This is a genomic window from Streptomyces arenae, from assembly GCF_022343545.1.
Lineage (GTDB): Bacteria > Actinomycetota > Actinomycetes > Streptomycetales > Streptomycetaceae > Streptomyces > Streptomyces humi.
On record NZ_JAKQYH010000040.1, the window covers coordinates 169934 to 217408 of the forward strand.

The 47475-nt window shown below is 71.6% G+C and carries 40 protein-coding genes and 2 pseudogenes; 14 read left to right on the top strand and 28 right to left on the bottom strand.

The features are described 5' to 3' along the window. Nucleotides 1–357 precede the first annotated feature (357 nt). Nucleotides 358–834 carry a MarR family winged helix-turn-helix transcriptional regulator gene (locus MB828_RS16965; RefSeq protein WP_301648916.1) on the bottom strand — a complete coding sequence of 159 codons (477 nt, stop codon included), beginning with the start codon at nt 832–834 and terminating at the stop codon, nt 358–360. A gap of 73 nt (nt 835–907) precedes the next feature. On the opposite strand from MB828_RS16965, the gene MB828_RS16970 reads away from it, so the two are divergent. Further along, nucleotides 908–1831: an alpha/beta hydrolase gene (locus MB828_RS16970; protein WP_301648917.1), complete on the top strand. Its 924-nt coding sequence runs from the start codon at nt 908–910 to the stop codon at nt 1829–1831. 380 nt (nt 1832–2211) lie between these two features. Here the strand turns inward: MB828_RS16970 and MB828_RS16975 are convergent. The 3 genes and pseudogenes from MB828_RS16975 to MB828_RS16985 all read right to left on the bottom strand — a co-directional run. Continuing rightward, nucleotides 2212–2319, bottom strand: a pseudogene (locus MB828_RS16975) (IS5/IS1182 family transposase); the annotation flags it as partial. A gap of 77 nt (nt 2320–2396) precedes the next feature. Next, nucleotides 2397–3089 (bottom strand): SecDF P1 head subdomain-containing protein, encoded by a 693-nt coding sequence (locus tag MB828_RS16980; protein ID WP_301648918.1) that lies wholly within the window; start codon nt 3087–3089, stop codon nt 2397–2399. Next, on the bottom strand, nt 3086–3634 hold the full coding sequence (locus MB828_RS16985) for a SigE family RNA polymerase sigma factor (RefSeq protein WP_301648919.1): 549 nt from the start codon (nt 3632–3634) through the stop codon (nt 3086–3088). Before MB828_RS16985 ends, MB828_RS16980 begins: the two co-directional genes overlap by 4 nt. Before the next feature lie 595 nt (nt 3635–4229). Between MB828_RS16985 and MB828_RS16990 the strand changes: the two genes are divergently transcribed. The 4 genes from MB828_RS16990 to MB828_RS17005 all read left to right on the top strand — a co-directional run bounded on the left by MB828_RS16990 (nt 4230) and on the right by MB828_RS17005 (nt 10008). Next, nucleotides 4230–5213 carry an ABC transporter permease subunit gene (locus tag MB828_RS16990; RefSeq protein ID WP_133028630.1) on the top strand — a complete coding sequence of 328 codons (984 nt, stop codon included), beginning with the start codon at nt 4230–4232 and terminating at the stop codon, nt 5211–5213. Nucleotide 5214: 1 nt separating this feature from the next. Further along, nucleotides 5215–6147 carry an ABC transporter permease gene (locus MB828_RS16995; RefSeq protein WP_430381394.1) on the top strand — a complete coding sequence of 311 codons (933 nt, stop codon included), beginning with the start codon at nt 5215–5217 and terminating at the stop codon, nt 6145–6147. Then, a complete protein-coding gene (locus tag MB828_RS17000; protein ID WP_301648921.1) occupies nt 6144–8240 on the top strand; it encodes an ABC transporter ATP-binding protein in 2097 nt (698 codons plus the stop codon). Before MB828_RS16995 ends, MB828_RS17000 begins: the two co-directional genes overlap by 4 nt. Nucleotides 8241–8319: 79 nt before the next feature. Next, nucleotides 8320–10008 (top strand): ABC transporter family substrate-binding protein, encoded by a 1689-nt coding sequence (locus tag MB828_RS17005; RefSeq protein WP_301648922.1) that lies wholly within the window; start codon nt 8320–8322, stop codon nt 10006–10008. Nucleotides 10009–10041: 33 nt separating this feature from the next. Here MB828_RS17005 and MB828_RS17010 read toward each other — a convergent pair whose 3' ends face one another. Next, the gene (locus MB828_RS17010; protein ID WP_301648923.1) at nt 10042–10893 is read right to left on the bottom strand and encodes an alpha/beta fold hydrolase; all 852 of its coding nucleotides are present in this window, start codon (nt 10891–10893) and stop codon (nt 10042–10044) included. Nucleotides 10894–10994: 101 nt separating this feature from the next. Here MB828_RS17010 and MB828_RS17015 point away from each other — a divergent pair, with 101 nt between their 5' ends. Then, on the top strand, nt 10995–11408 hold the full coding sequence (locus tag MB828_RS17015) for a winged helix-turn-helix transcriptional regulator (protein ID WP_301648924.1): 414 nt from the start codon (nt 10995–10997) through the stop codon (nt 11406–11408). Nucleotides 11409–11533: 125 nt separating this feature from the next. Here MB828_RS17015 and MB828_RS17020 read toward each other — a convergent pair whose 3' ends face one another. Next, nucleotides 11534–12001 carry a winged helix-turn-helix transcriptional regulator gene (locus MB828_RS17020; RefSeq protein WP_133028625.1) on the bottom strand — a complete coding sequence of 156 codons (468 nt, stop codon included), beginning with the start codon at nt 11999–12001 and terminating at the stop codon, nt 11534–11536. A gap of 89 nt (nt 12002–12090) precedes the next feature. On the opposite strand from MB828_RS17020, the gene MB828_RS17025 reads away from it, so the two are divergent. Next, a complete protein-coding gene (locus MB828_RS17025) occupies nt 12091–12585 on the top strand; it encodes a PaaI family thioesterase (protein WP_301648925.1) in 495 nt (164 codons plus the stop codon). Between the two features lie 12 nt (nt 12586–12597). Here the strand turns inward: MB828_RS17025 and MB828_RS17030 are convergent, their stop codons facing one another. The 14 genes from MB828_RS17030 to MB828_RS17095 form a co-directional block, all read right to left on the bottom strand. After that, nucleotides 12598–12939 carry a hypothetical protein gene (locus tag MB828_RS17030; RefSeq protein WP_301648926.1) on the bottom strand — a complete coding sequence of 114 codons (342 nt, stop codon included), beginning with the start codon at nt 12937–12939 and terminating at the stop codon, nt 12598–12600. A 33-nt stretch (nt 12940–12972) separates the two neighbouring features. Beyond that, nucleotides 12973–14388 (bottom strand): LLM class flavin-dependent oxidoreductase, encoded by a 1416-nt coding sequence (locus MB828_RS17035; protein ID WP_301648927.1) that lies wholly within the window; start codon nt 14386–14388, stop codon nt 12973–12975. After that, entirely contained in the window at nt 14385–15731 is a 1347-nt protein-coding gene (locus tag MB828_RS17040; RefSeq protein WP_301648928.1) for an LLM class flavin-dependent oxidoreductase, read from the bottom strand. The genes MB828_RS17035 and MB828_RS17040 overlap by 4 nt, the downstream gene beginning before the upstream one ends. Nucleotides 15732–15744: 13 nt before the next feature. Further along, nucleotides 15745–16521 carry an ATP-binding cassette domain-containing protein gene (locus MB828_RS17045; RefSeq protein ID WP_301648929.1) on the bottom strand — a complete coding sequence of 259 codons (777 nt, stop codon included), beginning with the start codon at nt 16519–16521 and terminating at the stop codon, nt 15745–15747. After that, nucleotides 16518–17306: an ATP-binding cassette domain-containing protein gene (locus MB828_RS17050; protein ID WP_301648930.1), complete on the bottom strand. Its 789-nt coding sequence runs from the start codon at nt 17304–17306 to the stop codon at nt 16518–16520. Before MB828_RS17050 ends, MB828_RS17045 begins: the two co-directional genes overlap by 4 nt. Further along, nucleotides 17303–18217, bottom strand: a complete 915-nt coding sequence (locus tag MB828_RS17055) for an ABC transporter permease (RefSeq protein WP_301648931.1) — start codon at nt 18215–18217, stop codon at nt 17303–17305. Before MB828_RS17055 ends, MB828_RS17050 begins: the two co-directional genes overlap by 4 nt. Next, a complete protein-coding gene (locus tag MB828_RS17060) occupies nt 18214–19164 on the bottom strand; it encodes an ABC transporter permease (protein WP_301648932.1) in 951 nt (316 codons plus the stop codon). Before MB828_RS17060 ends, MB828_RS17055 begins: the two co-directional genes overlap by 4 nt. Before the next feature lie 7 nt (nt 19165–19171). After that, nucleotides 19172–20722, bottom strand: coding sequence for an ABC transporter substrate-binding protein (locus tag MB828_RS17065; RefSeq protein ID WP_301648933.1), 1551 nt, complete (start codon nt 20720–20722; stop codon nt 19172–19174). 35 nt (nt 20723–20757) lie between these two features. Further along, complete coding sequence (locus tag MB828_RS17070; RefSeq protein WP_301648934.1) at nt 20758–22062, bottom strand: O-acetylhomoserine aminocarboxypropyltransferase/cysteine synthase family protein; 1305 nt, start codon at nt 22060–22062, stop codon at nt 20758–20760. Beyond that, nucleotides 22059–23087 (bottom strand): isopenicillin N synthase family dioxygenase, encoded by a 1029-nt coding sequence (locus MB828_RS17075; RefSeq protein ID WP_301648935.1) that lies wholly within the window; start codon nt 23085–23087, stop codon nt 22059–22061. The genes MB828_RS17070 and MB828_RS17075 overlap by 4 nt, the downstream gene beginning before the upstream one ends. A 354-nt stretch (nt 23088–23441) precedes the next feature. Next, nucleotides 23442–24722 carry an ergothioneine biosynthesis glutamate--cysteine ligase EgtA gene (egtA, locus tag MB828_RS17080; protein ID WP_301648936.1) on the bottom strand — a complete coding sequence of 427 codons (1281 nt, stop codon included), beginning with the start codon at nt 24720–24722 and terminating at the stop codon, nt 23442–23444. Between the two features lie 214 nt (nt 24723–24936). Further along, nucleotides 24937–25788 carry an SCO6745 family protein gene (locus tag MB828_RS17085; protein WP_301648937.1) on the bottom strand — a complete coding sequence of 284 codons (852 nt, stop codon included), beginning with the start codon at nt 25786–25788 and terminating at the stop codon, nt 24937–24939. A 195-nt stretch (nt 25789–25983) separates the two neighbouring features. After that, nucleotides 25984–26484, bottom strand: a complete 501-nt coding sequence (locus MB828_RS17090; RefSeq protein ID WP_343236175.1) for a peptidylprolyl isomerase — start codon at nt 26482–26484, stop codon at nt 25984–25986. Between the two features lie 94 nt (nt 26485–26578). Further along, nucleotides 26579–26947, bottom strand: coding sequence for a MarR family winged helix-turn-helix transcriptional regulator (locus MB828_RS17095; RefSeq protein WP_301648938.1), 369 nt, complete (start codon nt 26945–26947; stop codon nt 26579–26581). Between the two features lie 348 nt (nt 26948–27295). Here MB828_RS17095 and MB828_RS17100 point away from each other — a divergent pair, with 348 nt between their 5' ends. Both MB828_RS17100 and MB828_RS17110 read left to right on the top strand, forming a co-directional pair. Next, on the top strand, nt 27296–30052 hold the full coding sequence (locus MB828_RS17100) for a multifunctional oxoglutarate decarboxylase/oxoglutarate dehydrogenase thiamine pyrophosphate-binding subunit/dihydrolipoyllysine-residue succinyltransferase subunit (RefSeq protein WP_301648939.1): 2757 nt from the start codon (nt 27296–27298) through the stop codon (nt 30050–30052). Nucleotides 30053–30167: 115 nt separating this feature from the next. Next, a complete protein-coding gene (locus MB828_RS17110) occupies nt 30168–31703 on the top strand; it encodes a DUF488 family protein, N3 subclade (RefSeq protein WP_343236176.1) in 1536 nt (511 codons plus the stop codon). Here the strand turns inward: MB828_RS17110 and MB828_RS17115 are convergent. After that, nucleotides 31664–32668 (bottom strand): C4-dicarboxylate ABC transporter, encoded by a 1005-nt coding sequence (locus MB828_RS17115; RefSeq protein WP_430381395.1) that lies wholly within the window; start codon nt 32666–32668, stop codon nt 31664–31666. The genes MB828_RS17110 and MB828_RS17115 overlap by 40 nt on opposite strands. Nucleotides 32669–33054: 386 nt before the next feature. On the opposite strand from MB828_RS17115, the gene MB828_RS17120 reads away from it, so the two are divergent. Further along, nucleotides 33055–34053, top strand: a complete 999-nt coding sequence (locus tag MB828_RS17120) for a GlxA family transcriptional regulator (RefSeq protein ID WP_301648941.1) — start codon at nt 33055–33057, stop codon at nt 34051–34053. Between the two features lie 83 nt (nt 34054–34136). On the opposite strand, the gene MB828_RS17125 is transcribed toward MB828_RS17120, so the two are convergent. After that, the gene (locus tag MB828_RS17125; RefSeq protein WP_301648942.1) at nt 34137–35603 is read right to left on the bottom strand and encodes an extracellular catalytic domain type 1 short-chain-length polyhydroxyalkanoate depolymerase; all 1467 of its coding nucleotides are present in this window, start codon (nt 35601–35603) and stop codon (nt 34137–34139) included. Nucleotides 35604–35936: 333 nt separating this feature from the next. Between MB828_RS17125 and MB828_RS17130 the strand changes: the two genes are divergently transcribed. From MB828_RS17130 to MB828_RS17140, 3 genes are all read left to right on the top strand, one after another. Continuing rightward, entirely contained in the window at nt 35937–36764 is an 828-nt protein-coding gene (locus MB828_RS17130; RefSeq protein WP_301648943.1) for a 3-hydroxybutyrate dehydrogenase, read from the top strand. A 74-nt stretch (nt 36765–36838) separates the two neighbouring features. After that, nucleotides 36839–38236, top strand: a complete 1398-nt coding sequence (locus MB828_RS17135; RefSeq protein ID WP_301648944.1) for an MFS transporter — start codon at nt 36839–36841, stop codon at nt 38234–38236. A gap of 223 nt (nt 38237–38459) precedes the next feature. Further along, complete coding sequence (locus tag MB828_RS17140; protein ID WP_301648945.1) at nt 38460–40415, top strand: helix-turn-helix domain-containing protein; 1956 nt, start codon at nt 38460–38462, stop codon at nt 40413–40415. A gap of 41 nt (nt 40416–40456) precedes the next feature. Here MB828_RS17140 and MB828_RS17145 read toward each other — a convergent pair whose 3' ends face one another. The 6 genes and pseudogenes from MB828_RS17145 to MB828_RS17170 form a co-directional block, all read right to left on the bottom strand. Then, a complete protein-coding gene (locus MB828_RS17145; protein ID WP_301648946.1) occupies nt 40457–41425 on the bottom strand; it encodes an alpha/beta hydrolase in 969 nt (322 codons plus the stop codon). Continuing rightward, nucleotides 41422–42555, bottom strand: a complete 1134-nt coding sequence (locus MB828_RS17150; RefSeq protein WP_301648947.1) for a branched-chain amino acid ABC transporter permease — start codon at nt 42553–42555, stop codon at nt 41422–41424. Before MB828_RS17150 ends, MB828_RS17145 begins: the two co-directional genes overlap by 4 nt. Continuing rightward, complete coding sequence (locus tag MB828_RS17155) at nt 42552–43439, bottom strand: branched-chain amino acid ABC transporter permease (protein ID WP_301648948.1); 888 nt, start codon at nt 43437–43439, stop codon at nt 42552–42554. Before MB828_RS17155 ends, MB828_RS17150 begins: the two co-directional genes overlap by 4 nt. Before the next feature lie 245 nt (nt 43440–43684). Then, a pseudogene (locus MB828_RS17160) lies at nt 43685–44362 on the bottom strand (ABC transporter ATP-binding protein); the annotation flags it as partial. Nucleotides 44363–44388: 26 nt separating this feature from the next. After that, nucleotides 44389–45201 carry an ABC transporter ATP-binding protein gene (locus MB828_RS17165; RefSeq protein ID WP_301648950.1) on the bottom strand — a complete coding sequence of 271 codons (813 nt, stop codon included), beginning with the start codon at nt 45199–45201 and terminating at the stop codon, nt 44389–44391. 4 nt (nt 45202–45205) lie between these two features. Further along, nucleotides 45206–46441: a substrate-binding domain-containing protein gene (locus MB828_RS17170; protein WP_301648951.1), complete on the bottom strand. Its 1236-nt coding sequence runs from the start codon at nt 46439–46441 to the stop codon at nt 45206–45208. 226 nt (nt 46442–46667) lie between these two features. On the opposite strand from MB828_RS17170, the gene MB828_RS17175 reads away from it, so the two are divergent. Then, nucleotides 46668–47475: CoA transferase subunit A (locus tag MB828_RS17175; protein WP_301648952.1), on the top strand; the 808-nt coding region annotated here is incomplete at its 3' end.

Sequence of the window (47475 nt, forward strand, 5' to 3'; positions counted from 1 at the left end):
GTCCTCGTCGCGTTGCCGTGATTCATGCGCATCATCGATCCGTGCGGTGTCCAGCGCGTCGAGGCGGTGGGCCGTGCGGCGGCGAGCCGGTCCCAGCAGCCGCACGTTCAAGTACTCCAGTGGCCGCTGGTGCGGGCGGTACGGCTGCGACCGGGTGAGCGGGGTGAAACGCCAGCCGCGTACCGCGGCCGTCACGGTTCAGGCGAAGCGGTCGCGGCCGCGCTCGCAGGCGCGCCACCGAGAGGCCGTTCATCGCGAGAGGCGCGTCCATGCCGTCCAGGGCGCGTATCGCGTTGTGATCAATCTGCGGGATTTACCTCGTAACGAAGGCTGATCACATGGCTGGCGGGCGAGTGGTCAGCCTGTGGGCAGGCCGATCTGATGGCGTTCGAGCACGGAGCGGAGCTCCGAAAGGACCTGTACGGCGGCCAGTCCTGAGGGGCCACCGAGGGCGCCTGCGGTCAGCTCGGCCAGTGCTTCGGTGAAGGTCGCCTCCGCCGCCTCGACGAGTTGCAGGCCGTCATCGGTCAGGTCCAGCAGTGATGAGCGACGATCCGATGGATTGGTTCGCCGTATGACCCATGTGTGCTTCTCCAGACGGTCGATGCCCTTGCTGGTCGCACCGATCCCGATGGCGAACTCAGCGGCAAGGTCCGCCACCCGGGACCCAGGGTGGTCGCGCAGGAAGCGCAGGAATTCGAACTGCGAGGTGACGATCCCGTGCCGCTCGCGAAGACGGTCGTTCAGCGCGTTGTAGAGGCGCGTCTCGCAGCGAACGAGGTCGGCGAAGAAGCCCGGGAGGTCGAGCCGGCCACCGCTTGACTTAGATGCCATGGCATATATCTTAGCACCCAGACAGATGCCTGGGCATATAGTTCCTTGGCATGCACTAGCGATGGAGGCGGCCATGAGCAGGCAACAGCGCGCGGAACTCGACGCGATGGTCCGGCAGCCCCGGCCTGAGGGCCCTCGGTCGGTGGAGGAGCTCCGCGCGGGGTTCAGGGCGATGATGGCGGAAATGATCGTCCCGGCCGGGATCCGCACCCGGACTGCGACGCTCGGCGACCGGCCCGCGGTGCTCGTCGAGCCGGCCGGCGCTCCGACGGCCGGGACGATCCTCTACTTCCACGGCGGCTCCTACGTGGTCGGTTCACCGGAGACGGCGATGTCGCTGACGGGGAACCTGGTGATCAGAACAGGATTCAGGGCGTTCTCGTTGGATTACCAGCTTGCCCCTGAGCACCCGTTCCCGGCCGCGATCGAGGACGGGCTGAGCGCCTACCGCGCACTTCTCGACAGCGGCGAAGACCCTTCGGCGATCGCGTTCGCCGGGGACTCCGCCGGTGGCGGCCTCACTGTCGCCACCTGCCTCGCCGCTCGCGGTGCGGGCCTGCCCATGCCCGCCGCGATCGTGGCGTTCTCCCCTGGACTCGACATGACCAGGACAGGCGAAAGCATGGACAGCAAGGCGGGCATCGACCCGTTCTTCACGCGTGAGGGCATGGAACACACCGGGGCCATGTATCTCGCGGGACAGGACCCGCACCAGCCCATGCTCAGCCCCGCCGTCCACGCCGACCTGACCGGGTTCCCCCCGATACTTCTGCAGGCGGGCACCAACGAAATGCTCCTGGACGACTCCACACGCATGGCCGCCCGCGCGAGGGAAGCCGGAGTGGACGTCATCCTGGACGTCACCGCTGACGTTCCCCATGTCTTCCAGGCGTACGCCGGCGTCCTGGACGAAGCCGACGAGGCACTGGAGCGCGCCGCTCTCTTTCTCCGTCAGCGCATCCGCACCAAGGGCACGACGCACACGCCGGCAAGCTGAAGGCGGCGTACGCCGTCATAGGGACGACGACCCACACCCCGGGCCCTGGCTCGCCGTTCCCTCCCTGGCAGGCAGGGCCCCGCCCCGCGCCGAGGGCCATTCAAGACCCCGAGGGCCGTCCGCCGTCAGCAGTCTCTCACCCGGGGAAGCCCGACCCTCTTGCGTGACGCGAATACAACTGACGTACGAGAACGGGAGTTAGTCGGACGGTACGTGCCGATCGGCGAGCACGGCCCGTATCCCAAGCAGCTGCGGCAGCAGTTCGGCAGCAGCGGCTGGACCATTTGCGTCAGCTCGCTTCTGCTGTGCTGATCCCATCACGCCCAGGTGTCCCGCCCATCCGCTCCTCGTGTGACGATCTCAGCCATCAGTGAGCCTCTTCAGCATTGCCGCTCCAGTGTGAGGATGGTTTTGGCGATTGACGTCATTCGATTCAGGCTGCATCGGGACCGGCGGAAGATGCGCCGGGACTTCAGGCGGGCGATGCCACTCAAGGCCCTCGCCTGTGGATTTCCCGCAGGCGGGGCCTTTTCGCTGTGCCGACGACGTAGCGGGAGTCGACCACTCACCTGGGATTCAGCCGGTGGGCGAGATCGTGGGCGGTGGCGCTGCTGAGATCCCCGACGTAGGCCCCGACGATTTCGAAACGACCGCCGGTGATCGAGGAGGTCACGTAGGGGTTGCCCCAGAGCTTGCCGTCGATGACGATGGCGAATCCGTTGTGCGGGGCCGGGGCCGCCGCGATGGAGCCGGTAAGGGCGGCGAAACGGGTCCGGTCGGCGGGGCTGAGGGTCACCTCGACCTGCCAGGTGCCGTCGACGGTGCTTTTGCCGGCCTTCGCGGAGGTGACGCGGACGTCGGTCATGCCCTTGGCCCGGTCGGTGTGGACGCACAACGCCGGTCGGGTCGCGGTCGCGTGCACGGTGTAGCCGTCGCTGCCCTGGGCGCAGGCGCGCTCCACGGACGAGGTGACCGGCAGGAGGGAGACCGGGGTCGCCTTCCCGGTGCCGCCCCCTGCGGCGGGCTGGATCACGTGCGCGCGGGGGGTCGCGCCGTCCGCGACGGCCACCCAGGCGGTGGCGACCACGGCGGCTGCGACGACGCCGACGCCGGCGCGGGCCAGCCACTGCCGCCGCCTGGCGACCCGCAACGCGCCGTCGGCCAGGCCGGCCAGCAGGGCACCGGCGGCGTCACTGCCGCTCTCCCGGACATGGGCGTGCAAGGCATCGTGCAGCGGGTGTTCGGTCGAGTCGTTCATGCGATGACGCCCCTTCCGGCGGCGGTGGAGGAGGCGGCCGACGGCCCTGCCTCGGCCAGGGTGGTGCGGAGAGAGGCGAGGGCCTTGTGGGTCTGGCTGCGGACCGTCCCCTGGGCGACGCCCAGAATCGCGGCGATCTCGTTGTCCGGCCGGTCCTCGAAGTAGCGCAGGACGATCACCGCACGCTGGCGTTTGGGCAGCCGCCGCAGCGCGGCCATGATGTCCTGCCGCTGGACCACCGTGTCGGCCCAGTCGGCGACCTGCGCGGACGGCTGGTCCGGCACGGTGTCCGTGACCGTTTCCCGCCCCCAGCTGAGGAGCCGGAAGCGATCCACCTGGGCGTGGTAGAGAGCCCGGCGGACATAGATCTCCGGCTGTTCCCGGTCGCGCAGCTTCGACCAACGCCGCGCGGTGGAGGCAAGCGCGGTCTGGAGCAGGTCCCGGCCCTGCTCCCAGTCCCCGGTCAGCAGGTAGGCCGTGTGCAGCAGCGATCTCGACCGCGCCGCAACGAACTCGCGGAACTGGCGTTCCTCGTCGGCGTTCAATGCGCCCTCCCTCGTTCCCCTGTAAAGACGGGTACGGAAGGGAGTTCGACTGCCCTGCCGGTCAGACTTTCTCGACCGTCACGTCTCCGAGCCCCAGTGCTCCGGCCCCCCTCCGCGCGAGTCGATCCACGGCGACTCCACCACCCCCGCCGGGGTCGATCTCCAGCCCCGCTCTGCGGAGGACCTCCGCGACGTCGGCCACGTTGTGGGCCAGGTCAGTGACCACTCTGAAACAGCTCAGTGTTCAGTTCGATCCCCACGCCCGCAGGCTACTCGACAGCCCCCTGGGGTTGCCCACGTCCGTGCAGAGCACGACCACCAACGCCGGTTTATGTCATGGGCATTGCAATTGCATGGCAGGGCGTCGGGGAGTCTGGTGGGCGTCGGGATCAGCGTCGAACAATCTTCTGGTCGGCCCGGTCGCCCGGTGTGGGGACCGGGGTCGCGGAATCTCAGCGCGCACCGCCTCGACCAGAGTGGTGTGTTCATGTCCGTCAGGAAGCAAAACAGCCATGCCCAGACCCGGCACACCCTGGCCGGCGCCGTGCGCGGTCACCGCCGTCGCCACACGTTCCTCCGGCAGTGAGGCGGGCACGTGATCCGTCATGTGACACGCAAGGCCGCGGGATGGCTGGCCATGATCGTGGTCGCCACCAACGTGACGTACCTGCTGGCCGCGTGGTTCCTCGACCCGAGGTCCAACTACCGCGGTCTGCGGCCCGTCCGCACGGAGGACCAGATCGACCGCGCCCTGGCGCCGTACAACCTGGACCCACGGGTCCCGCTGCCCGAGCGGTGGTGGCGCTGGTTCACCGATGTGGTCCTGCACTTCGACTGGGGGAAGTCCCCGGTCGGGGCGCCGGTCAACGCCGAGATCGGCTTCCGGGTCGTGGTCAGCGGCCAGCTGGTCACCGCGGCCACGCTGCTGTCGGTGGTGGCCGGGGTGGCGCTCAGCGTGTTCACCGCCTCCCGGCAGTACGGCCTGTGGGACCGCGTCAGCCAGCTCGTCTCGGTCTTCCTGTTCAACGTACCGACGGCCGTGGCGGCGCTGGCGGTGGTCCTGGCCGGGATCTGGCTGAACCAGCATCTCGGGTGGCGCTTCCTCTACGTCGCCGGGGAGAAGTCCCCTACCGTCAGCGGTCTGTGGCCGACCGTCGCCGACCGGTTCCAGCACCTCGTCCTGCCGACGCTGAGCCTGACGCTGCTGGGTTACGTCGGCTACCACCTGACCCAGCGTTCGCTGCTGCTGGACAGCATCAACTCGGACTACGTGCGCACCGCCCGCGCCACCGGCCTGACACGCGCCCAGGCGATCCGCCGGCACGCGCTGCGCGCCTCCCTCATCCCGACCGCCACGTCGGTGGCCTTCAGTATCCCGGCGATCTTCACGGGCGCGGTGATCACGGAGACGGTCTTCGGCTGGAACGGAATGGGCCAGTACTTCGTCCAGACCATCGCGAAGAACGACGTGCACGGTGCCGTCGCCGTCGCGGCCTTCGGCGCCGCCATGACGGCCATCGGCGCGGTCCTCGCCGACGTCGCGGTCGTCCTGCTCGACCCCCGGGTGCGGGTGAGCTGACGTGGCGGTCACTGTGGCCCCCCTGCCCGAGCCGTCCGGCCCCCGCCCGGCCGACCGCGCCGCGGCGCCCGTTACGAACGGCGGACGCCTGTACCTGCGGCGGTTCGCCCGCAACCGGCCCGCCCTGCTCGGCGTCGCGCTCTTCGTCCTGCTGGTCCTGTTCAGCGTGTTCGGCGGCCTGTTCACACGCTTCGCCTACACCGACGTGGATTTCACGGCGCTCACCCGACCGCCCGGCGGGGCGCACTACTTCGGCACCAACCAGGGTGGCAACGATGTCTACGCCGAGGCCGTGCACGGCCTCCAGCGCTCCCTGGTGATCGCGGTCAGTGTCTCCGTGCTGACGATCGTGCTCGCCGCGGTGATCGGTGCGGGGGCTGCCTACTTCGGCGGACGCGTCGAGAAGCTGACCCTGATGGTCATCCACTTCCTGCTCGTCGTGCCGTCGTTCCTGATCCTGGCCCTGGTCTCGCATCACCTCGCCGGCGACTGGCGGGTGCTCATCCTGGTCCTCACCGTGTTCGGCTGGATGTCCACGGCACGGGTCGTCTGGTCGGTCTCCACCTCGCTGCGCGAGCGGGACTACGTCCTGGCCGCGGAGTTCATGGGGGTGCGGCCGTGGCGGATCGTCCTGCGGCACATCATCCCCAACCTCGGTTCCCTGCTCGTCGTCAACCTGACCCTGGGAGTGGTCGCCACCGTGCTCAGCGAGACCGCCCTGTCCTTCCTCGGCTTCGGCGTGCAGCCCCCGGACGTGTCGCTGGGCACGATGCTCGCCGACGGCTCCGGCACGATCACCAGCGCCCCGTGGCTGTTCGGCTACCCGGCCGCCCTGGTGGTGCTGCTGACGGTGTCCATGACCCTGATCGGCGACGGGCTGCGGGACGCACTCGACCCGACGTCGGTCACCGGTGCCGCGGGGGGCCGGCGATGACGGTGACGGATCCGGGAACGCATCCGCAGGCGGAACCCGCCACGCAGGACCCGGTGCTGTCCGTGCGGGACCTGAACGTGTCCTTCCCCTCCGAGGCCGGTGCGGTACGAGCCGTACGGGACGTGAGCTTCGACGTCCACCCCGGGCGCACGCTCGGCATCGTCGGCGAGTCGGGGTCGGGCAAGTCCGCGACGGCGATGGGCGTCATGGGACTGCTGCCGGGGTCCGCGAGCGTCTCGGGCCGGGTGCTGCTGGGCGGCCGCGACCTGGTCGGGCTCGACGACCGACGGCTGTCCGCCGTGCGCGGCAACGACATCAGCATGGTCTTCCAGGACCCGCTGTCCGCCCTGACCCCCATCTTCTCCGTCGGCCGGCAGCTGTCCGACGCGCTGCGCGTCCACCAGAGGCTGACGAGGCAGGCCGCGTGGAACCGCGCCGTCGAACTCCTGGACCTGGTCGGCATCCCGGACCCGCGGCGCAACGCGCGGTCGTTCCCGCACGAGTTCTCCGGTGGCATGCGCCAACGCGTGGTCATCGCCCTGGCGATGGCGAACTCGCCGTCGGTCATCGTCGCCGACGAGCCGACCACCGCCCTCGACGTGACGGTGCAGGCACAGATCCTCGGTGTCCTGCGGACGGCCCAGGCCGAGACCGGTGCGGCTCTGGTGCTGATCACCCACGATCTGGGGGTGGTGGCCGGATACGCCGACGACGTCGCCGTGATGTACGCGGGCCGCATCGTGGAACAGGCGTCCGCCCAGGAGCTGTTCGCGCGGCCGTCCATGCCGTACACCATCGGGCTGCTGGGCGCGGTGCCACGGCCCGGGGCGCGGGCGGACCGCCCGCTGGTGCCGATCGCGGGCGAACCACCGTCGCTGGTCGGGCTCCCGGCAGGGTGCTCCTTCGTAAACCGCTGCCCCGCAGCCGTGGGGCCCTGCCACACGCACGAACCGGAGCTGACCGTCGTCCCCGGGCACGGGCAGGTGGCGTGCCTGCGCGCCGACGAGATAGCCGACGGCAGGTTGCCGGCCGGCTCGCTCTTCCCGCCGGCTGCGGAGGCCGACGGGCAGGTCGAGCGTGGCCCGGGCGTCGGTGCCGAGACCGTGCTGCGGGTCGCCGGTCTGACCAAGACGTTTCCGCTCACCAAGGGCGCCCTCCTCAGACGCAGGGTCGGGACGCTGCACGCGGTCAGTGACGTCAGCTTCGAACTGCGGGCAGGCGAGACCCTCGGTCTGGTCGGCGAGTCCGGAAGCGGGAAGACGACCACCCTGCTGGAGATCATGCGGCTCGGGCGCCCCGAGCACGGGCTGATCGACATCGCGGGCACCGACGTCACCGCCGCGGCCTCCGCCGAGCAGCGGCGGAGGCTGCGGCGCGCCGTGCAGATCGTGATGCAGGACCCCATGGGGTCGCTCGATCCGCGCCTGCCCGTCTTCCGGCTCCTCGCCGAACCGCTCCAGGCGGTGGGCGCGGACCGGGCGGCGATCCGGACCCGGGTGGGCGAACTCCTCTCCCTGGTCGGGCTGGACGCCTCGGTGGCGGACCGCTTCCCGGCCGCCCTGTCCGGCGGTCAGCGTCAACGCGTGGGCATCGCACGGGCGTTGGCGACCGAGCCGCGGATCGTGATCCTGGACGAGCCGGTGTCCGCCCTCGACGTGTCCGTCCAGGCCGGCGTCATCAACCTGCTCACCCGGCTGAAGCGCGAACTGGGCCTGGCGTACCTGATCGTGGCGCACGACCTCGCGGTGATGCGCCATGTGTCCGACCGGATCGCGGTCATGTACCTGGGGCACATCGTGGAGACCGGTGCCACCGAGGAGCTCTTCGCCGACGCCCGGCACCCCTACACCCAGGCCCTGTTGTCCGCGATCCCGGTACCCGATCCGCAACTGGAGCGCGCCCGTGAGCACATCGTGCTGGAGGGCGAGCAGCCCAGCGCGTCGCGCCTGCCGCAGGGGTGTGTCTTCGTCGACCGGTGTCCGCTGCACCGGCTGCTCGACGACGGACTGCGGCAGCGGTGCCGTACCGAGCGTCCGACCCTGCACCCCACGGAATCCGGCGCCGGTCACCGCTCCGCCTGTCACGCTAGCTGATCGCCTTCCCGGCCTCTGTTCCGCGGCGCCGCCGTGCCGTGCGGCGTCCCACCCCCACGAAGAAACGGATCCACTCGCCATGCGACCGAGAACCGCCCCGGCCTCCGTACTCACCCTGGCCCTCGCCCTGACGGCCACCGCCTGCAGTTCCTCCGGCGCCGACGCGCCGGACGCCGGAGGGTCGGCCAAGGGCTCGACGCCCGCCGTGGCGTCGGCGAAGGTCGACTACAACCCCCAGCCCTACGACAACGTCAAGGACGGCGGGACCTACACCACGCCCGGGACCTTCGACGACCAGGGCAACCCGTTCAACGCCAATGCCACCCTCACCGCCACCCGGGTGTGGTTCTGGTACAACCCCGACGTCATCACCTACTCCCCCACCGGGGACGTGCAGTACAACCCGGACTACCTCAGTGACGTCAAGGTCAGTGTCACCGGCGGCAACCAGCGAGTCGTCCTCACCCTCAACCCCAAGGCCGCCTACAACGACGGCACGCCGATCGACTGGCGGGCGGTCAAGGCCACCTGGCAGGCCGACAACGGTTCCGACAAGGACTACAACGCGAGCAACACCGAGGGGTACCGGAACATCACCTCGGTCACCCGCGGCGCCGACGACAAGCAGGCCGTCATCGACTTCAAGGGCGTGGACCCCTGGTGGTCCAGCCTGTTCACCACGCTGCTGAACCCCAAGGCCGCGACGGTGGCCAACTTCAACGACGCCTACGTGAAGAAGGCCCACCCCGAATGGGGCGCCGGCCCGTACACCGTCGGCACCTTCGACACCAAGAGCGGCAACCTCACCTTCGTCCGGAACCCGAAGTGGTGGGGGAAGAAGGGCAAGCTCGACAAGCGCATCTACGTCAACCTGGACTCGTCCGCGGCGATCAACGCCTTCAAGAACGGCCAGGTCGACTACGCCTCCACGGGCAGCGCCGAGGGCCTGAAGCAGATCAGCGGCGTCACCGGCACGGAGATCCGCCGCGGCGGCAGCCCGTTCGAGTACTCGCTGTACGTGAACTCGAAGTCCGCCGCCCTCCGTGACGTACGGGTGCGCAAGGCGCTGCTGGAGAGCGTCGACCGGACACAGATCGCCAAAATCCAGTTCCAGGGACTGGACTACTCCGAGCCGCTTCCCGGTTCGGCGCTCCTCTACAGCTTCCAGAAGGGGTACGAGGACAACGTCTCCTCCGTGATCAAGTACGCGCCCGACGACGCCCGGAAGATCCTGGAGTCCGCCGGCTGGAAGGCCGGGGGCGACGGCATCCGCGAGAAGGCCGGCACCAGGCTCACCGTCCGCTACACCCTGCTCGGCGACGACCCGCTGGACAAGGCCACGGCCAACGCGTTCGCCGCGATGCTGAAGCCGGTGGGCATCGGCGTCGACATCAAGAAGGCCGACGAGGCGGACTTCTCCAAGATCCTCAGCGATCGCGACTTCGACCTCTTCCTGTCCGGCAACCGTTCCACGGACCCCTTCGGCGCGCGGTACCTCTACCAGTTCTACGGCACCGACAGCGACTCCAACCTGACCGGTACCGGAACCCCGGAGCTGGACAAGGAGATCCACGCCGTCTCCGAGATATCCGACCCCGCCAAGCAGACCGCCCGCGCCAACGCCGTCGAACGCGAGGAACTGGCGCAGTACGCCTTCCTGCCGCTCTTCAGCGGTCCGTCCGTCTACGGCGTCAGGAAGGGGCTGGCCAACGTCGGCGCCACGATCTTCGGTACGCCTCTGCCGGAGACGGTCGGCTGGCAGAAGTAGCTCACGGGCGCGGCGGGCGTCCCGTGTGTCCGGTCACGCCGCGCTCGTGTCGTGGCCGGCCAGGAAGGGGCGCAGCAAGGCGAGCAGGGCTGCCGGCCGGTGCAGCGGGATGATGTGGCCGCAGTCATCGAGGACGTGTCCGGTGAGGTCGTCGGTGACGGGGCGGAGCTGACGTTCCAGCGCCGGGCCGACGGGGCGGGCGCCCAGCGCCATCGTCGGCACGGTCAGGCGGCCCGTGCCGACCGCCCGCTCGATCTGTGCCGCGCTCTCGGGCAGCGCCCGGTAGTACGAGAACGCGCGGCTCAGTGCCTGCCGGCCGGTGTAGGCACGGACGAAGGCGTCCCGGATGTCGGGGCGTACCCCGTCTCCGAGCGTGCCGGCCCGCAGGAACCAGTCGACGTAGGCCGCTTCGTTCCCCTCCAGCACCGTCTCGGCGAGGCCGGGCGCGGCGGCGTGGAAGCCGAACCACCAGGGCGGCCCGGCGGAGAGGAAGTCCTCGGCGCCGGGCAGCCTCCCCAGCAGGGACTCCATGACGACCAGGCGCCGGACGAGGCCGGGACGGCGCATGGCGAGGAGGAAGGCCGCCGGAGTGCCGGCGTCGACGGCCACCACCGCGGCCGAGGACACCCCAAGCGCGGCGAGGAGCGCCTCGGCGTCCTCGGCCAGGGTGCCCGCGTCGTACCCGGAGGCGGCGGGGTCGCTGGCGCCGAAGCCCCGCAGGTCCGGCGCGATGACGCGGTTCCGTCCGGACAGGCCGGCCATGACGTCGGTCCACACCTGCCAGGTGTGCGGGAAGCCGTGCAGCAGCAGGACGGCCGGGCCGGTTCCGGCGAGGGCGACGTTCAGTACGACGCCGTTGACGGCAACGCGGCGCAGTTCGGGCATGGCGGAACTCCGGAACTCGGTAAGGAAGGTGACAAGGTCACCGTAGGGAACTAGCCTGTTCCGCCCAAGACGGCACTTTCCCTTCAGGTGGTGAGCTCCAGGTGACCACGTCGGGTCCCGACGGACGTGACAGAGGGCCGGGTGAGCGTGGCGACCTGCTGGACCCGCGCTGTCCGACCCGCCGGCTGCTCGACCGCATCGGCACCAAGTGGACGTCGATGACGGTCAAGGTGCTGGCCGAGGAGTTTCCGCACGAGGTCCGCTTCGCTGAGCTGCGGCGCCGTGTCCCGGGCATCTCGCAGAAGATGCTGTCCACCACCCTGCAGAGCCTGGCCCGCGACGGTCTGGTGGCGCGCCGTGTGGAGCCCACCGTGCCCCCGGCCGTGCATTACCGTCTCACCGAGCTGGGCCTGTCCCTCGAAGGACCGCTTTCCGTCCTGCGGCTCTGGGCCGAGACACACATGCCGGAGATCGACCGCAACAACCGGGCCGCGGACCGGACTTCGGCGACCTAGCGCGCGGACGGCACTGGTTTCTTCGGCGTTGTCGGGGGCGATCGCGCCTGCACAGGATGAGGGTGGGCCGCGCCTGCGCAGGATGAGGGTGGGCGGGTCCGGCTTCGTGAGGGGCGCGCGGCTCGTCAGCCGAGCGGCCGCGCCGAGGGGCCGGGGCGGGTTCGGGCCTCCGGAGGAATCAGCGGCCCGTGGCCCTCCTCACAGACGATCACCGCTCGAAGCGGTTCACCGCAGTCCGCATGGTGAACCTCCAGGGGCGGCCCTTCCGGGTCCGCCGTGTACCGGTCACCCCACTGCTTGAGGGCGATCATCGCGGGCCACAGATCCCAGCCCTTGCGCGTGAGCCGGTACTCGTACCTGGTACGGCTCCCCGGCTCGCGGTAGGCGACGGACTCCAGGATCCCGGCCGCCACCAGCTTGCGGAGCCGGTCCGCCAGGACGGCCTCGGACAGCCCGATGTGCCGCCGGAAGTCGTCGAAACGGCGGACGCCGTTCATGGCGTCCCGAAGCAGCAGCAACGACCACTTTTCGCCGACCAGGTCCAGTGTCCGGTGCACCGTGCAGTTGTCCGCGCTCGTCTCCAGCCAGCTCATGCGCCCATCCTAGGCTGACTTCACCATTGACAGCCAGATGTCGGCACGGCTAACTTCGTCAAAAGAAGCCAGCCGGGTCAGGAGCGGGAATGCGCAGGTCACGTACGATCCAATGGGAAGACCCCGCCGTCTCCGCCGAGGCCGTCGGCGAACACAGCGGTCTCCAATTCCTACGCGAGATCCTCGCCGGGCGGCTGCCCGCCGCGCCGATCGCCGCCACCCTCGGCTTCAGCCTGGAGGAGGCCGAGGCCGGCCGGGTGGTCTTCGTACTGGTGCCGGGTGAGGAGCACTACAACCCGATCGGCAGCGTCCACGGCGGTGTGTACGCGACGCTCCTCGACTCCGCGGCCGGCTGCGCGGTGCAGTCCGTGCTGCCGCAGGGGATGGGATACACCTCGATCGACCTGGCCTTGAAGTTCCTGCGCCCCGTCACCGTGGACACCGGCAAGGTCCGTGCCATCGGCACCATCCTCAGCAAGGGCCGCCGCACCGCCCTCGCCCAGGCCGAGCTCCGCGACTCCGAGGACCGGCTGCTGGCCCACGCGACCAGCAGCTGCATGCTCTTCCCCGTCCCGTCACCATAGGAACGGTGTCCGTCAGAAGTCGCCTTGGGGAGGAATGTCCGAGCGCACGAGACGGACTCGCGCGGCCGGTATGCGGCCGGGGTGGTAGAAGAAGCCGTTGCCGTTGTCGAGGAGCGATTCCTCGACGATGCCCTCCACGGACCAGAGATCGACCAGCCCACCGGTGTTGTTGATCTGGAAGAAGAACCTTGCCTCGTCCTCGTCTCGACAGACGAAGACTCCCTCCGCCTCCGGGCGGCGGCTGCCGGCGATTCCCCGTGCGGCGCCCATCCGGGTCCAGTCCAGGCCATGCTGTGCGATCGACTGCCGATTGAGCACGGATGAGACGTGGAAGAGGGTCGATGTGTTCGTCACGCCAGGAGTGTAAGAGGCGTGCGTCCGAGGCCGTCATCGGCTTCGGGGCGGTCGGGGCAGGCCCAGGTGCTCGCGCAGGGTGGTGCCGGTGTAGTGGGTGCGGAAGAGGCCGCGCCTGCGCAGTTCGGGGACGACGAGGTCGGCGAAGTCGTCGAGGGTGCCGGGCAGGTAGGGGAAGACCACGTTGAAGCCGTCGGCCGCGCGGCCGGTGAACCACTCCTCGATGTGGTCGGCGATCTCCTCGGGTGTGCCGGTGAGGGTGCGGTCGTCGTCGGCGACGCGGCGGACGAGGTCGCGGATGGTGAGGTTGTCGCGGCGGGCGTCCTCGTAGATCTGCTGCTGCGCGGTGTGCGACTGGTTGGAGACGGGGAGTTCGGGCAGCGGCCCGTCGAGCGGGTAGCCGCTGAGGTCGAAGCCGCCGAGCCAGTAGGAGAGGTCCGCCAGGGCCACCTGCGGGGGCAGCAGTTCGGTGAGACGGGCCAGCTTGGCCGCGGCCTCGGCGGCCGTGGGGGCCGTGACCACGGACAGCGCCGGGAGGATCTTGAGGTGGTCCGGGTCACGGCCGTGGGCGGCTGCACGCTCCTTGATCTCCGCGTAGAACTCCTGGGCGCGGCCGAGGTCCTTGATGCCGGAGAAGATCACGTCGGCGACCCGGGCGGCCAGGTCCTTGCCCGCCTCGGAGGCGCCCGCCTGGACGATGACGGGGTGGCCCTGCGGGGGCCGGGCGATGTTGAGGGGCCCGGCGACCCTGAGGTGCTTGCCCGCGTGGTTCAGCGCGTGCAGCTTGGCCGGGTCGAAGTAGACGCCCTGGGCCTGGTCGTGACGGAAGGCGTCGTCCTCGAAGGAGTCCCAGAGTCCGGTGACGACGTCGTGGAACTCCTCGGCGCGCTCGTAGCGGGTGGCGTGGTCGAGGTGGGTGTCCAGGCCGAAGTTCTGTGCCTCTCCGTCGTTGAGGGAGGTCACCACGTTCCAGCCGGCCCGGCCGCCGGAGATGTGGTCGAGTGAGGCGAAGGCGCGGGCCACGTGATAGGGCTCGTTGTAGCTGGTCGAGGCGGTGGCGATGAGGCCGATTCGGGAGGTGCCGGCGGCGAGCGCGGCGAGCAGGGTGGTCGGTTCGAAGGAGTCGTTGACGACGCTGACCCGGCTGAGCACGTCCACGCTCGCGAACGGTACGCCGACGAGGTCGGCGAGGAACACCGCGTCGAACGCGGCTCGTTCGGCGGTCCGGGCGAAGGAGAGCACCTCCCGGATGTTCACGCCCGCGTCGGCGGCGGTGTCCGGGTGCCGCCAGGCGGCCAGGTACTCCCCCGGCGGCTTGAGGAATGCGTTGAGGTGCAGCTGATCGCCCCGGCTTCGGCCGGCAGGGCTTCGCTCGGTGCGGCCTTGCTCGATGCGGCTTTCCTCGGTACGGGTTCCGTCGGTACGGCTTCGGTCGGTGCGGCGGCTCATCGTCCGGTCTCCTGGAGGTGGCGTACGCGGGCGGCGGGCCGCGGCAGTCCGAGGTTCTCGCGCAGGGTGGTGCCCTCGTACGCGGTGGGCAGCAGTCCGCGTCGCTGGAGCAGGGGCACCACCTGGTCGACGAAGTCCTCGGCGGGACCGGGCAGATAGGGGAAGGAGATGTTGAACCCGTCGGCGGCGAAGGCGCGGAACCAGGTCTCGATGTGGTCGGCGACCTGCTCGGGCGTGCCGGCCACCGCCGACCCGGCGGCGAACCGGTGCGCGAGCTGACGTATCGTCAGCTTTTCGTCGTGTGCGAGTTTCAGGAGCAGATCGCGGCGGGACTTGCTGCGGTTGGTCTCGGGGATGTCCGGCAGTGGGCCGTCCACCGGGTGGTCGGTCAGGTCGAGGTCGCCGATGTTGTCCTGGACGAGGCGACGGGCGACGTCGTCGTGGATGAGGTCCTGGAGTTCGGCGAGGCGCCGCTTGGCCTCGGTCTCGGTGGGCGCGACGAGCGGGGTGAGGCCGGGCCAGACCAGGACGTGGTCGGGGGCGCGGCCGTGGGCGGCCGCGCGCGCCTTGATGTCGGCGTAGAAGGCCTGTGCCGCGCCCAGTTCGTGCTGGGTCGTGAAGAGGACCTCCCCGTGCCGGGCCGCGAACTCCTTTCCGGTCGCGGATGATCCGGCCTGGAAGACCACCGGGTGGCCCTGGGGCGGCCGGGAGATGTTCAGCGGGCCGCGGACGGCGAAGTGCTCGCCGCGGTGGTGCGGGGTGTGCAGTCCGGCCGGGTCGTAGTAGCGGCCCGCCGCTTTGTCGCGGACCACCGCCGCGTCGTCGTAGCTGTCCCAGAGCGCCTTGACGACCTGTACGAACTCGTCGGCACGCCGGTAGCGCAGCTCGTGTTCGAGGTGGTGGTCGTAGCCGAAGTTGGCGGCCTCCAGCGGTACGACGGAGGTGACCACGTTCCAGGCCGCACGGCCGCCCGAGATGTGGTCCAGGGAGGCGAACTTGCGGGCGATGTGGAAGGGGTGGTTGTACGTCGTGGTGGCCGTCGCCGCCAGGCCGATGTGCTCGGTCACCAGGGACAGCGCGGCGAGCAGGGTCAGCGGTTCGAAGTGCTCGGCGCGGCCGGTGCGGGACAGGGAGTCCAGCTGGTGCCCCCAGAGGGCGACGACGTCGGCCACGAACAGGGCGTCGAACCGCCCGCGTTCGAGTGTGCGGGCGAGGTCGGCGTGGAAGGCGAAGTCGAGTTGTCCGTCGGGGCGGGCGTCGGGGTGCCGCCAGCCGGCGATGTGGCCGCCGGAGCCGTGGACGAGGGCGCCCAGGGAGAGGCGGCGTGCGGGGTGCGAGGTCATGCGGTCCTCCCGGTCATGCGGGCAGCCGGGGTACGGCGGCCAGCAGGCGGCGTGTGTACGGGTGGCGGGGCTCGGCCAGCACGACGGCGGCCGGTCCCTGTTCGACAGCTCGGCCGTCCTTCATCACCAGCACGTCGGTACAGAGCCGCCGTACGACGCCGATGTCGTGGGAGACGAGCAGCAGGGTCAGTCCGTAGGCCTCGGCGAGGTCGTCGAGGAGGGCGAGGATCCCCGCGCGCACCGACACGTCCAGGGCGCTGAGCGGTTCGTCGCCGACGAGGACCTTCGGGCCGGGGGCCAACGCCCGTGCGAGGGCGATGCGTTGCCGCTGGCCGCCGGAGAACTCGTGCGGGTACCGGCCGCGTACGGACGGGTCCAGGCCGACCGCGCGCAGCAGTTCGTCCACCCGGTCGTCGTGGTCGCCGGGCAGCCGCAGGCATTCGAGCGGTTCGGCGACGATGTCACGGACGGTGGCGCGCGGGTCGAGCGAGCCCATCGGGTCCTGGAGCACGACCTGCACCTCACGCCGGAACCAGGGCAGCCGGCCAGGCTTCACCTCGCGTCCCCGGTAGTGCACGGTCCCGGAGTCGGGCCGGTCGAGGGCGAGCAGCAGCCGGGCCAGGGTCGACTTGCCGGAGCCGGACTCCCCCACGACGCCGAGGCTCTGCCCTTCGCGCAGCTGGAGCGACACGTCCTGGACTGCCTGGCGGTGGCCGGCCGGGGCCAGCAGTGAGGTGCGCGGCAGCCGGAAGCGGCGGCTCAGGCCTGTGCCCTTCAGCAGCTCGGTCATCGGGTGACCTCCTCGGTTCCGGTGGCGCGCGCGGCCGCCACCAGCCCCTGGGTGTAGGGGTGTTGGGGACGCCGTACGAGTGTGTCGGTGGTGCCCTCCTCGACGACCCTGCCGTCTTTCAGCACTGCGGCGCGTGCGCACACCTGGGCGACGACGGCGAGGTCGTGGCTGATGAACAGGAGTGACGTGCCGTGCTCGCGGACGAGTTCGTCCAGGAGGGCGAGCATGTCGGCCTGCACGGTGACGTCGAGGGCGGTGGTGGGTTCGTCGGCGATCAGGAGCGCCGGGCGGGTGGCGAGGGCCATGGCCAGGCCGACGCGCTGACGCTGGCCGCCGGAGAGCTGGTGGGGCCAGGAGCGGACGGCGAGTTCCGGGTCCGGCAGCCCCACCTGCGCGGCGAGTTCCACGGCGGCGGCCGCGGCCCGGCGCCGGTTCAGGCCGCGGTGCAGCCGCAGCGGCTCGGAGAGCTGTCTGCCGATGCGCATGAGGGGGTTGAGCGCGCTCATGGGCTCCTGGAAGACCATGGCCATCCGAGCGCCGCGCAGCCGGGACAGGGCGCGGTCGCCGAGGCCGAGCAGTTCCTGTTCACCGAGGCGGACGCTGCCGGTGGCCCGGGCGCCGTCGGGCAGCAGTCCCAGTACCGCGAGGGCGGTGAGCGACTTGCCGGAACCGGACTCGCCGATCAGCGCCAGCCGTTCTCCCGGGGCGAGTTCGAAGCCGACCTGGTCGACGACGGTGGCCCCGCCGATCCGCACGCTCAGACCGCTGACCGTCAGCAGGCTCATGACGCCTCCGGGACCGGCGTGCGTGTGTCGGTGTCGTCGTGGGACTCGGGGGTGACCGCGTCGTCGGCGGCCCGGATCCGCAGGCGCGCGTCGGCGGCCTCGCGCAGCCCGTCACCGAGCAGGTTGAACCCGAGGACGGAGGCGGCGACGGCGAGTCCTGGCCAGACGACGAGCAGCGGGCGGGCGGCGATGTACTGCTGCTGTTCGTGCAGCATGCGCCCCCAGGAGACCGCGGGCGCCGGTGCCCCGAACCCGAGGAAGGACAGGGCCGCCTCGGCGAGCACCGCCACGGAGAGCACCAGCGAGAGCTGCACCACGAGGGTGGGTGCGATGTTCGGCAGCAGGTGCCTGCGGACGGTTCGCCAGGTCCCGGAACCGGCCGCGTGGGCGGCGAGCACGTAGTCGGTGTTCAGCACGCGCCCGGCTTCGGCACGGGCGACGCGGGCGAGGTTGACGCCCGCTCCGATGCCGACGGCGCCGACCACGGTCCAGGTGGAACCGCCGTACACCGCGGTGAGGATCATCGCGATCAGCAGGACGGGGAAGGCGATCAGCACGTCGGTGAGCTGGACGACGGCGGCGCCGATCCAGCGCGGCACCAGTACCGCCGTCAGCGCCAGGGCGAGTCCCACCACGGCGGCGACGGCGGCCGAGAGGACCGCGGTGAGCAGGGTGGCGCGGGCGCCGGCCAGCAGCTGGCTCAGTTCGTCGCGGCCCAGCCGGTCGGTGCCGAGGACGTGCCCGCCGGAGAAGGGCAGCAGCCAGCCGTCCTGCGGACGCGCGAGGGTGGGGTCGTACGGCGTCCACACCAGGGAGACCAGGGCGGACAGGACGAGGAGGCCGACGAGGAAGGTGCCGGCGAGACCGCTGCGGCCGCGCAGCAGCGCGCGGAGGACGGGGGCGGCCCTCATACCGCGCTCCGCAGTCTCGGATCGATCAGCCGGTGGGCGAGGTCCACCAGGAATCCGACGACCAGCACGGCGCCGGTGAGCAGCAAGACCTCGCCCTGCACCTTGTCCAGGTCGCGGTTGCCGACGTCCGTGATCAGCATCTGGCCGACGCCGGGCAGCACGAAGACCTGCTCCACGACGACGGCGCCCGCGATCAGCGCGGCGATCTGCAGACCGAGCACCGACACCACGGGGACGGCGGCGTTGCGCAGCCCGTGTACTACCAGCGCGCCGGTGCGGGTGCGGCCTTTGGCGCGGGCGGTGCGCAGCCAGTCCTGGTGCAGGACGTCCAGGACGGCGGAGCGTACGAACCGCAGCAGGACGGCACCCTCGGACAGGGCCAGGGTCAGCCAGGGCAGGACCAGGCTGCGCAGCGCCTGCCCCGGCTCGTGCCAGCCGTCGACGGGGAAACCCTGGGCGGGCAGCCAGCGGACCTGGACCGCGAGGACCATGACGAGCAGCAGCCCGACCCACAGGGTGGGCAGCGCGATGCCGAGCTGTCCGAGGGCGTTGACCGCGCTGCCCAGCCGTGAGTCGCGGCGCACGGCGGCGAGGATGCCGAGGGGGACGGCGAAGGCGAGCGCGAGGACGACGGCGCCCGCGGCGAGCGGCCCGGTCACGGCGAACTTCTCGGCGAGCTGCCCGGAGACGGACGTGCCGTCCAGGGCCGACCGCCCGAAGTCACCGGTGACGACGCCGCCGATCCAGCTGCCGTACTGGGCGACGAGCGGCCGGTCCAGGCCCAGGTCGTGGCGGACGGCCGCGACCTGCGCCGGGGTGGCCTTGATGCCGCCGATGGTCTGGGCGACGTCGCCGGGCAGCAGCCGCAGCACCAGGAAGATCAGCACGCTGGCGGCGAACAGGGACACCACGAGGAGTGCGGCCCGGCGCACCACGTAGAGGGTCACGCGGGCCTCACTTCTTCGCCACGGCGAGGTCCGCGAGGTCGTAGCGGTTGCTGGTGAAGTTGCGCGGCACGCCGGTGACTCCGGCGCGTACGACGGTGAGGGTCTGGCTGACGTACAGCCAGTCGGCGGCGGCGTCCTCGGAGACCTTTCGGGCCGCCTTCTTGAGCAGGGCGTCCCGGTCCGCGTCGCCGGTGGCCGTCTGAGCGGCGGCGTACCACTTCTGGACGTCGGCGTTGTCGTAGCCGAAGTAGTAGGCGGGGTTGGCGAAGTTGCTCAGGTCACGGGCCTCGGCGTGGTCGACGAGGCTGAGCTGGTAGGCGTGTTTGGAGTAGACGGAGTCCAGCCAGGTCTGGAACTCCACCTGTCGCACCGTGAGTTGGATGCCGACCTGCTTCAGCTCGGAGGCCAGGTAGTCGCCGATCTCCGTCGGGTAGATGTTGGGGATCTGCACGGTGAGCTTGAGGCCGCTGCCGTAACCGGCCTGCTTCAGCAGCTTCTTGGCGCTCGCGGGGTCGTGGGCGTCGACGGCGGTGAGGTCCTCGTAGCCGGGGTCGGTGGCCGGGACGGGCCCGCCGACCAGCTTGGCCGCGCCGCCGAGGCTCTTGACGAGGCCGGCGTTGTCGATGGCCCGCCGGATGGCACGGCGGACCCGCACGTCCTTGGTCGGTCCCGAGGCGTTGTTGAAGGCGAGGGTGAACTTGTCGGTGGTGTCGCCGCGCAGCACCGTGTACTTGCCGGTGTCGGAGAACGGCTGGAGCAGGGTGGCGTCGGCGGCGGTCTCGATGTCGGTCTGGCCGGTCCGCTGGGCGTTGTTGGCCGCGTTGACGTCCTTGATGTAGTGGAAGACGACCTTGGCGACCTTGGCCTTCTTCCCCCAGTAGGCGTCGTCGCGGACGAAGGTGATCGACGAGCCGCGCTTCCAGGTGCTCAGCCTGAACGGCCCGGTGCCGTTCTCCTTCCCGGCGAGCGAGGAGAAGTCGGTGTCCTTCTTGAAGACGATGCCGGCCCGTCCGGTCAGCCCCCAGGTGAAGCCGGTGTCACGGTGCTTGAGCGTGACGACGACGGTGTGGTCGTCGGTGGCGGAGACGTTCTTGACGGAGGCGAGCGCGGCCGCGTCGGGGTTCTTCGAGCCGGCCGTGGTGACCTGTCGCAGCGACCATGCGGCGTCGGCCGCGGTGACCTTGCTCCCGTCGTGGAAGGTGGCGTTCTTCGCGAGGTGGAAGGTGTAGGTGAGGCCGTCCGGCGACTGGTCGTAGGAGGTCGCCAGGCTCGGCTCGATCTTGTTGTTCTCGTCGCGGGTGAGCAGGCCCTGATAGATGTTGTCGAGCAGGATCTGGTCGAGGGCCGCGCCCGCCGTGTCGGCGATGTCGAGACTGGTGGGCTCCAGCACCAGGCGTACGTCGACGGTGGCACCGGTGTCGATGTCGGTGGGCTGGGGCGCCTGGCTGGTCTGTCCGGCGTTCGCGGGGTCGTCGGCCGCGCCGGTGCCGCAGGCGGTCGCGGCCAGGCTGGCGAGGACCGCGGTGGCGGCGAGGCGGAGGGCGGTGCTGCGGCGCATGGCTGGGCGGTCTCCTAGGTCACGTGCGGTGGGGTTCATACGGCGGCCGCTCTCAGGCCTGTCTCGAGGTCGGCGATCAGGTCGCGGGCGCCCTCGATGCCGACCGACAGCCGCACCAGGCCGGGGGTGACTCCGGCGGCGGCCTGCTGGTCCGGGTCCAGTTGGGCGTGGGTGGTGGAGGCGGGGTGGATGACGAGGCTGCGGACGTCGCCGATGTTCGCGAGGTGGCTGAACAGCCGGACTCCTTCGACGAAGCGCCGGCCCGCCTCCAGACCGCCCGCGAGTTCGAAGGCGAGCACCGCTCCGGCGCCGCGCGGCAGATAGCGCTTGGCCTGGGTCTGCCAGGGGCTGGAGGGCAGGGCCGCGTAGTGGACGCGCGTCACCTGGGGCTGTTCCTCCAGCCAGGTGGCGAGCGCGAGGGCGTTGGAGACGTGCCGTTCGATGCGCAGGCTGAGCGTCTCCAGGCCCTGGAGGAGCAGGAAGCTGTTGAACGGGGAGACGGCCGGGCCGAGGTCCCGCACCAGCCGGGTGCGCAGGCGCAGGGCGTAGGCGAGTCCCAGGTCGGCGAAGGAGTCCCAGAACGACAGCCCGTCGTACGTCGGGTCCGGGCCGGTCAGTCCGGGCCACCGGCCGGGGTCCGCGCCGAAGTCGAAACGTCCGCTGTCCACGACGGCCCCGCCGATGCCGGTGCCATGGCCGGAGAGGAACTTGGTGGTGGAGTGCACGACGATGTCGGCGCCGTGTTCGAAGGGCCGCAGCAGGTAGGGGGTGAGCACGGTGTTGTCGACGACGAGCGGGACGCCGGCCTCGTGGGCGATGCGGGCGACCGCCTCGGTGTCGAGGACGTTGCCGCGCGGGTTGCCGAGGGTCTCGCCGAAGAACGCCTTGGTGGTGGGCCGTACGGCGGAGTACCAGGCGCCCAGGTCGTCCGGGTCGTCGACGAAGGTGACGGCGATGCCGAAGTCGGCGAACGTGTGCTCCAGCAGGGTGCGGGTGCCGCCGTACAGGGACGACGAGGCGACGATGTGGTCGCCCGCGCGGGCCAGGTTGAGCAGGGCGAGGCTGGTCGCGGCCTGACCGCTGGCCACGGCGACCGCCGCCGAACCGCCCTCCAGGGCGGCGATCCGCTCCTCCACCACCGCGGTGGTCGGGTTCGACAGCCGGGTGTAGGCGTGGGTGGCGAGGTCGGCGAGTTCGAAGGCCGCGGCGGCGTGCCCGGTGTCCCGGAAGACATAGCCGGCGGTCGCGTGGATCGGCACCGCCCGCGCGCCGGTGGCCGGGTCGGGCACCGCGCCGGCGTGCACCTGGCGGGTCTCGAAGGCCCAGTCGGCGTTGCTCATCGGCCGCCCTCCGGCCTGGCGAGGACGTCGGCCCACCAGCGTTCGGCGACTCTCGGGTGCGACCGGAGCCAGCCGACGACCGCGTTCTCGCCGAAGGCCGCGAGCAACGGGTTGTCCGGGTCGTCGGTGACGCCCCGGCTCAGCGCGGCCAGTCCGGGAAGCAGGTTCAGCGGTTTGACGACCGCGTCGAGGCGCGGGCCGAGGAAGAAGGGGATCGAGTAGCGGTCGATGCCCGGCTGCGGGCTGACGACCCGGTGCTGAGTGGCTTTCAGATAGCCCTGGGTGGCGATCTCCAGCATCTCGCCGATGTTGAACACGAAGGCGTCCGGCACCGGCACCGCGTCGATCCAGTCGCCGTCCTCGCGCTGCACCTGGAGCCCGCCGACGTCGTCCTGCTGGAGCAGGGCGAGGTAGCCGTAGTCCTTGTGCGCACCCACTCCCTGGTCGGCGTCGCGGGCGGCCCGCGGCGGGTAGTGCACGATCTTCACGTGGACGGCCGCCTCGTCGTCGAACCACTGGTCGAAGTAGCCCTCGTCCTGTCCGAGTGCGGCGGCCAGCGCGCGCAGCACCTCCCGGCTGACCCGCAGCGCCTCCGCCTGCCAGCGCAGCACGATGTCCTTCAACTCCGGCAGCGCGGACGGCCATTGGTTCGGGCCGATCAGGCGCAGGTAGTCCGGATCATCCGGGCCGGTTTCCACGGCCGCGCGCTCCGGGCCGATGTCGATCTGCTCCCGCCAGTCGGCGCTGCCCGCCGTGTACTCCGTTCCGGTGCGGGTGTAGCCGCGGAACTGTGGCGAGTTGAGGTTCTCGATCTCCAGCCGCTGCTCCTCGGGCAGGGCGAAGAAGGCGCGTGCCGCGGTCAGCGCCTCCTCCCGCAGGGTCGCGGGGACGCCGTGTCCGGTGACGTAGAAGAACCCCACCTCGTGGGCCGCGGCGCGGAGTTCGGCGAGGAAGGCGGCACGCTCCGGGTCCGGGGCACGGAACCGGGAGATGTCGATGACGGGCAGGGCTGTGGGCTGGGCCATGGGGTTCCTTCAGGCAACGGCAGCCGACGACACCCCACAACCGGCCCTGGGTACGGGCTAGTCGAGGGCAGCCGGTGGGAGCAGACAGGAAGAAGGGAGTGAGGTCGCGAACCGTGGGACGGCGGTCAGCAACAGACCTGGTCGAACTGGTCGGCGCGGCGGCTCACCCAGAACGGGTCGAGCAGCACCGTGTGTGCCGGGCCAGTGGTCTCCATGGCCGGATGAAAGCACACCCGGGATGAGTGCGTCCACCACGCGTCCCAGCAGGCGAGACATGACCGCTCCGCCGATGAGCCGCGGCCCCGGGTCCGGGCACCGCGCTCGGCCCGGACCCCGCGAGCGCGGCAGCCGGTGTCACCGAGGGGCCCGGGGCCGTACGGGCGCGTGCCGCTCGAGCACGTCGTCCGCCGGACAGCGGCCGCGGTGGACATAGCGGTCGGCGTAGGCCGCGACGGCGTCCACGACCCTGCCGCTCGCCCCCAGCCGGGGCAGGGCGTCCAGTGCCGCGGCGAAACAGGTCACGGCGGCGCGCTTCAGCTGCGGGTCGGCCAGGCCGTGGCGCGCCGCGTCCGTCCACAGCGGATTGTGTGGCGGGGGCGCTCCGGCGGCCCGTTCGGCCAGGGGGTCCACTGCCCGGTGCGCGAGCGTGGCGGCAGCCGGGTCGTCGAACAGGGCCGTGACCACCGCGAGCGGAACGATCCAGCCGTCCTCGCCGGGCTGCGCGTCGATCATCCGGAGTTCCACATGTCCGCGGGGCCTGACGGGCGGAAACAGCGTACTGACGTGATAGTCGAGGTCCGCCCGGGTCGGCGGGCGCATGCTGCGCGAACGCGTCCACTCGCGGAAGCTCACGCCGTCCGGCACCTCCCAGCGGCCCTCCCGCCGTACGCACATCACCGGTGCGTCGAGGACCCGCCGGACCCAGGCGTGGCGCGGGTCCTGGGCCAGGGAGGGGCCGCCGGCCCGCCCCGGGTCGAGCTTCGCCCACATCAGCTGCCGCGTCGACAGCCAGCCCGTGGCCCGGCCTTCGGCCATGGGCGAGTTCGCGAACGCCGCCACCAGCACCGCGCCCAGGTGGTGTGCCAGCCACCAGCGGCGGGCGAATCCCATGACGCCGGGTTCCTCGCGTCCGGCGTCGAGACACACCTGTACGGAGGCCGAGGTGCACATCAGGGTCCGCCCCGCGGGACCCGTACGGTCGAGACAGGTCTCCATGGCGTCGTAGCGCGGCTCCCGCAGGAACCGGCGGGGCCGACTCCAGGGATCGACGCCCATGCCCGCCAGGGTCAGGCCGTGCTCGCGCAGCGTGGTGCGCACGGCGTCGAGATCGGCGGAGACCTCCTGGACGCACCGGGTCAGCGACGGAGCGGGCCGGGAACTCAACTCCACCTGGCCGCCCGGCTCGACGCTCAGCCCGGAGGTCAGCGGCAGGGTCCGCAGCGCGGTGTGGGCCGCCGCCAGCTCCTCCCGCCCCACGGAGTCGTGCGGCGCGCCCTCCCGGTGGACGAGCCATTCCACCTCGACGCCGACGCTGCGCGGCGGACCCGTCTTGAAGCAGATTCCCTCGACCAGCGCCTCGGCCTGATGTTCGGTGACCGCGACGTCATCAACGCCCCACTCCGGTGTGACCGACATCCGGGAGCCTCCTGAGCCGCCTCAGGGCCGTCGGGGATCCGACGTCCGGTACGGGTACCGACATGCCTGCCGCAAGCGTCCGCCGTCCCGCCCTGTCGTGACAAGAGGGCGTTTGCCGGACGGCCGGGCATCAGGCGAGCGGCAACGGGCGACTCGGGCATTCCCGGACCGGACCGGTGGCCGTTCGGACCGGAGCGGTGGCTGTTTCTGCCTGTCACCGCGAGCCTGCGGCCACCAGGGTCGCGGTGATGGGTTCGAGCTCGGAGATCAGTTCGTCGAGTTCGGCGGGGGTCAGAGCGTCGTACGGTGGGGCGGCGAGTTCGTCGGTGAGGGTTTCGATGCGTTCTTTGGTCGCGCGGCCCGCGTCGGTGAAGTGGCCGTCGGTGTCGATGAGTCCGCGTTCACGCAGGCCGTCCATGACCGCGGCGAGGCGCTCCTTCGGCAGGTGATGGATGCGTCCGAACGACTCCGGCGGGTGGATGCCCTGTTCCAGCGCGGCGAGCACGTGTGCCTCCGTGCCGCCGATCCGCGCGCCCACGAGAGCGGCGATGTGCCCGTCGCCGCGGTGCTCGCGCAGCATGGTGGCGGAATGCCACAGCCGGGCGACCGGGTCGATCGGCACCGCGAGGGAGCGCATCCCCGCGTACATCACCCGGCCTTCCGTGGGCGCGCTCGTCGCGGCCTTGGTGATCAGGTCGGCGGCGCGCACCAGGCCCGGGGAGCCGGCCAGTTCGTCGCCGAGGATCCGCCGCAGGGAGGCCGCGCTGCCCCTTTCCCGCGCGGCGACGGAGGCCTCGGGCGCGATCGTCTCCCAGGCGCTCGGGATGTGCCGCGCGGCTTCCCCGTCGGCGAAGTTGTAGAAGGCCGCGTGCACGACCTGTGCCGGTACCCGCCCCAGCGGCGCCGCGCGGCTGGCGAAGTAGCCGTCCCAGTAGGTCCGGTGACCGAGTGCGGCCAGTTCCTCGTTGCACTCGTCGGCGAAGAACGTGACCAGGCAGATCGGCTCCAGGAGCTCGAACATGCGACGGGCGAGGTGAGTCGTCGGATGCAGGCGCGTCGTGCCCATCGGGGTCTCCTTGTGTCAGGTGTGCCGACTTGGACCGTCCGGCACACCGGAACTCATCGGCGACCGGCCGATGGGAAGCGGTGCGGATGGGTCGGCGCGCATGACCGTCGCGTTCGCCGGCTGGGCCGTGAGAGCGGTGAGAGCCGTGAGAGCGGTGAGCACACGCTCCCGGGCGCTCTTCGAGGTGCCGCGGCCCTACTCGACGACGGTGGCGCGCTCGAGGATGACGTCCTTGACGGGAACGTCCTGGTGACCCGCCCTGCTGGTCGTGTCGACGCCCCTGATGCGGTTGACGACGTCCGCGCCCTCGATGACCCGGCCGAAGACCGCGTAGCCCCAGCCCTGGGCGGTCTTCGCGCTGTGATTCAGGAAATGGTTGTCCGCCACGTTGATGAAGAACTGGGACGAAGCCGAATGCGGGTCCATCGTGCGGGCCATCGCCACGCTGCCGATGGTGTTCTTCAGCCCGCTGTCCGCCTCGTTGTCGATGGGCCCGCGGGTCTCCTTCTGCTTCATACCGACTTCGAAGCCCCCGCCCTGGATCATGAAGTTGTCGATGATCCGGTGGAAGATCGTGGAATCGTAGAAACCGGACGTGACGTACTCAAGGAAATTCGCGACGGTTTTCGGGGCCTTCGCCTCGTTCAGTTCCAATACGATGTCGCCGTAATTGGTGGTCAGCTTGACCTTGGGCACGAGAGCCTCACTATCTGTGCGGGTACGGCCTCGGAACGATCATCCCCATTCTCACCGCCGGACCCGATCCGGGCGAGCGGAGCGGGTGAGAGGGTCACGCGGGCAGGTGTCGGGTCAGTCGCAGGTGGGCGGTCCGCTCGGCGTCGGCGAACCTGGTGCGTCCTGCCTCGGTCAGGTTCACCTCGACCGTCCTGCGGTCGTCGGTCCGGCGGTTGCGTTCGATCAACCCGGCTGCCTGCAAGTGCTTCAGGAGCGCGGACATCCGGGTCCCAGATTCCTGGAGGAACGCCGTCAGCCGCGTCACGGGCACGGGGCGGTTCCCGGCTCCGGCGAGGGCGCCGAGGATGAGGTAGTCGTGGAGCGACAGACCGTGCAACGCCCGCAGCTCACCGTGCAGGAGGCCCAGGCTCCACAAGAGGGACGGCGGCTGGCCAGAGGCGTGCGCCGGAGCGTGTTCGATCATGTTCCCTCCCCGGGATCGGGCAGACGGCCGCGAATGCGCGGCCACCCTCCACAACCGGGTCGTCCGTGTCGTCGGTGGCGGACCGGACGGACACGAAGCCCTCGGATCGGGACGTCCGCGCCGCGTGCGAGCCCTGATCCGCTGCCGGCGGCGCCCTCGCTGTGCGCCGCTCGGCGGATGTCCTGATTTGAGGCTGATATGGCATAGAGGCCCGTGCGGCCGCATTCGCTCCCGGAGCTAGCGTCGGCAACGCGACGTGGTCGCACCGCTCGGTCCGTGACACGGGTGCCGGGTGAGGGCCGCGCCGGGATCGTACGGCCTCACACAGGGAAGAAGGCGTTCCGCGCCATGGCCTCGCACTCGGACACCGCTCGAACGGTGGTTCACGGGCTGGATTTCGGACTCAACGCATGGGTGGTGGACGAGCAGCGCCGGCGTTACCTGCACGACCCCGGCTCGGTCGAGGAGACGTGGCGGCAGTTCTTCGCCGCCCCGGGCACACCGGCTGGCCCGTCGGCGCCCGCTCGCTCCGGCCCGGATCACCAGGGCGTCGACGAGGCGGCACTGAGGGCCGTCCGGGTCGCCGCGCTCATCCACGCCCACCGGGTGCGCGGTCACCTGGCGGCCGGCACGAACCCCCTCGCGCCGCGGCCCGCCGCCCGTCCGGAACTGGGCCTCGCCGCGTTCGGACTCCACGACGCGGACCGGGCACGGCCCGTCGTCGTGGACGGGTTCGCCGGGCGCGCCACCATGACACTCGACGAAGTGCTGGGCGCGTTGCGGGAGTTCTACTGCCGCAGTGCGGGGTTCGAGTACATGCACATCCAGGACTCCCGTGCACGCCGCTGGATCCAGGAGCGCGTCGAGACCGCGCGGCGCCGGCCGGACCACGCCCGGCAGCTGCGGATCCTCCACCGGCTGGGGGCGACCGAGGCCTTCGAGACCTTCCTGGGGACCAAGTACGTCGGACACAAACGGTATTCGCTCGAAGGCGGCGAGTCGGCCATCGTGCTGCTCGACGCCCTGCTGGACAGCGCCGTCGCGGACCATGTCGCAGAGGCCGTCATCGGGATGGCGCACCGGGGCCGGCTCAACGTCCTGGCCAACATCGTCGGCAAGTCGTACGCGCAGATCTTCGGTGAGTTCGAGGACGCGGCGGACCTCGGGTCCGTGCAGGGATCGGGGGACGTGAAGTACCACCTCGGCGCCGAGGGCACCTACCGTGCCCCGGACGGCCGCACGGTGGCCGTCTCGGTCGTGGCGAACCCGTCGCACCTGGAGATCGTGGGGCCGGTCGTCCAGGGAGTGGTGCGTGCCAAGCAGGACCTGGCCGGGGCAGACGACGGGCCCGTGGACGTGCTGCCGATCGTGGTCCACGGAGACGCTGCCTTCGCCGGCCAGGGCGTGGTCGCGGAGACCCTGAACATGTCGCAGCTGCCCGGCTACCGCACGGGCGGGACGGTCCATGTCGTGGTCGACAACCAGGTCGGTTTCACCACGTCACCCGCGAACGGCCGCTCCGGCACCTACGCCACCGATGTGGCCCGCATGGTGGAGGCGCCGATCTTCCACGTCAACGGCGACGACCCGGAGGCCGTGGACCGCGTCGCGCGGCTCGCCTTCGACTACCGCCGGACGTTCCGCAAGGATGTCGTGGTCGACCTGGTCTGCTACCGGCGCCACGGACACAGCGAGGTCGACGACCCCTCCATCACACAGCCGCTCATGTACGACCGCATCGACGCCAGGGCCTCGGTGCGCACGCTGTACGCCGAGGCATTGCTGGCCCGCCGGGAACTCGGCGAACGGGAGGTGGCGGGGGCCCACCGCGACTACCGCGACCACCTTGAGAGGGCGTTCGCCGAGACCCGTACGCTGCCCCCTGCCCGGACCGGCCACTCCGATCCCGGCACCGGAGCGGCCCCGTCGACCGCCGCGCACACGGCCGGCCGGACGGTGACCGCTGCCGAGGAGGCGACCCTGCGCCGGGTCATCGCCTCGGCGACCGGGCTGCCGCGGGGCTTCACCGTGCATCCGCGAGTTCTGCCGCAACTGCGCCGGCGCGCCACCGCGCTCGACACGGGCGCGGTCGACTGGGCCACCGCGGAGACGCTGGCCATCGGTTCGCTGCTGCTGGAGGGCGTCCCGGTGCGGCTGGCCGGGCAGGACTCGCGGCGCGGCACCTTCGGCCAGCGGCACGCCGTCCTCACCGACCGGCACACCGGCGCGGAACACACGCCGCTGCGCGCCCTCGGCCCGCGGGCCGCGGCTTTCACGCCGTACGACTCGATGCTGTCCGAACTGGCCGCGCTGGCCTTCGAGTACGGCTACGCGCTGGCCCGCCCCGAAGCCCTGGTCCTGTGGGAGGCCCAGTTCGGTGACTTCGCCAACGGCGCCCAGACGGTCGTCGACGAGTACGTCGCCTCGTCCGAGCAGAAGTGGGGCCGGCGCTCCGCGGTGACCCTGCTGCTGCCCCACGGCCTGGAGGGCCAGGGCCCGGACCACTCCTCGGCCCGGATCGAGCGCTTCCTGCAACTGTGCGCACAGGACAACATGACCGTGGCCCTGCCCTCCCGGCCGGCCAACTACTTCCATCTGCTCAGGCAGCAGGCGTTGGGGGGCGGCGGACGGCCGCTGGTCGTCTTCACCCCGAAGTCGATGCTGCGGGCGAGGGCGGCCACCTCGGCCCTGCCCGAGTTCACCGAGGGCGGCTTCCGGCCGGTCCTGCCGGACGCCGTCGTCGACCCCGCCCGGGTCACGCGGGTGCTGCTGTGCTCGGGCAAGGTCTTCTACGACCTCGACGCCCGGCGCCGCGAGACGGGCTCGACCGGCACGGCGATCGTCCGCGTGGAGCGTCTCTACCCGTTCCCCGAGGACGAGCTGGCGGCGGAACTCGCCCGTTTCCCCGCTGCCGCCCAGGTGCGGTGGGTGCAGGAGGAGCCGGAGAACCAGGGTGCGTGGTCCTTCGTCGCCCTGCGTCTGCACAGGTCGGCGAGGCGCGCCGTGGAGTGCGTGAGCCGGCCCGAGTCGCCCGCGCCCGCGGCCGGCTCTGCCCGCCGGCACGCCTTGGAGCAGAAGGCGCTCGTGACCTCGGCGTTCCGGTGAGCACCGGCATGAGCCGTCCGGCACCGGAACGCGCTGACCTAGGCGAACACGTAAGGCGCTGACCTTGGCGAACACGTAAAATGCTGCTACCGCGAGAGCGGCCGGAGGACGCGTCATGGCCGAGATCACCTGTCGCAGAATCGATGAGCAGCCGTGCGCTGCGGACGGCCGGCTCTCCCAGCGGGTGCTGGTCGACCGGAACTGGCCGGATGGCATGCGGGGCCACCGCGCGGAGCCCGACGAGTGGCTGCGGGAGGTCGCACCGTCCGCCGGACTCCAGCGCTGGTACGGCCACGACCCCCGGCGCTTCGACGAGTTCCGCCGCCGCTACCTGACCGAACTGGACGATCAACGGCACCGGTACGCGACGGCCCGGCTGCGCACCCTGGCGGGACAGCGCAGTCTGACGCTGCTGACCGCCAGCGAGGACACCGGCCACAGCCACGCCGCCGTCCTCGCCGAGTGGCTGACCGGCTCCGCCTCCAGCGACCCACCCCGTCCGGATGCCGGCCCTCCCGAGCCCGGCGGTACCGGTACCGGCCCAGCCGGTTCCGGCCCTCGGCCGCACCCGTACCGTTCAGCCGTCTCCGCGGCCTTGACCGACCCCAACGCGGGCGCGCTGGCATTCGTCATGGGCACCGGCATCGTGTCCACGGCGCTGTACGTGAACGGCGCCGGCACCGCCTCCGCCGTGCTGCTGTGGGTGGCACTCGCCGGGTTCGCGGTACTGGTGCCCGCCTACGGCCGGCGGCTGCTGCGCCGGCGCGAGCGGGTCGTGGCCGATCTGCTCGGGCCGCGCGGCTTCGCCTTCCTCACCCTCGCCATCTCCTCCAACGTGCTGGCCGCGCGGCTCGTGCCGGACGGCCGCACCACGGCCGCCGCGGTCTTCCTGGCGTTCGGGACGCTGGGGTGGCTGCTGCTGGACTACGGTGTTCCGCTCGCGCTGATCACGTCCTCGAAGCGGGGTCCCTCGCTCGACCAGGTGAACGGCACGTGGTTCCTGTGGGCGGTCGGATCGGAGTCGGTGGCGGTCGCGGCGGCCTCGCTGGCCCGGGTGACGCCGGGACACGTGCTGCCCGTGCTGGCCGTGGTGTGCTGGGGCGTCGGGCTGATGCAGTACTTCCTGGTCGCGGCGATCGTCCTGACCCGACTGCTGGCCCGGCCGGTGCGGCCCGAGGGCCTCATGACGTCCGTCTGGATCTTCATGGGGGCGGCCGCGATCGCCGTGCTCGCCGGTGTCCGGCTGATCGCCCTGCCGCCGGGCAGCACCATGCTGTCCCGCCCCCTCGTCGTCGGGACGTCCGTCGTCCTGTGGTCGTTCTCCAGCTGGCTGATCCCGCTCCTGCTGGCCCTCGGCGTGTGGCGGCACGCGCTGCGCCGCGTTCCGCTGCGCTACGACCTCGGCTGGTGGAACCTCGTCTTCCCGGTCGGCATGTACGCGGTCACCACGCACGAGCTGGGACGCGTGACCGGGACGTCGTGGCTGACGAGCGTGGGCCGCTGGGAGGTCTGGGTGGCCGCCGCGTTCTGGGTCGTGGTGTTCGCCGCCATGGCGGTCACCGGGCTCCGGCCTCGCCGGCCGGCCGCACCTGGACCGCCACACGGCTTCGGTCACCGGCGGGCGCGCGCACTCCGCCGGACGGTCGCGTGACGCAGGGAGTACCAGGCGACCACCGCCCAGGCCGCGACGAGCAGGACGTACAGGGCGACGGCGGTCCAGACGAACAGCTCCGAGCCGGTACGGGCGGCGAGCGCGCTGGTCGCGGTGACGCAGGCGCCGAGGGGGAAGATGAAGGACCACCAGGTGGGTGCGAAGGGCAGCCCCCTGCGGACCTCCCGTACGGTCAGGGCGGTGGCCAGCACCAGCCACAGCAGGGCGAATCCCCAGATCCCGAGCCCGCCCAGCAGCGCCGCGACCGCGGTGCCGCGCGCGTACGGCGCGGGCAGCACGGTCGGTGCCGCCGTGGCCAGCGCACCCAGTGCGGTCACCGCCTGGTCCAGTGCACCCACGCCGATCCACACCGTGGGCACCACCGGCCCGCTGGGCGCGTCATGGTGCACCAGCCGGCTGTACACCATGGCCAGCACGAGCAGGACCGCGACCAGCCCGACCCCGAGCAGCGCGTAGCAGCCCAGCAGCAGGGCCAGCCGGACCTGACCGGCCGGCGCCCGCGGGACGAGCAGCGCGCCCGTCGCCGCGGAGACCAACGGCGGCACCACCGGCAGCAGCCAGCCGCCGAACGCCGCGTCCGGCTGGAACCGGTGCCGCGTCACCATCAGATACGGAACCGTGCAGGCGGTGGCCAGCCCCAGTACCGTTCCGGCCGACCACAGCACCCAGTCCACGTCCACCGCCGCCCGCACCCCGGTCAGACGCCGGCCCAGCAGCAGCGTCCCGGCCCCGACGGTCAGCAGCGCTATCGGGGGCGCCCCGAAGAACTGGGCCAGTACCGGATCACCGGCGTGCGCCCGGAGCATCCGCTGGCCGGCGTAGACGCAGACCAGCACGGCCAGCAGCAGCGCGGTTCCGGCCCAGACGACCGTGGCGGCCCCGGCGAGGCCCGGGAAGCCGCGCGGCAGGCCGGCGGCCGCGACAGCCACGATCCCGCTGCCCATGACCGCGGCGAACCAGCCGGGACCGAGTTGTCCCCGCCCGTTGCCGGTCGCTCCGGCCGGCCGGTCTCGGGATCGGGGAGTCGGGTTCGGAACCGAATGGTCCTGGGACGGGATCGTTCGGCCGGTTCCGGAATGGGATGCCACGGTGCGGTGTGCCTTCTCTTCTCGTGTCGGACGGGTCACCGTCCGCGATGACGTCGGTGCCTCCGACGCTATGGCGAAGCGCGGCCTCCGCCACAGGACAGCACGCGCCATGACACCCTCACACCTGGACATCGGGGACCGTAGGGGTCCCTGGTGTCCGGGTCCGACCGGGAGGGTTCGGTTATCAAACCCATAAGATCTGGGCTGGGGCCAGTTCGTCCGGGAGGCACACGATGAAGGACATGCCGTCAGGCAGGAAGCCGCTGCTGGTGACCGTGCTGGTCTTCCCCGGCGTACGGCTGCTCGACGTCACGGGTCCCATCGAGGTGTTCGCGACGGCCAACGAGTTCGGCGGTCGTTTCCGGGTGCGCGTGGTCTCCCCGGACGGCGCCGACGTGGTCACCGCGTCCGGCACGGGACTGCACGTCGACCTGGCCGCCGGACAGGTGCGGGAGGCCAGTGACGTGGTCGTCGTCCCTGGTGGCCCCGAGTGGCCCTCCCTTGCGAAGGACGACGCCCTGTTGGGCGCCGTGCGAGCACTCGACGCACACAGCCGCTGCACCGCTTCCATCTGCACCGGTGCCTTCCTGCTCGCCGCGGCCGGGCTGCTCGACGGACGCACGGCGACCACGCACTGGCGCTTCGCCGACCAACTCGCCCTGCGCTACCCGCGGGTGACCGTGGCAGCCGACGCCCTGTTCGTGCGCGACGGCCACATCATGACGTCGGCGGGGGTCAGTTCGGGTATCGACCTCTCGCTCGCCCTGGTCGAGGAGCACCTCGGCGCCGACGTCGCCCGCGCCGTGGCCAAGGACATGGTCGTGTTCATGCAACGGCCGGGCGGCCAGTCGCAGTTCAGTGTCCGTACCCACACCCCGCGGGCCAGGCAGGAGATGCTGCGGCGGGTCCTGGACGCGGTCGCCGAGGACCCCTCCGGCTCACACACCCTCGCCGCCATGGCACGGCGTGCGGGTGTGAGCTCGCGGCACATGACGCGGCTGTTCCACGAGGAGATGGCCACGACCCCGGCCCGCTACGTCGAGCGGGTCCGGATGGAAGCCGCCCAGGCGATGCTGGAGGGAAGCGACGACCCCATGGCCACGGTGGCCCGGCGTACCGGGTTCGGCTCGTCGGAGTCGATGCGCCGGGCCTTCACGCGCAACCTGGGCATCACACCCGGCGCCTACCGCGCACGCTTCCGCACCACACGCGCCCCGCACACCCCGGCCGAGCCCGCCTGACGGCACCTCCACCGGCCAACCATGACACCGACGGCCGTACAGCTCCCCCGTGAGCGCCGGGCGATCCCCTGGCTCCGGCCGGTTCAGCAGCCGGAGTCGGCTAGGACGAAGTAGCCCGTGGCGGTCTCCTTCAGCGTGTGGGTGACGGCCACGTTGTACAGGCCCATGTCCTGGTCGGAGCCGTTGGCGTAGGTGTAGCCGCCGCTCTGGTGCGCGCGTCCGGCCTTGACCTGGTTGTAGTTGTTGTCGGTGTAGCACTTGGGCGCGGCGCCTGTCGTGGTCGCCGTGACCGACGCGGACGTCGTGCCGACGGCGCCGGAGGAGTCGACGGCGGCCACGGTGTAGCTGTAGGAGGTGGCGGCGGACAGGCCGGTGTCGGCGTACGTGGTGCCCGTCGCGGAACCGACCTTCGTGCCGTTTCGGTAGACGTTGTACGAGGCCGCGCCGCTGACGGAGTTCCAGGACAGTGCGGCGCCGGTGTCGGTGGTTCCGGTCACGGTGAGGCCGGAGGGGGCGGGCAGGGAGCCGGTTCCGCCCTGGTCTCCGCTGCCGTCCAGGCCCCAGAACTTCGCCGTGTGGTAGCTGGAGCAGATGTGGTCGAGGTAGTACGTCCCGGTGGTGCCGCACTGGTCGGCGCCCGAACCGGGGTCCACGGCGAGGCCGTGCGCCATGCCGGAGATCGAGAACAGGGCGACGGCGGGCTTGCCCGCGGAGTCGTTGTAGACGCTCTCGGTGGTGCCGCCGGTCAGGTTCCGGGTGCTGGAGGCCGTCTGGCCGATGCCCCACACGTCGGTCCACTGATCGCGCAGTTCAGTGCCGTTGACCGGGGCGACGGTGGTGTCGGAGCTGCCCTGCCAGACGGCGACGCGCGGCCATGGCCCCGAGTACCCCGGATAGGAGTTGCGGACCTTGTCGCCCCACGCCTTCGGAGTGAGGTTCTGGTTGCTGTACTGGCAGCCGGAGGCGGCGCTCTGGGTGGCGGCGCACTGGGCGGGAAGGCCCGAGTCGACGGAGCCGCCGGCGAACACGTCCGGGTAGTCGGCGAGGAGGTCCGCGGTCATGCCGCCGCCGGCGGACAGTCCGGTGACGAAGATCCGGCTGCGGTCCGAGCCGTACCGTGCCACGGCGGTGTCGACCATCGGCACGATGGAGGCCGCCTCGCCCTTGCCCCGGGTGTCCTTGGTCGAGTCGAACCAACTGAAGCAGGACAGGCTGTTGTTGGCCGTGCCGGTCTCCGGGTAGAGCACGGTGAAGCCCCACTGGTCGGCGAACTTCTGCCAGCCGGAGTGGGAGTGGTAGTCGTTCGCCGACTGCGTGCACCCGTGCAGGGCGACGACGAGCGGCGCGTCGGCGGGCAGGTCGGAGGGCGCGTACACGTACATGGCCAGGTTGCCGGGGTTCGAGCCGAAGCCGGTGACCTGTTGGAGGGTGCCTGCGGCCGCCGCGCTCGACCCGGAAGGGGTGACGACGGTCAGGCCCACGATGACGGCGCCCACGGCAACAGCCCGTTGGGTGTGCCGGAAGAGCCTGCGCCAGAGGGAGCGATGCATGTGCGACTCCGTGGGGTGGAGAGGAGAGGAGAGGAGACGGGAGGGGCGGGGCAGAGTGGGTAAGGGTGAGCACGGCGCCCGCCGTCGTACCCGGCTTGCTGTCGTACTGGCTTGCTCGAGGCGGACAGTACGACCGGCTGGGCGGCCGACGACATGTGAGGGAGAGCCAGGACCGCGGAGCACGGCATGGCGCGCGCACCCATGGTGTCGGCGATGCCCCTGTGACACATGGCGGAGCCGTCGGCACATGGTGGCCCCATCTACCTCGCCGCTTGAAAATGTGTTGGCGACCCACATGTCTCACCGCGTAAGTCCTACCTACCGTGTTCGGCCATGGACAGCACCAAGGGCCCCGACGAGGGCTCGCCCCAGCATCCCGGCCGCGGCGACGGCACCGGGCCCGGCCTGGCCTCGAGCCGGTTTCTCGTCGGCCGCAAGGTTCTGGTCACCGGTGCGGCCAGCGGGATCGGCCGGGCGTGCGCCGAGGCCTTCGCCGCTGCCGGCGCCGAGGTCTACGTGGTGGACCGGGCCGCCGAGGCCGCCAAGGAGGTGGCCGCGGCGATCGACGGTATCGCCGTCGTGGCCGACCTCGCCCAGGCCGCGGCCGTGGACGCGCTGCCGGACGACGCCGACATCGTGGTCAACAACGCGGGTATCCAGCACGTCGCCCCGGTGCACGAGTTCCCCCCGGAGCGGTTCGCACTGATCCAGCGGGTCATGGTGGAGGCCCCGTTCCGCATCCTGCGCCGCACGCTCCCCCACATGTACGCGCAAGCCTGGGGCAGGGTCGTCAACATCTCCTCAGTGCACGGTCTGCGGGCCAGCCCCTACAAGTCGGCGTACGTCACGGCGAAGCACGCGCTGGAGGGCCTGAGCAAGGTGGTCGCCCTGGAGGGCGCCGCACATGGTGTGACCAGCAACTGCATCAACCCCGGCTACGTCCGCACGCCGCTGGTCGAGAGGCAGATCGCCGATCAGGCGCTCGCCCACGGCATCTCCGCGGTGGATGTGATGGACCAGGTGTTCCTGGAACGCACCGCGATCAAGCGCCTGATCGAGCCGGCCGAGGTGGCCGAGGCGGCCCTGTGGCTGTGCACCGAACGCAGCGGATACCTCACCGGCAGCTCGATCCCCCTGGACGGTGGCTGGACAGCCCACTGAAACCCCGTCAGCCCGCGCGCCGCCCTGCCGGCGCACCGCAACCGAACCGACTCCTCCGGAAAACGGTGACAACCATGCCCAGCGCTCACAACGCCGTGAACGACCCAGCCACCTCCAGAAGCCCGAGCGGACTGCGCAAGATCGTCGCGGCCAGCCTGATCGGCACGACCATCGAGTGGTACGACTACTTCCTCTACGGCTCGGCCGCCGCCCTGGTCTTCGGCCGCGTCTTCTTCCCCGAGTCGGACCCGCTGACCGGCACCCTGCTGTCCTTCCTCACCTACGCCATCGGCTTCGCCGCACGCCCGGTCGGCGCCGTGGTCTTCGGTCACTTCGGCGACCGGCTCGGCCGTAAGAAGCTGCTGGTGATCAGCCTGCTGATGATGGGGCTGTCCACCGCCCTGATCGGCTGCGTCCCCGGCTACGACACCATCGGCGTCGCCGCTCCCGTGCTGCTGACCGTCCTGCGTCTCATCCAGGGCTTCGCCCTCGGTGGCGAGTGGGGCGGCGCGGTGCTGCTGGTCTCAGAACACGGGGATGCGAGGCGACGCGGCTTCTGGGCTTCCTGGCCACAGGGCGGCGCACCGGCCGGCAACCTGGTCGCCGTCGGCGTGCTCTCCCTGATGACCACCGTGCTCAGCGACGACGCGTTCAACACCTGGGGCTGGCGGGTGCCGTTCCTGCTCTCCGCCGTACTGGTCATGATCGGTCTGTGGATCCGGCTGTCCGTCGACGAGTCGCCGCTGTTCAAGGAGGCGCTGGCCAAGGCCGAGCGGCGCAAGGCGGAACAGCGGGCCGAGCAGCCGCCGTTCGTCGCGGTCGTACGCGACCACTGGCGCGACATCCTGGTCGCCATGGGCGCCCGCATGGCCGAGAACATCTCGTACTACGTCATCACCGCGTTCGTCCTCACCTACTGCGTGGACCACCTGGGCATCGCCAAGCAGACGGCGCTGAACGCGGTGCTGATCGGCTCGGCCGTGCAGTTCTGCCTCATCCCGCTGTTCGGGGCGCTGTCCGACCGGGTCGGGCGCAAACCCGTGTACCTGGTGGGCGCGGTCGGCGTGGGCCTGTGGTCGTGGGCCTTCTTCGCCCTGCTCGACACCAGGTCGTTCCCCGCCCTGGTCCTGGCCGTCACCGTCGGGCTCGTCTTCCACAGCGCCATGTACGCCCCCCAGGCGGCGTTCTTCTCCGAGCTGTTCGCCACCCGGATGCGCTACACCGGCGCCTCCATCGGAGCCCAGCTGTCCTCGGTGGCGGCCGGCGCCCCCGCCCCGCTGATCGCGACGGCGCTGCTCGGCTCCTACGGCGACTCCACCCCCATCTCGGTGTACGTCGGGCTGGCCGCCCTGATCACCGTGATCGCCGTCGTCGCCTCCCGTGAGACCCGTGGCCGGGATCTCGCCGCGATCGAACCGGACGGCGCCGCGACGCGGGCCGCCGCGGACCGGGAGACGGCCGCGTCCGCCTGACGGCCGCCCCCACTGCCCGGCCGGAGGGCCAGGGCCCTCCCGGCCTGGGAGGGGCCTGGCTCTCATCGGTCTGAGAGGGGTCTGGCCCTCATCGGCCCCGTCCCGCACGGCCGTTCCCTCCGCGACGCCCGTCCTCCGGCCCCCTGCTCACCCGTACTCCTACTCCTCTGCTCACCCTTACTTCGACTCCCCTGCTCACCCACGACGCGACGGTTGACCGCCCATGCCGCATGAACCCACTCCCGCCATCCGTCATCTGCGTCGGCTGCTCGAACTCCTCGCCGCGGGCGCCCCTGCCGAAGACCTCGGTGCGGTCGCCGTCGAGGCCCGAGGCAGCGGGGCCGTGACCGAGGATCTCGCGGAGGTCGAGCGGGCCACCGAGGCTGCGCTGCGCGTGGGGACCACGCTGCGGCAGCACCGGCGCCGGGAGGCGGAGCTGACCGCGCTGTTCGACACCGCAGGCGACCTCGCGGCCCTGCGCGACCTCGACGCCGTGCTGCACTCCATCGTCCGGCGCGCCCGCATGCTCCTGGGCACCGACACGGCGTACCTCACGCTGCCCGACGAGGAGGCCGGCGACACCTATATGCGCGTCACCGACGGCTCGGTGTCGGAGCTGTTCCAGAACCTGCGCCTGGAGCTCGGCGAGGGCCTCGGCGGTCTGGTCGCGCAAACCGCACGCCCCTACGCCTCCCCCGACTACCGCACCGACGACCGCTTCCTGCACACCGGCAGCATCGACGCCGGGGTCCTGGACGAGGGCCTGGTGGCGATACTCGGCGTGCCACTGCTGCTGGGGTCGGGAAGCGGCGGCCAGGTCATCGGGGCGCTGTTCGCCGCGGACCGCACTCCCCGCACGTTCGCCCCGGACGAGGTCGCCCTGCTGTGCTCGCTTGCCGACCATGCCGCCATCGCCATCGACACCGCCAAGTCGATGGCCGACGCGCGCGTCGCGATGGCCGAACTCGCGGAGGCCAACGCCGTGATCCGTGAGCACTCCGCGGCCATGCAGCGTGCCGAGGAATCACATGACCGGCTCACCGATCTGGTACTGCGCGGCGGCGAACTCCAGGACGTGGCTGCCGCCGTGGCCGGTCTGCTGAAGGGGGACGTCGCGGTTCACGACGGCTCCGGATGGCCGCTCACCTCGGTCGCCGTGCGCGGTGGGGCGATCGCCGGGGGCGCGGCGGACACCGGCGGCACGGAGGAGGAGGCGGCGGCGCTGGTCGCTGCGGCGGAGAGCTCACGCGCGGCCGCCCACGCGGTCTTCCGTGACGGGCGCTGGGTGTGCGCGGTGCTGGCCGGGCAGGAACTGCTGGGCTGCCTGGTGCTGTTCGGGCGGCCGGACCTCGACGGGCCCGACCGGCGGCTGTTCGAACGCAGCAGCGTCGTGACCTCGTTGCTGCTCCTGTTGCGGCGTTCGGTGGCGGAGACCGAGAACCGCGTACGCGGCGATCTGCTCACCGACCTGCTCACCGCGCCCGCCCGCGACCCGGCCGGCCTGGTGAGCCGCGGCCGCCGCCTCGGCATCGACCTCGACCGGCCCCACCTGCTGCTGGTCGCCCGCACCTGCGACGCGGCCCGCGAACGGCTCGCGGACGCCGCGGTGCAGTACCTGTTCGGGTGCGGCGGTGTCAGCGCCGAGCACGAGGGCGCGGTGGTGCTGCTGCTCCCGTGCGACGGCACGGGCCCGGGGGAGGCGGCCCGCGGCGCGGCCGGGCAGCTCGGCCAACTCACCGGCGCTCCGGTCACGGTGGCCGGTGCCGGGCCGGCCGCCGGGCCGCGCGGCATCGCCGACGGGCATGCCGAGGCCCTGCGGTGTCTGCGGGCCCTGCATGTGCTCGGCCGCCAAGGGCACGGGGCGAGTGTGGCCGAACTGGGTTTTCTGGGCGTGCTGTTGGGTGACCTTCACGACGTGGACGGCTTCGTCACCGCCACGTTGGGGCCGCTGCTGGACTACGACGCCCAGCGCGGCACCCAACTGGTCCGTACCCTGCGTGCCTACTTCGACTGCGGCGGGAGCCTGACCCGGGCCAAGGAGGCGCTGCACGTGCACGTGAACACGGTCGTGCAGCGCCTGGACCGCATCCAGGTGCTGCTGGGCCCCGACTGGAACACCCCCGAACAGACCCTGGAATTGCAACTCGCCCTGCGCCTGCACCTGTTGGCGGACGCCTGACGTCCGAGCGCGGGTAGGCGGCACGGCTCCGGCCGCCCGGGTCACCGGGACGCCGTACCGCCGGGTTCCCCGGGTTCCTCCACGTCGGCCGCGGTGAGCAGGTGCTGTGCCACGACCCGGGCGCCCTCGTCACCGATGATGACGGAGTAGTGGTTGGTGTCGGGTACCGACCGGGTGCGCACCATGGCGGGATCGAGGCCGGCTGCGGCCAGCCGCTGCTCGTCGTACAGGCCCTGTGGCTCATCCATCAGGCCGCGGGGCGCCCACAGCAGCACGGCGGGCACGGGCAGCCGGTGCACCGCGCCCGACACCTGCGCGCCGAGTTGGTCCACGCCGTCGGTGCGGACCGCCTCCAGGCTGCACGACGAGCGCAGTTCGGGCTCCTCCCCCACGAGATCACGCTGGATGTAGTCGTCCACCCACGGCGACCAGGAAGTGGTGAAGGCCGGATGCGCCTTCCAGAACGTGCGGTAGGCCTCGCGGTCCGGGAACGTCATGGACAGCCGTCGCATGGCCGGGCCGAGCACCGCGGTGATCAGTTCGTCGGGATCGAGTCCGGCGGGCACGGGGAAGCCCACGCCGCCGTCCACCAGGAGCAGGGCCGTCAGCAGGTGCGGGTGGCGGACGGCGGTCAGGGCCGCGGTGAACGCGCCCATGGAGTGGCCGGTCAGCACCACCCGGCCCACGCCCAGGGCGTCCACCACGGCCGCCATGTCGTCGGCGTGGGCCGCGATGCCGTACGGGCCGGGTACTCCCCGGCTGCCGCCGCGGCCGCGCAGGTCGGGTGCCACGAGGGTGACCCGGCCGGCCAGGTGGTGGGCGACGCGCGCCCAGCTCAGGCCGTTGGCCGTGATGCCGTGCAGCGCCAGGACCACCGGCGCGCCCGGATCGTCGGCCGGCCAGCGCGACACCGCCAACCGTCCGCCGGGCACCGGCACTTGGAACTCCTCGCGCGCCGGCGGCGACCCGTGCTGACGGGCCGTCGCTCCGTTTCGCGGAGTGGGACTCATGGCGCGGGAACCTCCTCGCGTCCGGCTGCGGCGTGGGACGGGCGGGCGGCGCGCAGCCGGGCCGGGAGCCGGGCCACGCCGCCGGGCAGCAGGTATATCACCGCGACGAACAGGGCGCCGAGCAGGAACAGGGGCTGCGAGAGCGGCACCCGGACCACCGCGGGCAGGCCGGCGACCGTGTCCGAGCCGGCCAGGTCGGTGAGCCGGTGGTCGGCCCAGGTGTAGAGGATGCCCCCGGCCATGGGACCCCACCGGCTGCCCGAACCGCCCAGCACCACCATCACCAGCAGGGAGAGGGTGAAGTCGGAGGTGGTCGTCTGCGGAGTGGCGCCGCCGGTCAGCAGCAGGTAGACGAGGCCGCCGAGCGCGGCCAGGGTGCCGGCCAGGACGAAGGCGACGAGCTTGAACCCGTAGGGGCGCAGTCCGAGGACCTCCACCCGGCGCTCGTTCTCCTTGATGCCTTCCCAGACCCGGCCGACGGGTGAGCGGACCGCCCAGTGCACGACGGCGAGCACCACCACCAGGTAGGCCAGGGCGATCCAGTACAGGTTGGCGGTGTGCTCGATGCCGACCAGTGCGGCGGGCAGCTTGTCCGCGGGTGCGGCCCGGCCCTCCTCGCCGCCGGTGACACCGCCGGGGTCGCGCTGCACGAGGATCGACGCGGCCTGCGCGAAGGCAAGGGTGACCATGGAGAATCCGATGCCGCTGACGCGGAGGCTGACCGCGCCCAGCAGGGCGGAGAGCACCGTGCCGGCGAGCAGGCCCAGCAGCGCCGACGCGGCGAACGGCAGGCCCGCCTCGAGCATCACCGTGTTGGTGACGTAGGTGCCCGCGGCGAAGTAGAGGGCGTGTCCGAAGGAGAGCAGTCCGGTGCGGCCGAGCAACAGGTCGTAGCCGGTGGCCAGGCCGCCGAAGAGCAGGCACAGGGCGAGCAGTTGGAGGTTGCCGGGGCCTCCGATCGGGCCGTCGAGCAGGCCGGGCAGCGGCAGCGCGCTGTAGGGCACGGTGAACAGCGCCACCAGCAGCAGGGCGGGCCACCAGCGGGTGGCGCGCCGCAGCCGCTGGGAGCGGGCGTCCAGGGGGTGGTCGGCCGCGCGGGACCGGCCGCGCGGCTGGGTGGCGGTGGTCATGCGAGCCTCCCGGTGAGCCCTCGCGGTCTGACGAGCAGGAGGGCGGCGAGCAGGACGACGACGGCGAGGTCGCCGAGCCCGGCGGTGGTGTAGTAGTTGGCGAACTGCTGGACGAGGCCCACGGCCACCGAGGCCAGCGCGGCGCCGGTGAGCGAGCCCATGCCGCCGGTGACGACGACCACGAAGGCGAAGATGAGCAGGGACGTGCCCTGGCCGGGGTCGACGGAGCCGAAGTAGAGGCCGCCGAGGGCACCGCCGAGGGCGGCCGCCGCACCGCCGATGGCGAAGACCAGGGTGAAGGCCTTGCGCACGTCGATGCCGAGCGCGGTGACCATCGCCCGGTCCTCGACGCCCGCGCGCACCACCAGTCCGTGCCGGGTCCGGCCCAGGAACAGCTTGAGCGCGCACAGCACGACCAGCGCCGCGCCGATCAAAACCGGCCGGTCGAGCGGCACTTCGGCGCCCAGCACGGCGAAGGTGCCGGACAGTGCCTGCGGGCCGGGGAAGGGACGGGCGTCCGGTCCCCAGATCGCGGACAGCAGGGCCGGTACGGCCAGGCCGACACCCACCGTGGCGAGGATCTGCTCGCGGGGGCGGGTGTAGAGGGGGCGGATCACGGCGAGTTCGAGCACCACGGCGGCGACGGTGCCCACGGCGGTGCCGAAGACGACGGCGAGGACGAACCCGGCTCCGCCGGAGCCTGCGCCGGGCAGGTGGCCGGTGGCGGCCCACCAGGTGCCGTAGGCGCCGACCGAGAGCAGGGCGCCGTGGGCGAAGTTGAGCACGTCCATCAGCCCGAAGATCAGCGACAGGCCGGAGGCGACCAGGAAGTACAGGGCCCCCAGCCCGAGTCCGGTGAAGGTGAGCAGCACGACGGTGGACATCAGGCGTCTGCCTCCGTGGTCCGGGCGGCGGGACGCGCCGCACTGCGAACAGGCGAACCGACGGTCGGCCCGCCGGTGCCGCCGGTGCCGATGCGGCCGGTGCTGGCGCCGCCAGTGCGGCCGGTGCCGGTGCCGCCAGTGCGGCCGGTGCCGCTGCCGCCAGTGCGGCCGGTGCCGGTGCCGCCAGTGCGGCCTGCGGTGCCTATGCCGCCGGTGTCGCCAATACCGCCGGTGCCGCCGGTGCCTCCGACGGCGAGCAGTCGGCGGGCGGCCTCGGCGTCGGCGAGGAGGTCGGCGGCCGGTCCCTGGTGCGCGGTGCGGCCGTCGGCGAGGACGACGCAGTGGCGGGCCAGACGGCGCACCAGGGCGAGGTTCTGCTCCACGAGCAGGACCGGCACCGCCTCGGCGGCGCGCTCCAGCACCTGGGCGACCTCGGTGACCACCTTGGGTGCCAGCCCCTTGGTGGGTTCGTCGGCGATGATCAGCCGGTTGCCGTTGAGCAGCGTCCGGGCTATGGCCACCATCTGCTGCTGGCCGCCGGACAGGGTGCCTGCGGCCTGCCGGGCGCGTGGTTTCAGCTCCGGGAACAGCGTGTGCACCAGGTCGTAGGCCGGCTCCCCGGCACCGGGACGCTCAGCCAGGCGCAGGTTCTCCGCGACGCTGAGGGACGCGAAGACGCCGCGGTCCTCCGGTGCGTAGCCGATGCCCCGGCACACCAGGGCGTGGGTGGCCAGGCGCACCGTCTCCTCGCCGGCCAGCAGCACGCTGCCGGTCCTCGGCACGAGCCCGAGGATGCCGCGTACGGTGGTGGTCTTCCCGGCGCCGTTGCGGCCCAGCACGGCGGTGGTGCCCGAGGCGGCCACCTCCAGGTCGACGCCGTGCAGGATGTGCTTGCCTCCGATCACGACCCGCAGGTCGCGCACGGCCAGCAGGGGTGCCGCGGTGGGAGTCACAACTCCTCCCCGAGGTAGGCCTGTTGCACGGTGGTGTCGGCCATCACGGACTGCGGGGTGTCCAGCGCCAGCAGTGTGCCGTGGTGCATCACGGCCAGCCGGTCGGCCAGGTCCAGCAGCACGTCCATGTGGTGCTCGACCATGAGCACGGTGCGTCCCTCTTCCTTGTGCAGCGACCGGATGAGTTCGGTCAGCGCGGGCACCTCCTCGGCGCTCACGCCGGCCATCGGCTCGTCCAGCAGCATCAGCCGGGGCTCGCCGACGAGCAGGACGGCGAGTTCGAGCTTGCGTTTCTCGCCGTGCGAGAGGGCTTCGGCGCAGGTGTCCGCGCGGTGCGTGAGCTGGGTACGGGCCAGCACGCCGTCGATCCGTTCCGGGGAGGTGTCGGCGCGGCGCCAGATCCGGTACGAGCCGCCGTCCGCGGCCTGCGCGGCGAGCCTGAGGTGGTCGGCGACCGTCATGCCCGGCCACAGGCTGGAGGTCTGGAAGGTGCGTCCGAGGCCGCGCCGGGCGCGGGCGTACGCGGCCTCGCCGGTGATGTCGCGGCCGTCCAGCTCGATCGTGCCCCGGGAGACCGGGTTGAGTCCGCTGACCAGGTTGAACAGGGAGGTTTTCCCTGCCCCGTTGGGGCCGATGAAGGCGAGGAACTCACCTTCGCGTACGTCGAGGGAGACGGCGTCGACGATGGTGGCGCCGCCGACCGTCCAGCCGATGTCACGCAATCGGAGCACCGGGGCCGGGAAGGCGTCGGACTTCCCGGCGTCCTGGGCCTCCGGGGCGCTCGGCGACGTCGTGTCGGAGGGAGACATCGGCTCAGCCCGCCGGCTTCGCGGCCGGCGGAGCGACGGCCGTCATCGGGATGCTGTCGGTCAGTTCGGGCCGCGCGGCGCTGCCGCTGCCGTCGAGTTTGGCGGTGAACATCGGCTGCAGCAGGGCGTGGTCCTTCGCGCGGATCTGCTCCTTGCCCTTGGGCCCGTCGAAGGTCCAGCCCTCCAGTGCCTCGGCCATGGCGGTGCTGTCGGTGGCGCTGCCGGACTCGATCGCGTGCACGATCATCTGCGCGGCGGTGAAGCCGTCCGGGCTGAACAGGTCGGGGGTGCCGCCGGCCTTCGTGATGCCGTCCAGCATGGCCTTCTCCACGGGGTTGCCGCCGCCGGCGCCCGGGAAGTAGTGCGCGAGGAAGGCGACCTTGGCACCGGCCGCGCCGAATACCGGGTACGAGGCGGTGCCCGCGAGGCCGGTGACGACCTTGCTCGCGTCCAGGACGCCCTGCTGGTTCAGCGCGGTCCACAGCGCGGGGGCGGTGGTGCCGGCCCAGGCCACGAACACCAGGTCCGGGTTGCCGGCCCGGGTCTGGTGGGCGAAGGGTGTGAGGTCGGTGGCGCTCGGCGGCGCCAGCACGGAGCCGACGTGTGCGCCTTTCGCACCCAGGACGGCCTTGACCGCGGCCACGTTGGCCTGTCCGAACGCGGAGTTCTGGGCGAGCACGGTGACCTTCTTGCCCTTGGCGTCGCCGAGCAGCGTGCCGGCGGTGAGGATGTCCTGGTACGACTGCCGGCCCGAGCGGAAGGTGTAGGCGTTGACGCCGGTGACCGCGTCGGTGGCCGCGGGCCCGCTGACGTAGAGCACCTTGTTCTGCGCGGCCAGCGGCGCCATCTGCAGGGCCACGCCGGAGTCGGTGGTGCCGGCGAGGATCTTGTAACCCTTGCCGACGAGGGTCTTGGCAGCGGCGACCGCCCTCGCCGGGTCACCGGCGTCGTCCTCTTCGGTGACCTGGACCGGGTGGCCACCGGCCTTGTTCGTGCCGTGCGTGGCGTAGGCCAGCCCCGCCTTGAAGCCTTCCTCGTACTGCTTGCCGTAGGCGGCCAGCAGTCCACTGCGGGAGTAGACCAGCCCCACCTTCACGGGAGCGGACTTTCCGTCCGAACCGGCCGTGGCGGTGCCCGCGGTGCCGGCCGACGAGCAGCCCGCGACCAGGGCGCCGACCGCGACCAGGGTGAGGGCGCGAACCGATCTGCTTCTGAAGGTGTCCGTGAGGTGAGAACGCATGACGTACGGCTCCTGACAGTGCGGTGCTGGATTGCCGGAACCCTAGGAGCGCCGTACGACAGACGGCATGTTGCCAATCACCGTTCTTTCAGGCCCAGTCATGGCGCCGACACACATGGCCTGCGTCGGTCGCTCCAGGCAAAGGTGAGCAGCACCCGGTGTCGGCACGACGTGGCGGCGGGCCGGGCCGACGGACACGACACACCCCGGTGGAAGAGGAAACGGCATGGACAAAGTGATGGCCGCGGCCGCGCGGGCAGTGGCGGACATCCCCGACGGTGCGACCCTCGCGGTCGGCGGGTTCGGCTTGTGCGGCATACCGTCGACGCTGATCGCAGCGCTGGCCGAGACGGGTGTGTCCGGCCTGCGGGTGGTGTCCAACAACTGCGGTGTGGACGACTGGGGGCTGGGTCTGCTGCTGCGGGCCGGCCGGATCGCCCGGATGACCTCTTCCTACGTCGGAGAGAACAAGGAGTTCGCCCGCCAGTACCTGGCCGGCGAGCTGGAGGTGGAGCTGACCCCGCAGGGCACCCTCGCGGAGCGGCTGCGGGCCGGCGGCTCCGGCATCCCCGCCTTCTACACTCCGGCGGGGGTGGGCACCCAGGTCGAGGAGGGCGGCCTGCCGTGGCGCCACAGTGCCGACGGCGGCGTCGCGGTGGCCTCCCCGCCCAAGGAGACAAGGGAGTTCGGCGGCCGCCGCTACCTGCTGGAGGAAGCCATCGTGGCCGACTTCGCCCTGGTACGGGCCGAGGTCGCCGACCGGCACGGCAACTGCGTCTTCCACGCGGCCGCCCGCAACTTCAACCCGCTGTGCGCGATGGCGGGACAGGTGACCCTCGTTGAGGCCGAACGCATCGTCGAACCCGGCGAGCTGCCCCCGGACGCCGTGCATCTGCCGGGCGTGTACGTGGACCGGGTGATCGCCGTCGACCACTCGCTGGACAAGCGCATCGAGCGCCGCACCGTGCGCTCCGCGCGCCTCAGTGCCGGCACAGCCGCCGCACGCACCGCCGCCCCTGCCCCTGCCCCCGCCC

What these genes read in the sequence shown, in the direction of transcription:
- MB828_RS17130 (WP_301648943.1), top strand. Translation starts at nt 35,937, where the DNA reads ATGGACAGCACCAAGGGCCCCGACGAGGGCTCGCCCCAGCATCCCGGC.
- MB828_RS17140 (WP_301648945.1), top strand. Translation starts at nt 38,460, where the DNA reads ATGCCGCATGAACCCACTCCCGCCATCCGTCATCTGCGTCGGCTGCTC.
- MB828_RS17055 (WP_301648931.1), bottom strand. Translation starts at nt 18,217, where the DNA reads ATGAGGGCCGCCCCCGTCCTCCGCGCGCTGCTGCGCGGCCGCAGCGGT.
- MB828_RS17075 (WP_301648935.1), bottom strand. Translation starts at nt 23,087, where the DNA reads ATGGCCCAGCCCACAGCCCTGCCCGTCATCGACATCTCCCGGTTCCGT.
- MB828_RS17035 (WP_301648927.1), bottom strand. Translation starts at nt 14,388, where the DNA reads ATGAGCCGCCGCACCGACCGAAGCCGTACCGACGGAACCCGTACCGAG.
- MB828_RS17070 (WP_301648934.1), bottom strand. Translation starts at nt 22,062, where the DNA reads ATGAGCAACGCCGACTGGGCCTTCGAGACCCGCCAGGTGCACGCCGGC.
- MB828_RS17095 (WP_301648938.1), bottom strand. Translation starts at nt 26,947, where the DNA reads ATGATCGAACACGCTCCGGCGCACGCCTCTGGCCAGCCGCCGTCCCTC.
- MB828_RS17065 (WP_301648933.1), bottom strand. Translation starts at nt 20,722, where the DNA reads ATGCGCCGCAGCACCGCCCTCCGCCTCGCCGCCACCGCGGTCCTCGCC.
- MB828_RS17085 (WP_301648937.1), bottom strand. Translation starts at nt 25,788, where the DNA reads ATGGGCACGACGCGCCTGCATCCGACGACTCACCTCGCCCGTCGCATG.
- MB828_RS17145 (WP_301648946.1), bottom strand. Translation starts at nt 41,425, where the DNA reads ATGAGTCCCACTCCGCGAAACGGAGCGACGGCCCGTCAGCACGGGTCG.
- MB828_RS17000 (WP_301648921.1), top strand. Translation starts at nt 6,144, where the DNA reads ATGACGGTGACGGATCCGGGAACGCATCCGCAGGCGGAACCCGCCACG.
- MB828_RS17045 (WP_301648929.1), bottom strand. Translation starts at nt 16,521, where the DNA reads ATGACCGAGCTGCTGAAGGGCACAGGCCTGAGCCGCCGCTTCCGGCTG.
- MB828_RS17120 (WP_301648941.1), top strand. Translation starts at nt 33,055, where the DNA reads ATGCCGTCAGGCAGGAAGCCGCTGCTGGTGACCGTGCTGGTCTTCCCC.
- MB828_RS16965 (WP_301648916.1), bottom strand. Translation starts at nt 834, where the DNA reads ATGGCATCTAAGTCAAGCGGTGGCCGGCTCGACCTCCCGGGCTTCTTC.
- MB828_RS17150 (WP_301648947.1), bottom strand. Translation starts at nt 42,555, where the DNA reads ATGACCACCGCCACCCAGCCGCGCGGCCGGTCCCGCGCGGCCGACCAC.
- MB828_RS17020 (WP_133028625.1), bottom strand. Translation starts at nt 12,001, where the DNA reads ATGAGCTGGCTGGAGACGAGCGCGGACAACTGCACGGTGCACCGGACA.
- MB828_RS17010 (WP_301648923.1), bottom strand. Translation starts at nt 10,893, where the DNA reads ATGCCCGAACTGCGCCGCGTTGCCGTCAACGGCGTCGTACTGAACGTC.
- MB828_RS17025 (WP_301648925.1), top strand. Translation starts at nt 12,091, where the DNA reads ATGCGCAGGTCACGTACGATCCAATGGGAAGACCCCGCCGTCTCCGCC.
- MB828_RS17005 (WP_301648922.1), top strand. Translation starts at nt 8,320, where the DNA reads ATGCGACCGAGAACCGCCCCGGCCTCCGTACTCACCCTGGCCCTCGCC.
- MB828_RS17050 (WP_301648930.1), bottom strand. Translation starts at nt 17,306, where the DNA reads ATGAGCCTGCTGACGGTCAGCGGTCTGAGCGTGCGGATCGGCGGGGCC.
- MB828_RS16970 (WP_301648917.1), top strand. Translation starts at nt 908, where the DNA reads ATGAGCAGGCAACAGCGCGCGGAACTCGACGCGATGGTCCGGCAGCCC.
- MB828_RS17110 (WP_343236176.1), top strand. Translation starts at nt 30,168, where the DNA reads ATGGCCGAGATCACCTGTCGCAGAATCGATGAGCAGCCGTGCGCTGCG.
- MB828_RS17170 (WP_301648951.1), bottom strand. Translation starts at nt 46,441, where the DNA reads ATGCGTTCTCACCTCACGGACACCTTCAGAAGCAGATCGGTTCGCGCC.
- egtA (WP_301648936.1), bottom strand. Translation starts at nt 24,722, where the DNA reads ATGTCGGTCACACCGGAGTGGGGCGTTGATGACGTCGCGGTCACCGAA.
- MB828_RS17155 (WP_301648948.1), bottom strand. Translation starts at nt 43,439, where the DNA reads ATGTCCACCGTCGTGCTGCTCACCTTCACCGGACTCGGGCTGGGGGCC.
- MB828_RS17165 (WP_301648950.1), bottom strand. Translation starts at nt 45,201, where the DNA reads ATGTCTCCCTCCGACACGACGTCGCCGAGCGCCCCGGAGGCCCAGGAC.
- MB828_RS16980 (WP_301648918.1), bottom strand. Translation starts at nt 3,089, where the DNA reads ATGAACGACTCGACCGAACACCCGCTGCACGATGCCTTGCACGCCCAT.
- MB828_RS17135 (WP_301648944.1), top strand. Translation starts at nt 36,839, where the DNA reads ATGCCCAGCGCTCACAACGCCGTGAACGACCCAGCCACCTCCAGAAGC.
- MB828_RS17040 (WP_301648928.1), bottom strand. Translation starts at nt 15,731, where the DNA reads ATGACCTCGCACCCCGCACGCCGCCTCTCCCTGGGCGCCCTCGTCCAC.
- MB828_RS17100 (WP_301648939.1), top strand. Translation starts at nt 27,296, where the DNA reads ATGGCCTCGCACTCGGACACCGCTCGAACGGTGGTTCACGGGCTGGAT.
- MB828_RS17115 (WP_430381395.1), bottom strand. Translation starts at nt 32,668, where the DNA reads ATGGGCAGCGGGATCGTGGCTGTCGCGGCCGCCGGCCTGCCGCGCGGC.
- MB828_RS17125 (WP_301648942.1), bottom strand. Translation starts at nt 35,603, where the DNA reads ATGCATCGCTCCCTCTGGCGCAGGCTCTTCCGGCACACCCAACGGGCT.